Below are 57,464 nucleotides of genomic sequence, written 5' to 3' on the forward strand. Positions count from 1 at the left end.
ACCCCGAAGGGCCTTTCCGCTCGACTTGCATGTGTTAAGCACGCCGCCAGCGTTCGTCCTGAGCCAGGATCAAACTCTCCAAACAATGCTTGAAAAGAAATCACTCCGGCAGGCACCCCCCAGCAAAAGGGCAGGTGCCGTTCAAAGGAATCCGTCACCGATGATCAAAACCACCGATATGACGGGGTCATGCATGATTCATGCACTGGCTTTTAGCACACTGTTGAGTTCTCAAGAAACGGACGCGACCACCATCACCCAGAACCCCGCGACGGGTCCTGAGATCCAGGGCGATGACTTCCGTTCGGCCAACTCTGAGTCAATCGCCGCACCGCAGACCTGGAGGGCCATGCGATCTCAGCCGATGCTCTTGTTAGAGCGACCACCCCTTCCGGGGCAACCACTCCAGCTTAAACCCTCGCCCGCTTCGCGTCAAACCCTTCGGCCTGGCCGCACCACGAACGATCCGGACTCGATGCGAGCATCTCGCCTGGATGGTTGTCAGAGTGGCTTGCCCGTCGGGGTCCGGGCCGCCTTGCGGCGTCCTGCTCCCCCGGGGGCGAAGAAAACATTAGGCAACATGGCTCTGGCCGTCAAATCACGGCGAGATGGCCGAAACCCCAGGCCAGACGGGAACTTCCGGCGTCTGCGCCGAGGAAGGCCACAGGATTGTTACCCCCGTCACAGCATCTCTTGACCACGAAACAGCCGCCCCGATCCGAGACCGGGGCGGCTGTCCGTCGGGTCGGGGTCAGGCGATCTCGACGCCGCCCACGGTCTTCTTGCCTCTGCGCAGCACGAGGAACCGGCCGTGCAGCAGGTCGTCCGCCGAGGGCACGTACTCCTCGTCGGTGATCTTCGTGTTGTTCAGGTAGGCGCCGCCCTCCTTGACGGCACGCCGCGCCGCGGACTTCGACTCCACCAGCCCGCTTTCCGCGAGCAGCTCGACGTACGACGCGCCCAGAGCCGGCACGACGGCCTTGGGCACCTCGGCGAGGGCGGACTCCAGGGTCCGGGCATCAAGCTCGGTCAGTGATCCCTGCCCGAACAACGCGCGCGAGGCGGCGATCACCCGAGCCAGCTCGTCCGAGCCGTGCACCAGGGTCGTCAGGTCCTCGGCGAGTGCGCGTTGCGCCTCACGAGCCGCCGGCCTCTCCGCGACCGCCTTCTCCAGTTCGTCGATCTCCTCCCGGGTGCGGAAGGTGAAGACCTTGAGGAAGCGCACCACGTCGCGGTCGTCGGCGTTCAGCCAGTACTGGTAGAACGCGTACGGCGAGGTCAGGGCGGGGTCGAGCCAGACCGCGCCGCCGGCCGTCTTGCCGAACTTCGTGCCGTCGGCCTTGGTGATCAGTTTGCCGGTGAGGGCGTGGACGTGCGCGCCCTCCACCCGGCGGATCAGATCGACTCCGGCGGTGATGTTGCCCCACTGATCGCTGCCGCCGAGCTGCAGGGTGCAGCCGTGCCGCCGGTGCAGCTCCAGGTAGTCGTTGGCCTGCAGGATCTGGTAGCTGAACTCCGTGTAGCTGAGCCCTTCACCACCCAGCCGTGCCGAGACCGACTCCCTGGCCAGCATCCGGTTGACGGGGAAGTGTTTCCCGACGTCCCTGAGGAAGTCGATGGCCGACAACTCCGCCGTCCAGTCGAGGTTGCTGACCAGCGTCGCCGCGGTCGGCCCCTCATCGAAGGACAGGAACCTCTCGACCTGCACCCGGATGCGCGCCACCCACTCCGCGACGATGTCGCTGGAGTTCAGCGCCCGCTCGGTGCTGCGGCCGCTCGGGTCGCCGATCAGGCCGGTGGCACCGCCGACCAGGCCGATGGGCCGGTGCCCCGCCCGCTGGAAGCGGGTCAGGATCAGCAGCGTGGCGAGGTTGCCCACGTGCAACGAAGGTGCGGTCGGGTCGAAGCCCGCGTACACGGTGATCGGACCGTCGGCCAGCGCCTTGCGCAGCCCGTCGATGTCGGTGGTCTGCGCGATCACGTCGCGCCACTCGAGCTCGTCGATGATGTCAGCCATCTCCGACGTCGGCCCGAGGTTGCCTGAAGTTGCGGTCACGGTCGTGGCTTTCGGTTATCGAATGGTGGACGTACGGGCTTCCGTACAAGCCTGCCTGATCACGAAACCTTATCGCCACTTCGATCCGGCGCGTCAGCTCGTGGTGCGGCCCCGCCGCCGGGGAACGTGCGCCCGGTACGGCGAGACGGTGGGGTCGCCGTCGATCCAGAACCGCCAGGGCGTGTCCGCGCCGGCCGACACCCCGGTGCGGGGGCCTGTCCTGAGCTGCTCCGAGGGCGCGGGCCTGCCCTCGTGCACCCGGATCTGGTCGCCGGAGCAGCAGTCGGTTCCGTTGTGCTCCCGCACCAGGCCGAGTGCCACCGCGAGGCGGGCCGGCCCGCGCGCGAGGTCGCGGTCCGGGACCCGCCGCGCCAGCCCTTCCATGGCCGGGCCGTCGGCGTGGGGCATGCGGCGTACGCGCGCGCTGTGCACGCCCGCGATCACCTCACCGGCACGTAACAGGACGGCCGAGCCCGTGCCCGCGGGCATGCAGACGAGGTTGGCGCAGTAGTGCATGCCGTAGGTGAAGTAGACGTAGAGGTGTCCGGGCGGCCCGAACATGACCGCGTTGCGCGGCGTGCGTCCCCGGTAGGTGTGGGAGGCCGGGTCCTGCCCCGGCCCCCCGTACGCTTCGACCTCGCTCAGCCGCACCGCCACCGACCCGTGCACGACCACGCGGCCGAGCAGGTCGGGGGCGACCACGTCGGAGGGGCGGTCGAAGAAGTCGCGGCCGAGCGGAGCGCCCGCGACGTCCTCGATCAGCTCTCGTTCGCCCATGCGGCCTGACCGTCCACGACCTCCCGGAGGTTCGCGATCTGGTCGCGGACCCGGTCGGGCGCGGTGCCGCCGAAGGCGCTGCGGGCGGCCAGCGCTCCGTGCACGTTCAGCACGTCGCGCACGCTCGCCCCGGAGGCGTCGACGGCGAAGTGCGGGGACACCTTGGCCAGCTCGTCGTCGGTGAGCTCGCCGAGGTCCTTGTCGTTCACCTGGCACCACACCACGAGGTGGCCTACGGCCTCGTGCGCGTCACGGAACGGAACTCCGCGGCGGACCAGGAGCTCGGCGAGGTCGGTCGCCAGGGCGAAACCGTCCGGCGCGCTGGACTCCAGCTTGGTGGTGTTCACCCGCATCGTGGAGACCATGCCGGACACCGCGGGCAGCACCAGGAGCAGGGTGTCGACCGCGTCGAACACCGGCTCCTTGTCCTCCTGCAGGTCGCGGTTGTAGGTGAGCGGCAGGCCCTTGAGCGTCGTCAGCAGCGTCATGAGCGAACCGATCAGCCGGCCGCTCTTGCCCCTGGCCAGCTCGGCGACGTCCGGGTTCTTCTTCTGGGGCATGATCGACGAGCCGGTGGAGTAGGCGTCGTCCACCTCGATCCACCGGAACTCCTGGGATGCCCACAGCACGATCTCCTCGCCGAGCCGGGAGATGTGCACGCCGATCAGCGCGGCACAGAACAGGAACTCCGCCGCGAAGTCACGGTCGGCGACCGCGTCCATGGAGTTGGGCGCGGGGGCATCGAACCCGAGTTCGGCGGCGACGGCGGCGGGGTCGAGCGGCAGGGATGACCCGGCCAGCGCACCCGAGCCGAGCGGCGAGACGGCGGCGCGCTTGTCCCAGTCACGGAGGCGGTCCACGTCCCTGGTGAGCGCGTGGACGTGGGCCAGAAGCTGGTGACCGAAGGACACCGGCTGAGCGTGCTGCAGATGCGTCATGCCCGGGGCGGCGACGTCCGCGTTCTCCTCGGCCTGGCTGATCAGCGCCGTCTCCAGCTCGACGAGCCGGGAGACGATCGTGCGGACGTGGTCACGAAGATAGAGGCGCAGGTCGGTGGCGACCTGGTCGTTGCGGCTGCGGCCGGCGCGGAGCTTGCCGCCCAGCGAGCCGAGCCGTTCGAGCAGGCCGCGCTCCAGCGCCGTGTGCACGTCCTCGTCGGCCACGGTGGGGCGGAACTCGCCCTGGCGGCAGGCCCGGTCGAGGTCGTCGAGCGCGCCGAGCATGCGGTCGAGCTCCTCCTGCGTCAGCAGACCGGCGCGGTGCAGCACCCGCGCGTGCGCGCGCGAGGCGAGCAGATCGTACGGCGCGAGCCGCCAGTCGAACTGCACGCTCACCGACAGGCGCGTGAGGGCGTCCGCGGGTCCCCCCTCGAACCTGCCACCCCAGAGCCTCATCGGCTTGTTGTCCGCCACCGTCTTCTCCCTCCGATATTCGGTCCCTGCCGAAAGATGAGCGCGCGCCGTTCCCGCCGGGCCGCCGTACACAGATCCTTGCGCCTGAATGGGCTTTCTCGCATGAGCCCTCGGCGCGATTCTTCACGCGGATTCTCAGCGGGACTCAATCCGCGACCTTAGCCGACGTACGCCCCGGTCCCCGCAACCGGAACCAGGGCGTATGCCGAGCCGATCGGGCCTTTCCGTCACTGATTTCGATCTTCGCCGTCGTGGGCCCGCACCTCGGCGTCGAGCTTGTGCCTGCTCACGTCGGGCGTGCGGCGGGTGGCGAGGTTGAGCAGGGACTCCGCCAGCGCCTGCCCACCCACGGGATCACGGCTGATCACGAGGATCGTGTCGTCGCCGGCCACCGTGCCGAGGATGGATTCCCAGCCCGCGTGGTCGATGGCCGAGGCGAGGAACTGCGCCGCTCCCGGGGGCGTGCGCAGGATCACGAGGTTGGCCGACGCCTCGGCCGCCACCAGAAGCTCCTCCGCGATCCTCCGCAGCCGCGCGTCGGGGTTCTCCGGCCACCCGCTCGTGGCTCCGGTGCGGAAGAGAGGGATCCGTCCTCCGCCCTCGCCCGGCAGCGCGTAGACCAGCGTGCCGTCGTCGGCGCGCAGCTTCAGCGCACCCAGCTCGTCGAGATCCCGCGACAGCGTGGCCTGGGTGACCTCGACCCCCTGCTCGGCCAGGAGCTTGGCCAGCTCGGGCTGTGAGCGCACCTTGTGCCTCGTCAGCAGCTCCACTATGCGGGCGTGCCGGGCCGCCTTGGTGAGCGGGATGGTCACGGTCCCTCCGCACCTCGCGTCGCCAGCCAGTGCAGCAGCGCCTTCTGGGCATGCAGCCGGTTCTCCGCCTGGTCCCACACGACGCTCTGCGGCCCATCGATGACGTCCGCGGCGATCTCCATTCCTCGATAGGCCGGAAGACAGTGAAGCACGATCGCGTGCGGGTCCGCGAGGCCGAGCAGGGTCGTGGACACCTGGTAGGGGGCGAAGGCCGCGACCCGCTCGTCCTTGCCGTCCTGACCCATGGAGATCCAGGTGTCGGTGGCGACGACATGCGCCCCGGCCACCGCGGCCTCCGGGTCGCTCACCACCGTGACCGACCCGCCGGTCGCCGCCGCGACAGCGGCCGCCCGCTGCATGACGAGGGCGTCTGGCAGGTAGCCCGCCGGCGCCCCGACCCGGACGTGCATGCCGGCCGTGGCTCCGCCCAGCAGGTAGGAGTGGGCCATGTTGTTGGCGCCGTCTCCGAGGTAGGCGAGCGTGAGGCCCCGGGGTGAGCCCTTGTGCTCCCGGATCGTCTGCAGGTCGGCGAGAATCTGGCAGGGGTGGAACTCGTCGGTCAGCGCGTTCACCACGGGCACCGACGAATGGGCCGCCATCGCCTCGATGCGCTCCTGGCCCGCCGTCCGCCACACGATCGCCGCGACCTGACGGGACAGCACCCGGGCGGTGTCCTCGATCGGCTCGCCGCGTCCCATCTGCGACGTGCCGAGGTCCATGATCATGGGCTGGCCGCCCAGTTCGGCGACCCCGACGGTGAACGAGACCCGGGTGCGGGTGGAGGGCTTGTCGAACAGCACGGCGACCGTGCGGGGGCCCGCGAACGGCCGGTAGCCGAACCGGTCCTTCTTCATCGCCTCGGCCAGGTCGAGCACCTGTGCCTGCTCCTCGGGCGACAGGTCGTCGTCCCGCAGGAAGTGCCGCACCGGCACCGGGTAACCGCCGTGGCTCGGGCCGCCGGCCGGGGTCGGGATGTCGTTGTCAGGCATTCGCGGTCTCCAGGATGCCGGGCAGCGCGTCGAGGAAGGTCCGTACGTCGGACTCGGTGATCACAAGCGGCGGCGCGAGCCGGACCGCGTCGGGCTGTAGGGCGTTGACCAGGAAACCCGCCTCCTGCGCCGCCGCCTGCACCTGCGCGGACTTGGGCGCGGTGAGCACGATGGCCAGCCAGAGCCCCCTCCCCCTGACTCCCTTCAGCAACGGGTGCCGCACGGCGGAGATGCCCTCGGACAGCAGCGACCCGACCGTCGCGACGTGGCCGAGCAGGCCGTCCCGCTCGATCGTGTCCAGCACGGCGAGCGCCGCCGCGGCGGAGATCGGGTTGCCGCCGAAGGTCGAGCCGTGGTCGCCCTTGGCGAAGACCTCCCCGGCCTCGCCGAAGCCCACGCAGGCGCCGACCGGCAGCCCCCCGCCGAGGCCCTTGGCCAGCGTCAGCACATCGGGGACGATCCCGTCCGCCTGGTGCGCGAACCAGTGGCCCGTGCGGCCGATGGCCGACTGGATCTCGTCGGCGACGAGCAGCGCCCCCGCGGCGGAGCAGATCTCCCTGGCCGCCCGGAAGTAGCCCTCGGGCGGCGGAACGACCCCGGCCTCGCCCTGGGTGGGCTCCAGGAAGACCGCCGCGCAGTCCTCGGTCACCGCGTTCTTCAGCGCGTCCGCGTCGCCGTACGGGACGAATCGCACGTCGAGCGGGAACGGCCCGAACTGGTCGCGGATCGACGGCTTGCCGGTCAGCGACAGCGCGCCGAGCGTGCGGCCGTGGAAGCCGTTCTCCGCCGCCACCATGTGGCCGCGGCCGTGCGCCCTGCCGTACTTGATCGCGATCTTGAGCGCTGCCTCGTTCGCCTCGGTGCCGGAGTTGGCGAGGAAGACCCGCGCGGGCTCGCCGAGCAGGGCGAGCAGCTTCTCCGCGAGCAGCACCTCGGGCTCGTGCAGGAACAGGTTCGACGTGTGCGCGAGGGTGGCCGCCTGCCGGGAGACCGCCTCGACCAGGGCCGGGTGGTTGTGCCCGAGCGAGGTCACCGCGATGCCGCCGATGAGGTCGAGGTAGCGGCGTCCGTCGACGTCCCAGACCGCGCAGCCCTCACCGCGGGCGATGGCGAGCGGCGGCACACCGTAGTTGCGCATGAACGCGGCCTCGAAGCGTCCGCGCAGTTCGTCGTTGGCGCTCATCTGGCGACCTCCCCGTTCCTGTCCGGCGCCGCCGGAACGCCGTCGTCGGGCTCGACCATCGTGCCGATGCCCTCGTCGGTGAAGACCTCCAGCAGCAGCGCGTGCGGCACCCGCCCGTCGAGCACGTGAGCCTGCGGGACGCCGCCGCGCACCGCGGCCAGGCACGCTTCCATCTTGGGCACCATGCCGCTGGACAGCGAGGGCAGCAACGCGGCGAGTTCCGACTCCCCGATGCGGCTGACGACCTCCTCACTGCTGGGCCAGTCTGCGTACAGCCCCTCGACGTCGGTGAGCACGATGAGCTTCGACGCCTGGAGCGCCACGGCGAGAGCGGCGGCGGCGGTGTCGGCGTTTACGTTGTAGATCTCGCCGTCATCGCCGCGGGCCACCGAGGACACCACCGGGATGCGGCCGTCGTCGAGCAGGGCCCGCACGGCTCCTGCCTCGACCCGGACGATCTCTCCGACCTGGCCGATGTCGACCTTCACGCCGTCCACGACGACGTGCTTGCGCTCGGCGGTGAACAGATGGGCGTCCTCCCCCGACATGCCGACCGCGAACGGGCCGTGCGCGTTGATCAGTCCGACCACGTCGCGGTTGACCTGGCCGACCAGGACCATCCGGACGACCTGCATCGCCTCCGGCGTGGTCACCCGCAGGCCGGACACGAAGTGGCTGTCGATCCCGAGCAGGTCGAGGTGCGACTGGATCTGCGGACCGCCGCCGTGCACGATCACGGGGCGCAGGCCCGCGTAGCGCAGGAACACCACGTCGGCCGCGAACTTGGCCCGCAGGTGCTCCTCGGTCATCGCGTTCCCGCCGTACTTGATGACGACGGTCGCGCCGTGGAAGCGCGCCAGCCACGGCAGCGCCTCGACCAGTGTGTGCGCCTTGTCCAGCGCTCCGTTCCTTCTGACGCTCATGACGAGTACGCCGAGTTCTCGTGCACGTACTCCGCCGTGAGGTCGGTGGTGTGCACGGTCGCGGTGTGCGGGCCCGCGGACAGGTCGACGGTGATGGTCACGTCGCGGGGGCGCAGGTCGACCTTCGCACGGTCGTCCCCCGCCGCGCCGCCACGGCAGATCCAGATGCCGTTGACCGCCACGTTGACCCGCTCGGCGTCGAACACGGCGTCGGTGGTGCCGACCGCGCTGACCACCCGGCCCCAGTTGGGGTCCTCCCCGTGGATGGCGCACTTGAGCAGGTTCGACCGGGCCACCGCACGGCCCACCGCCACCGCGTCCTCCTCCGACGCCGCACCGACGACCTCGATGGCGATGGCCTTGGTCGCGCCCTCGGCGTCGACCAGAAGCTGCCGGGCCAGGTCCGCGCAGACGGCGGTGACGACCTTCTCGAACTCGGCGAGGTCGGGGCGCACTCCCGACGCGCCGCTCGCGAGCAGCAGCACCGTGTCGTTGGTCGACATGCATCCGTCGGTGTCGAGCCGGTCGAAGGTCAGGGAGGTGGCCCGGCGCAGCACCGTGTCGAGCTCCGCGGAGTTGAGGTCGGCGTCGGTGGTGAGCACGCACAGCATCGTGGCGAGCGCCGGCGCGAGCATGCCCGCGCCCTTGGCCATGCCGCCCACCATGTAGCCGTTCTCGCCGCGGCGGAAGGAGATCTTGCTGACGGAGTCGGTGGTCCTGATGGCGTCGGCCGCCGCCAGGCCGCCGTCACGGCTGAGCTGGGCGGCCGCGGTCCCCACGCCGCCGAGCAGCGTGTCGATCGGCAGCCGCTCCCCGATCAGGCCGGTGGAGCAGACGGCGATCTCGGCCGCGGAGTCGTCCAGGACCTCGGCGACCTTCTCGGCGGTGGCGTGGGTGTCCTGGAAACCCACCGGGCCTGTGCAGGCGTTGGCGCCGCCGGAGTTGAGGACGACGGCCCTGACCCGGCCTTCGCTGAGGACCTGGGCCGACCACAGGACCGGTGCGGCCTTGAACCTGTTGCGGGTGAAGACGCCCGCCGCCGCGCGTGAGGGGCCGTCGTTGACGACCAGGGCCAGGTCGCGGGCGCCGCCGCTCTTGATTCCGGCGGCGATTCCGGCTGCGCGGAAGCCCAGCGGTGCGGTGACGCTCATGCCACCCCCTCGCCTGAGCGAATCGCACTGTGCTTACCGATTCGCTGCTTACCGATTCGCTCGCTACGCTCGCTCATTGCGCTCCCCCAAGGAACGATCTTGCTCACGGGGCGACTCCATTGGTGGGAAGTCCGACTTCTTCCGGCAGACCGAGGGCGAGGTTGGCGCTCTGGATCGCGCCGCCCGCGGTGCCCTTGGTGAGGTTGTCGATGGCGACGACGGCGACGATCCGCCCGGCCCGCTCGTCGAGGGCTATCTGCAGGACCGCCGTGTTGGCCCCGACCGTCATCGCGGTCGCCGGCCAGACCCCGTCGGGCAGCAGGTGGAGGAAAGGCTCGTCCTTCACCGCCGTCTCGTACGCCTCGCGGAGCGCGGCGGCGGTGACGCCCGCGACGGCGGGAGCCGTACAGGTGGCGAGGATGCCGCGGCTCATCGGCGCGAGAGTCGGCGTGAACGACACCCGGACCGGGCGTCCGGCGACGGCCGACAGGTTCTGCTCCATCTCCGGTGTGTGCCGGTGCACCCCGCCCACGCCGTACGCGCTGACCGAGCCCATGACCTCGCTGCCGAGCAGATGGGCCTTGGGCGCCCTGCCCGCCCCGGAGGTGCCGCTCGCGGCGACGACCACGACGTCGGGCTCGGCCAGCCCGGCCGCGAAGGCGGGGAACAGTGCCAGCGTCGCGGCCGTCGGGTAGCAGCCAGGGACGGCGATGCGCCGGGCGCCGCGCAGTGCCTCACGCTGACCGGGGAGCTCGGGCAGGCCGTAGGGCCATGTGCCGGCGTGGGCTCCGCCGTAGAATGCCGTCCACTCCTGCGCGCTGGTCAGCCGGAAGTCGGCGCCGCAGTCGACGACGAGCGTGCCGTCGCCGAGCTCGGCGGCGACCGCGGCCGACTGGCCGTGCGGGAGGGCGAGGAAGACGACATCGTGACCGGCGAGCACGTCAGGGGTGGTCTGCTCGATCAGCCGGCCGGCCAGCGACGGCAGGTGGGGCTGGTGGGCGCCTAGCGTGGTGCCCGCGCTGGACGCCGCGGTCAGCGCGCCGATCTGGATGTCGGGATGGCCGAGCAGCAGGCGGAGCAGTTCTCCCCCCGCATAGCCGCTGGCTCCGGCGATCGCCGCCCTCATCCGTGCCCCCGATCTTCCACGACCACTGCATGATCATGCAGCAGACCTCATGTTCTTGCTCGTGTAGAGAGTATGCAACGCAAAGCATGGGCATGCAAGCGGCGTTCCGAGGAATGGACATCTAGCCGCCATACCTACCGGTCGGTATCGTGAAACATCCGGTTAACGAACGGATCCGGGAGTGCGTCCAGCATGACGATCACCAACGAACAGGTCCAGGCCCAGCTCACGGCACCCGGACAGCTCTTCGAGATGGACGAGGTAGAGACCGGCGGTCACAGGATCCGGGTGTGGAAACACGCCCCGGCCACGTTCCGGGCCCTCCTGGAGATCACCCGGTTCCACGGGGACAAGGTGTTCGTCGTCCACGAGGACGAGCGCATCACGTACGAGGAGCACTTCCGGCTGGCCGCGACGCTCGCCAACCGCCTCGTGGACGACTACGGCGTGCGCAAGGGCGACCGCGTCGCCGTCGCCATGCGCAACTACCCGGAATGGATCATCTCGTTCTCCGCCGTCCTCGCCGTCGGCGCGGTGGCCGTGCCGCTCAACGCCTGGTGGACCGGGCAGGAACTGGAGTACGGCCTGGCGGACTCGGGGGCCAAGCTCGTGATCGCCGACGGCGAGCGCGCCGCCAGGATGGCCGGCAGCGGCCTGCCGATGATCGTCACCCGCGGCGAGGGCGCCAACTGGGCCGAGGTGCTCGGCGAGGTCAGGGCCGACGTGACGCTGCCGCGGGCCGAGATCGGGCCCGACGACCCCGCCACCATCTTCTACACCTCCGGCACCACCGGCAGGTCGAAGGGCGCGCTCGGCAGCCACCGCAATCTCGGTCAGGCGCCGATGACCGTCGCGTACGCGATGATGCGCACCGTCGCCATGGCCGGCAGGGACGTGGCCACGGCGGCGGAGAAGCGCAGGATCAGCCTGCTCACCGTGCCGCTCTTCCATGTCACCGGCTGCTTCGCCGTGCTGATGACGACGATGTTCACCGGCGGCGGGCTCGTGCTGATGTACAAGTGGGACCCCAAGCGGGCGCTGGAGCTCATCGAGCGCGAGCGGGTCACCGTGATGAGCGGCGTGCCGACCAACGCCTGGCAGTTGCTGTCCCATCCCGACCTGGACAAGCACGACATCTCCTCGCTCGGGTCCATCTCGTACGGCGGCGCGCCCGCCCCGCCGAAGCTGCTTGAGCGGATCACCGAGTCGCTCCCCAACCGCACGCCCGCCAACGGGTACGGCATGACGGAGACGACCGCGCTCGCCATCTACAACAGCGGCGCCGACTACCGGGCCAAGCCCGACAGCATCGGGCTGCCGCTCGCCGTGGTGGACGTCAAGGTCTGCGACCCGCTCGGCGCGCAACTGCCGCCCGGCGAGGTAGGCGAGCTGTGCATCAGGGGGCCGATCGTCATCATGGGCTACTGGAACCGCCCGGACGCCACGGCCGAGACGTTCGTGGACGGCTGGCTGCACACCGGGGACCTGGCCCGCGTCGACGAGGACGGCTTCGTCTACATCGTCGACCGCGCCAAGGACATGGTCATCAGAGGCGGCGAGAACGTCTACTGCGCCGAGGTCGAGGCCGCCCTGTTCGAGCATCCCGCGGTGGACGACGCGGCGGTGATCGGCATCCCGGACGACGAGCTGGGCGAGCAGGTCGGCGCGGTCGTACGGCTCAAGGGGGGCGCGGCCGCCACCGGCGAGGAGCTCCAGGGGTTCCTGCGCGACCGCATCGCGGCGTTCAAGGTGCCGGTGCGCTTCTGGTTCAGGGAGGCCGAACTGCCGCGCAACCCCGGCGGCAAGGTGCTCAAGACGAGCCTGCGCAAGGAGACCCTGGGCCTTTAGGGTTACCTCCCGCGTAATCGCCTCTCCTCGGGGCTCCGTGACACCTTTCACGTGTCGTCACGGAAGACATCCCCTAAGGAGTGGAAGATGACCGACTACACCGCTTTGGCCGAGCGTTACGTCGCCGCCTGGAACGAGCGCGACCCCGAGGCCAGGGCGAAGGCGGTGGCGGAGCTGTGGACCGAGGACGGCGGCTACACCGACCCGCTGGCCGCCGTCACCGGGCACGACGGCATCGCCGCGGTGATCGCCGGCGCGCAGGAGATGTTCCCCGGGCTCGTGTTCACCCTCGCCGGGCCCGTGGACGGCCACCACGACATCGCGCGCTTCACCTGGCACCTCGGTCAGGAAAGCCCCGCCGAGTCGGCCGAGCCGGTCGTGATCGGCTTCGACGTGGTGGCGCTCGGCGAGGACGGCCGGATCCGCAGCGTGTACGGCTTCCTCGACAAGGTCCCCGCCTGATCGATCACCCGGAGCGCGGTACCCCTCGTAGCCTGCGGCTGCGACGGGACCGTGGCCGCCGGGCAGAACTCCGCCGCGTTCGCGGCCGTGGTGAGCTCCGCCTGGTTCACCTTGTCGCCGTTCAGGTCGAAGGACAGCGTGTGGCGGCCGTCGCGGGTGCCGGCCATCCAGGTGAGCGAACCGAAGATCGTGCCACCGTGCCCGTACACGGTGACGCCGCAGGGCAGGGTGACCATCATGACGCCCAGCCCGTACCGGTACGGGCCCGGCCCGTGGAAGACGTCGGATTTCGGCGTCGGGGTGAGCATCTCCCGCAGCAGGGCGGCCGGCAGCAGGCGACCGGAGAGCAGCGCCGCGTCGAACCGGTTCAGGTCGCCGACGGTGGAGATCATCTCACCGGCGGCCCCGGCCCAGGACGGGTTGAAGCGCGAGAGCCCGTCCTTGCTGTACCCGTGGACGAAGGGAGGGCGGACGTCCGGCGAGGTGCCGGGAAAGTAGGTGGCCCGCAGTCCCAGCGGGCGCAGGACCCGTGTGGCGACCTCCATGGGGTACGCGTGCCCGGTCACCCGCTCGATGATCATCCCGAGCAGGATGTAGTTGGTGTTCGAATACTGCCAGGACGTCCCGGGCGGGAACACCGGAGGGTGGCCGAGCGCGTACCCCACCAGCCGGCGCGGCGTGAAGGTCGTGAGCGGATCGCGTTCGAGCGCGTCCGGCACATGGTGGTCCTTCGTGTAGTTGAACAGCCCGCTGGTGTGGTTGAGCAGCATCCGGACGGTGATGGCCCGTCCGTCATTGCCGTTGCCCGTGACCAGCCCCGGCAGCCACCGTTCGAGCCTGTCGTCCAGGCGGAGACGGCCCTCCGCGACCAGTTGCAGGACGACCGTGGCGACGAACGTCTTGGTCGTGCTGCCGATCCGGAACCGCATGTCCGCCCGGGGTTCGCGCCGGGTTCCGGTGTCGGCCACGCCGCGCGTGACCGTGGTGATGCGGCCCGCACGGGACACCTGGGCCAGCGCGCCGGGAGACCCCTCGCTGACCGCCCGGTCGAGCACGGCGCCCAGCGCCGCCTCCGCGTCACGCGGCCGCCGTACGGGGTCGGCCGTCCCTGGCGCGGCGGGCGTGGTCGCCACGCCCAGGACGAGAGCCGACACGGTCAGGAAGCGAAGTGTGATCGTCCGACACCGGGTGACGCTCATGCCGACCCCCTCCGACGAGCCGGGCGTCCGTCCGGGCGCGCCGGCCGAGCCGCAGCGTCAGCATTCCCTCCACGCCCGCCCGGTCACACGACCGGCGAGGCCCGTTCCGGCCGGACATCCTCATCAAGGCCGAGGCGGTGGCCGCCGTGGGCAGGTGAGCCCGGGGACCCGGTCAAGGCGGGTGCATGTCGTGAAAGGTTCATGGTCTTCCGGCGGTGCGACCCGTTTGACCGGCCGTCACTGAAATATTTCTAACCACCCTTTGACATGTTTCAACGGCGTTTCCCAGAATGAGCCCCCGGCGGACCACCGTGGCCGGGCGGCGCGGCCTCCTGGACGGCGATGTGCCACCCAGGCCTGCTTCCGGTGTCCGATCAGAGCCCCTGACACGAGGAGCAAGAGATGGCCGACAGCGACATGCCCACCGCAAGACGAGCGGGCTTACGCAAGATGCTCGCCACAGCGCTCGCGGGCGTCGTCACCGCGGCGCTCGCGACCGTGACCCTGTCCGCCACCGCCGCACAGGCGGCCGACTGCAGCGGCGGGTACGTCGGACTGACCTACGACGACGGACCTAACCCCAGCAACACCATGAACCTGATCAACACGTTGAAGGCCAACGGCCTGCGCGCCACCTTCTTCAACATCGGCCAGAACGCGCAGAACAACCAGTCCCTGGTCCGAGCCCAGGTGGACGCCGGCATGTGGGTCGGCAACCACAGCTACACCCACCCCCATCTCACCCAGATGAACAGCTCGCAGATGCAGTCCGAGCTCCAGCGCACCCAGCAGGCCATCCAGCAGGCCACCGGCTCCGCGCCCAAGCTGTTCCGGCCCCCGTACGGCGAGACCAACGCCACGCTCAGGTCCGTCGAACAGCAGCTCGGCCTCAGGGAGATCATCTGGGACGTCGACTCCCAGGACTGGAACGGCGCCAGCACCTCCGCCATCGTCCAGGCCGCCGGCCGCCTGCAGAACGGCCAGATCATCCTGATGCACGACCAGTACTCCACCACCGTGCAGGCCATCTCCCAGATCGCCGCCAACCTCCGCAGCCGCAACCTCTGCGCCGGCATGATCTCGCCGTCCACCGGCCGCGCCGTCGCTCCCGACGACGGCGGACCGGTCTCCCCGTCCCCGACGGTCCCCCAGTCCCCCAGCGCGACTCCCACCTCCGGCGGCAACGGCAGCGGGCCGATCAGGGGTGTCGCATCGGGCCGCTGCGTGGACGTGCCGAACGCGAGCACCTCGGACGGCACGCAGGTGCAGCTGTGGGACTGCCACGGCCAGACCAACCAGTCCTGGAGCTCCACCTCGGCCGGTGAGATCCGCGTGTACGGCAGCAAGTGCCTGGACGCGGCAGGCACCGGCAACGGCGCGAAGATCCAGATCTACTCCTGCTGGGGCGGCGACAACCAGAAGTGGCGCGTGAACTCCGACGGCAGCATCCAGGGCGTCCAGTCCGGGCTGTGCCTCGACGCCGCCGGCGCCGGCACCGGCAACGGCACCCAGCTCCAGCTGTACTCCTGCCACGGCGGCAACAACCAGAAGTGGACCTGGAACAGGTAGCCCGCACCCGTGGCCCGCTGTGCGCAACGCCCCCGCCGCACCGCGGGCCACGACCCGGCCGCCCCTTGTCGGTATGAACCTTGCCGCCGGTCTCCTGCCGGTCGGCTGACCCTCTAAGCCGGGTGCGGCGCTCTTCCGGGGGAGCGCCGCACCCTCCCGCTTTCCAGGTCTCCTCCATTGCCCCCGGCGGCCGTCTCGGAGAACCCGCGTTCCGGCAGGGGACAGCCGGGGAATCACTTCGCGTGACGCTCACGCGTTGCTACCGTGAGCGACATGACGGCTGAGGCATGGAGCGAAGCGCCCATGAACGACACCCACGGCCTCCCGGATTGGGTCTTTCCTCCCCAGGAGGGCTTCAAGGCCTCCGACCTCGATCACATGACGCAACTACCTGCGCACACAGAGTTGATCGACGGAAGCTTGGTCTTCGTGAGCCCCCAAGCCTCCTTCCACACCCGCACCGTCGATCTTCTGACCGCGGGACTGCGGCGTCACCTTCCCCGGCCGTTGCGGGTTCGCCGCGAGATGAGCGTGATTCTGGGCCTGCGCCAGCGGCCCGAGCCCGACGTGTGCGTCATCCGGGCGGAGGCCGATCGCGGCCCGGACCAGACGGCGTACGAGGCGAATGACGTGCTCCTGGTCGTCGAGGTCGTCTCGCCGGACTCGGAGGAGCGGGACCGCAAGCGCAAGCCGCAACTCTACGCCGAGGCGGGGATCGGACACTTCTGGCGCGTCGAGAACCAGTCCGGGCGGCCCACGGTCTACGTCTACGAACTCGACCCGGCCACCGCCGCGTACGCGCTGACCGGCATCCACCACGACCGGCTCGAACTGTCGCTGCCGTTCGAGGTCGACATCGACCTCACCGAGATCGACACTCTCTGAGCTTCGCCCGCGAGCCGGCCGCTCCCCTGGTCCGCCGAGGCGTCGCACGGCCGGAGGCCACAGGCGCCGGCGCGGACGCTTCTCGCGTGATCCCCGCACGATCACGGGCGGTCCCGACCGGCGGGGCCGGTCACGATCGCGGCGAACCGAGGCATTGCTCCTCTCCTTACTCGCGCGTATCGTCCGGAGTTGAGCACGGCTCACATTCACGCGCGTGAACAAGCACCCCCACCGTCCCTTCACCCCCTGACACCGCGAAGGGAAGTTCCCCCATGCACGCGCGTCTTCGACGGGCGATCACCGCTGCCGCCGCGCTGGCCCTGGTCGCCGTCGGCCTGCCCGCGGCGCCGGCCGCCGCCGCCCCCTACTATCCCCCCGACGACTACTGCCTCGGCCAGTGCGCGGACATCCTGCCGCCCGGCCAGAACGGCGACGCCACGCTCGTCGACATCCTGGGCAACCAGGCGTTCGGCACCTATCCCGCCCACAGCAAGGACCAGCTCGGCAGGTACGCGGACCTCGTCTCCGGCTACACCGGCCTCACCGACGAGCAGATATCCGCGTTCTTCAACGACAGCGGCTTCGGCGTGCCGGCGAACCAGGTCGAGAGCACCGTGAGCCCCCGCTCCGACGTCACCATCGTCCGCGACAAGGCGACCGGTGTCCCGCACATCACCGGCACCACGCGGGAGGGCACGATGTTCGGCGCCGGATACGCCGGCGCGCAGGACCGCCTGTGGCTCATGGACCTCATGCGCCACGTCGGCCGGGGCGAGCTGACGCCGTTCGCCGGCGGCGCGCCGGGCAACAGGGAACTGGAGCAGAGCGTCTGGCGCAACTCCCCCTACACCGAGGCCGATCTCCAGGCCCAGATCGACCGGCTGCGGACCACCGGCGCCCGAGGCGCCCAGCTGTACGCCGACGTGCAGAACTACGTCGCCGGGATCAACGCGTACATCGACCGCTGCATGGCCGACCGCGACTGCCCCGGCGAGTACGTGCTGACCGGCCACCTCGACGCGATCACGAACAAGGGCGGCCCCGACGACTTCCGGATGACCGACCTGATCGCGATCTCCGGCGTGATCGGCGGCCTGTTCGGCGGTGGCGGCGGCGCCGAGATGCAGTCCGCCCTCGTCCGCGTGGCTGCGCGGGCGAAGTACGGAGCCGTCGAGGGGGACAGAGTGTGGGCGGCCTTCCGCGCCCAGAACGACCCGGAGACCGTGCTGACCCTGCACGACGGGCAGAGCTTCCCCTTCGGGGCGGCCCCGGCCGGCGCGACCGGAGTGGTGCTGCCCGACGCGGGCACGACCACGCCCGTCGACATCACGGCCAACGAGACCGGCACCGCCGCCTCCGCGGCCGGCCAGGCCGCGGGCGCGCTGACCGGGTTCACGGTCGACAACTCCAAACCCGGCATGTCCAACGCCATCGTGGTGTCGGCCGCCAAGGCCACCGGCGGTCACCCCATCGCCGTGTTCGGCCCCCAGACCGGCTACTTCGCGCCGCAACTGCTCATGCTGGAAGAGCTTTCCGGCCCCGGCATCCGGGCACGCGGCGCGGCCTTCGCCGGGCTCAACCTCTACGTGCTGCTCGGCCGCGGGACCGACTACGCCTGGAGCGCCACCTCCGCCGGCGAGGACATCACCGACACGTACGCGGTGACGCTGTGCGACCCCGGCGGCGGCACGCCCACGGTCTCGTCGGACCACTACCTCTACCGCGGCGCCTGCACCGCGATGGAGACCCTGAAGAAGACCAACTCGTGGAAACCCAACACGGCCGACTCCACCGCCGCCGGGTCGTACGAACTGGTCGTCAAGCGCACCAAGTACGGCCTGGTGACCTGGCGGGGCACGGTCGGCGGGGTGCCGACGGCGTTCACCACGCTGCGCTCGACCTACCAGCACGAGGCGGACTCCGCGATCGGGTTCCAGATGTTCAACGACCCGGCCGAGATGGGGTCGGCGGCCGCGTTCCGCGCCTCGGCCTCCACCATCGGCTTCGCGTTCAACTGGTTCTACGTGAACTCCACCGACGCGGCGTACTTCATGTCCGGCAACGTCCCCGTGCGTTCGGCGGTGTCCGACCCGAACCTGCCCATGGCCGGTGACGCCGCGCACGAGTGGATCGGGTTCAACCCGGCGGACAACACGGCGTCCTACCTCCCGCCGTCGGCGCATCCGCAGGCGGTCAACCAGGACTACTTCGTGAGCTGGAACAACAAGCAGGCCAAGGACTTCGGCGCGGCCGACGGCAACTTCAGCTTCGGCGCCGTCCACCGGGGCGACCTCCTCGACGCGCCGGTGCGGGCGGCCCTGTCCTCCGGCACCCTCGACCGCGCCGGGGTCGTGAAGATCATGGCGTCGGCCGCGACGACCGACCTGCGCGGGTGGAAGGTGCTGCCCGGGCTGCTGCGCGTCGTCGGCAGCGCCTCCGTCTCCGATCCCGCCCTGGCCTCCGCCGTCGCCAAGCTGTCCGCCTGGGCCGCCGCGGGCGCGAAGCGGCAGGAGACCGCGAAGGGCAGCAAGGCGTACGCGCACGCCGACGCCATCCGGATCTTCGACGCGTGGTGGCCGAAGCTGGTCCGGGCACAGTTCCGGCCCGGCCTGGGCGACGGGCTCTACCAGGCGCTCGTCAACGCGCTGCAGATCAACGAGTCGCCGTCCGGGCACCAGCGGGGCGACGTCTCCTCGCTGCCCGGCTCCGCGAACGAGGCGCAGCCCCACAAGGGCTCGTCGTTCCAGTACGGCTGGTGGGGCTACGTGGACAAGGACATCCGGGCCGTGCTGGGCGACCCGGTGGCCGCTCCCCTGCCGGCGAAGTACTGCGGGGCCACCGTGGCGGCCTGCCGTACGGTCCTGCTGGACAGCCTGGCGGCCGCGCTGGCGGAACCGGCGGCGACGACCTACCCGGCGGACGACTCCTGCTCGGCCGGCGACCAGTGGTGCGCCGACGCCGTACGGCAGGCGCCGCTCGGCGGCGTCAAGCACTCGCTGATCTCGTGGCAGAACCGGCCGACCTACCAGCAGGTGGTCGCGTTCCCCGCGCACCGCGGCGACGACGTGACCGACTTCGCCCTGGGCCGTACGGCGAGCGCGTCGAGCACGCAGGGCTCCTACAGCCCCGCCAAGGCCGTCGACGGAGATCCCGCGAGCCGGTGGGCCAGTTCGTGGAGCGACAACCAGTACATCCAGGTCGATCTCGGTTCGGTGAAGACCGTGGGCCGGGTGATCCTGCGCTGGGAGGCGGCCTACGCCTCGTCGTACCGGATCCAGACCTCGGCGGACGGCGCCACGTGGACCACCGTCGCGCAGACGACCACGGGCGACGGCGGCGTGGACACCGTCACGTTCGCGCCCGGCGGCGCGCGCCACGTGCGGATGCAGGGAGTCAAGCGGGGCACCGGCTACGGCTACTCGCTGTACTCCTTCGAGGTGTACGGAAGATAGGACGGTCAGCCCGGCTCGCGCCAGCCCTCGCCCTCCTCGGCGAGGGCGTCGAGCCGGGCGAGACCGGCCGGGCCGAGCGCGTCGTCCGGGTCGTCCACCACGACCACCCACTGGGCGTCCTCGGCGTCGTCCTCGCCCGCGAGCAGTTCGCGGACGACGGCGGGCACGCCCACGGCCGGGAACAGCTCGGCCACGGCCTCGGCGGACTCCTCCGCGCTGTCCCGCTCGGGGAACACCAGTAGGTGACGCACCGCTCCTCCGGAACTCGATCGCTTCCCGGGCGTCTCTGCCGGCATTGGCACCGGAATTGTTCAGAACCAGGAACGGCGGGCGCCGGCTCCGGTGCGAATTCACACCGGGGCCGGCGCCCGCCCGTGGTACTCGGTGCCGCTCAGGCGCCGCGGAGCTGGGCTCCGGTGCGCTGCGCGGCGACGGCGACGGCGGCGTCCCGCGCCGCCGTGGTCTCCTCGGCCGTGAGCGTGCGGTCGGCGGCCCGGAACCGCAGCGTGTACGCCAGGGACTTGTTCCCCTCGCCCACCTGCGGGCCCGTGTAGACGTCGAACAGCCTGATCGACTCGAGCAGCGCGCCCGCGCCCTCCCGGAGGGCGGCCTCGACCTCGGCCACCGGCACCGAGGCGGCGACGGTCAGGGCCACGTCCTGCGTCGCGACCGGATAGGCCGAGACCGCGGCCGTGTCCACCGGCCCCGCCGGGACCAGCGACGACAGCTCCAGCTCCATCGCGCAGGTGCGCGGCGGCAGCCCGTACGCCTCGACGACCCGGGGGTGCAGCTCGCCGGCGTGACCGACCAGGACCTGCTCACCGGTCTCCGCGTCGGCGACGGTCAGCGCGGCGCACCGCCCGGGGTGCCACGGCTCGTGCTGGTCGGCCCGGACGCCGAGCTCCACGCCCGCCGCACGCGCGACCGTGCGGGCCGCCTCGACCGCGTCCGCCCAGGACGCCTGCCTGCCCTCGCCCCACCAGCCGGAGCGCTCGAACTCGCCCGCGAGCACCACGGCCACCCGGATCGGCTGCCTCGGCAGCGCCGTCTCGATCGCCGCCAGCTCCTCCTCGGTCGGCCTGCGGTCGACCGCCAGGACCGGAGCGGTGGCGGGGGCGTCCGGCTCCGGCCGGTAGACCAGCCCGGACTCGAACAGCGCCACGTCGGCGAAGCCGCGGCCCACGTTGCGCACCAGGGTCTTCAGCAGCCCGGGCAGCAGCGTCGTCCGCATGTACGGCTCGTCCTCGCTGAGCGGGTTGACCAGCCGGGTCGCCCGCCTGCGGGCGTCGTCTGCGGGCAGCAGCAGGTTGTCGAGGTCGCGCGGACCCATGAACGGGTAGGCGAGCACCTCGACGTATCCCGCGTGCGCCAGTGCCCGGCCCACGCGGCGGCGCAGCCGCTGCTCCTCCGTCAGCCCGCCGCCGGCCGGAGCGGGCGGCAGCTCCGACGGGATGCGGTCGTACCCCTCCAGCCGGATGACCTCCTCCGCGAGGTCGTTCGGGTCGGTCAGGTCGGGGCGCCACGTCGGCGGCGTGACCGTGATCAGGTCGTCGCCCTGGACGGCCAGCCGCCCGGCGAGGTCGCCCGAGGCGAGCACGCCGGTGGCCGCGACGCCGGCGCCGGCGGCGGCCGCGGGCGCGGCCCCCTCGGTCACCGTGCAGCCGATCTGCTCCAGCCTGCGGATCACGGCCTCCCGCTCGTACGCCACGCCCGCCACGCGGCTGGGGTGGTCGGCCGGGATGGTGATCGAGACCGGCGACGCCTCCACCTCGGCGTGGGTCACTCCCGGCTCCGCGACAGCGCCGCCGAGCTCGGCCAGGAGCTGGACGGCCCGCCACGACGCGGCCAGCGGCAGCTCCCGGTCGACGCCGCGCTCGAACCGCTTGGACGCCTCGCTGACCAGGTTGTGCCGCCGCGACTCGCGGGCGATGCCGGTGGCGGAGAAGTGCGCCGCCTCGACGACGATGTCGGTCGAGGTGTCGGAGATCTCGGTGTGCAGGCCGCCCATGGTGCCCGCCATCGAGATGGGGCCGGAGTCGTCGGTGATGAGGATGTCCTCGTCGTGGAGCGTGCGCACCACGTGGTCGAGCGTCTCCAGCTTCTCGCCCGGCCTGGCCCGCCGTACGACGATCGGGCCGGTCAGGCGCGATCGGTCGAAGGCGTGCAGCGGCTGGCCGAGCTCCAGCATCACGTAGTTGGTGACGTCGACGGCCAGCGAGACCGAGCGCATGCCTGCACGGGCCAGCCGAACCCGCATCCACAGCGGGGACTCGGCCGCCGGGTCGAACCCGGTGACCGTGCGCAGCACGAACCGGTCGCAGGCGGTCGGGTCGGCGATCGACGCGGGCCAGGACTCGCCGCCGTCCGCCGGCGCCTCGACCGCGGCGGGATCGCGGAACGGCACGCCGAACGCGATGGCCGCCTCACGCGCGACGCCGCGGATCGACAGGGCGTATCCGCGGTCGGTGGCGACCTCGAGCTCGAGCACGTCGTCACGCAGGCCGAGCAGCTCGACCACGTCCGCGCCGATCGGGGTGTCCGGCGGCAGCACCAGGATCCCCGGGGAGGACTCGGCGACGCCGAGTTCGGCCTCGGAGCAGATCATGCCGTCGGACAGGCGCCCGTAGGTCTTGCGGGAGCCGATCTCGAAGCCGCCGGGGAGCACCGCGCCCGGCAGCGCGACCGGGACCACGTCACCCTCGGAGAAGTTCGTCGCGCCGCACACGATCTCGCGCGGCGTGGCCTCGCCCACCTCGACCTTGCAGTGCCGGATCGGCTTCTTGAACCCGCTCAGCTCCTCGATCTCGAGGACCCGGCCGACCACGACGTTCTTGATCTCGTGGCCGTGCGAGTGGATGGCCTCAAGCTTGAGGCCGGCGGCGGTGAGCCGGTCGGCCACCTCCTGGGCGGTGACCGCGGGGAGATCGACGTACTCCCGCAGCCATGAAAGCGGGACCTTCATCAGACCTCCATTCCGAACGGCAGGGTGAACCGGATGTCGCCCTCGACCATGTCACGCATGTCCTCGGCGTTGTGGCGGAACATCAGCGTCCGCTCGACGCCCATCCCGAAGGCGAAGCCCGAGTAGACGGCGGGGTCGACGCCGCAGGCGATCAGCACGCGCGGGTTGACCATGCCGCAGCCGCCCCACTCGATCCAGCCCTCGGACTTGCACGTGCGGCAGGGCGGGTTGCCCGGCACCGCCGAGGAGCCGCGGCAGACGAAGCAGCGCAGGTCGAGCTCGGCCGACGGCTCGGTGAACGGGAAGTAGTGCGGCCGGAAGCGGGTGGTGATCCCCGCGCCGAACATCACCTCGGCGAACCGGTCGAGCGTGCCCTTCAGGTGCGCCATCGTCAGCCCCTTGTCCACCGCCAGGCCCTCGACCTGGTGGAAGACCGGCGTGTGCGTGGCGTCGAGCTCGTCGGTGCGGAAGGTCTTGCCCGGCGACACGACGTACACCGGCAGCGGGCGCGACAGAAGTGCCCTGATCTGCACGGGCGAGGTCTGGGTGCGCAGCACCTTGCCCGACTCGACGCTCTCCACGAAGAACGTGTCGTGGTCGGACCTGGCCGGGTGGTCGGTGGCGATGTTCAGCGCGTCAAAGTTGAACCACTCGCCTTCCAGCTCTGGCCCCTCGGCCACCTCGTAGCCCATCGCCACGAACGCGTCGGCGATGCGCTCCTGCAGAGTGGTCAGCGGGTGCCGGGCGCCGCGCGGCGCGCGGTCCCAGGGCAGCGTGACGTCGACGGTCTCCTCGATGAGGACCCGCGCGTCGCGCTCGGCCTCCAGCTCGGCCTGGCGGGCGGCGAGCGCCTCACCGATGGCCTTGCGCGCCGCGCCGATCCGCTTGCCCGCCTCGGCGCGGGCCGCCGGCGGCAGCGCGCCGATCTCACGGTTGGCCAGTGCGATCGGCGAGCGGTCGCCCGCGTGCGCGAGCCTGGCCTGCTTCAGATCGTCGAGGTCGCGCGCCGCGGCGATGGCGGCGAGGGCGTCGGCCTGCGCCTGCACGACCTCGTCGGCGTGCAGCGGCGTCACCTCGACCGGGTCATAGGTGTTCGACAAGAGAGAGCTCCGTATCCAGGGGCTGCGAGCGCCCTGCGCTCAGCGTGGTCAGTTTAGTCCGATCAGCCCACCGGGCCGTCCTTCGCGCGATGCGCCTGTGGAAAAGCTCAGGCGAAGTCGGGGGTGCCGGTGGGCAAGGTAAATCGGAACTCCGCGCCGCCGCCCGGCGCGCGCTGCACGCTGATGGTGCCACCGTGTGCCTCGACGAGGCCCTTGACGATGAACAGGCCGAGGCCGGTCCCCCCGCGGCGGCGACCGTTGCCCCGCCAGAACTGGCGGAAGACACGGCCGACCAGCTCGGGCGCCACGCCCTCACCCTGGTCCCGCACCGACACCGCCACTCCCCATTCGACCGGCTCTATCACTATGGTCACCGTACCGCGTCCGTGGCGCACGGCGTTTTCCACCAGGTTCGCGAGAACCTGGTCGATCTTGTCCTGGTCGAGCCACATCTCGGGCAGCTCGCCGAGAATCTCCAGCCGGAAGCGGTCCTCCGGCTCCCCCGCCGCCACGCGGCCCGCGATGATCCTGCGGGCCCTGGCCGGCACGTCCACGACCTGACGATGGATCTCCAGCCTGCCCGACTCGATGCGCGAGACGTCGAGCAGTTCGGTGATCAGCCGCGTCACCCGGTCGGCGTCCGCGTTGACGGTCTCCAGCATCACGCGCTTCTGGGCGTCGGTGAAGCGGTCCCATTTGGCGAGCAGCGTCGCGGTGAACCCCTTGACGCTGGTCAGCGGCGAACGCAGCTCGTGGGCCACGGTCGAGACGAGGTCGGCGCGGCTGCGCTCGATCCTGGCGCGCGCCGAGGCGTCGCGCAGCGTGATGACCACGCGTTCCACGCGCCCGCCGCGCCGGGGCGCGCGGACGAAACGCGCGGCCACCAGCATCTCCTGGCGTCCTGGCAGGTGCAGCGGCCGTTCCGGCTGGCGGCTGCGGCTGGACAGCCCGCCCTGCGGGTCGAGCCACTTCCACCAGTCACGGCCGTCCTGGTCGCGCAGCGGCAGCACGTCGCCGACGAGCCTGCCCACCGCCGCCTCGCGGGACACTCCGGTGAGCCGCTCGGCGGCGCGGTTGACCACGAGGATCACGCCGTCGGCGTCGGTGGCGACGAGGCCGTCGGGAAGGTCGTCGGCGTCGATGAGCGCCCGCCCTCCGGGGTCCCCGTCAAGGGCGCCCCCGGGGGTGTCGTCACCTCGCACGAGACCGCCTCCTCGAGCTCCGGAACTGCGCGCCGCCGCCGTCCGGCGCGACTCCTTCGCCGACAATAGCGGGTTTCCCGCGCCCGGCAGCAGCCTCAGCGCCCGGGGGTAGTGGGATCTTCCACGGAATGTAAGGTCTTCCGCTGAGCGCGCGCGGAAGCGTACAAGCAGACCGCGGCGGCGGTGGCGAGGTTGAGGCTCTCCGCCCGTCCGTAGATCGGGACGCGCACCACCTCGTCGGCCAGCTCGAGCAGCTCGGGCGGCAGTCCCCACGCCTCGTTGCCGAACAGCCATGCGGTGGGCACGCCGAGCTCGATCTCGTCGAGCGTCGTGGTGCCCGCGCCGTCGGCCGCGAACACGCGCAGCCCCGCCTCCCGCGCGTGCCGTACGGCGTCCGCCACGGGAGTTCCGGTCACGACGGGCAGGTGGAACAGGCTTCCCGCGCTGGCCCGCACGCACTTGCCGTTGTACGGGTCCACCGACGCGTCGGTGAACACCACGGAGCCCGCGCCCGCCGCGTCGGCCGTACGCAGGACCGTGCCGGCGTTGCCGGGGTCGCGCACGTGGGCGAGGATCGCCGCGAGCCGCGTCCCGTGCGGCACCGCCTCGGCGAGCGGCACGTGCACGAAGCGGCACACGGCCACCAGGCCCTGCGGGGTGACGGTCTGGGTCAGCTCCGCCATGACCTCGCCGCTCGCGCGGTGGACGGGAACGCCCTGCGCGACGGCGGCGGCCACGATGTCGGCGTGCCGCGTCTCGGCCTCGGCCGTCGTGAACAGCTCGACCGTGACGTCCTTGACCGCGAGAGCCTCGCGGACCGCCTGCGGCCCCTCCGCGAGGAACGCCCTGTCGCGGTCGCGGAACGCGCGCTTGGTCAGCCTTCTCGCCGCCTTGACGCGCGGCGACTTGATGTTGGTGAGCTCCGCCATGCCCGCTCGTTCCCCCCTATACGTGGACGAGGGCCCGCCGCGGACGGCGAGCCCTCGCTGGAGCAGGTGTCAGGCGACCGGCGCGTTCACGTCGGACGGGAGCGCCTTCTTGGCGGCCTCGACCAGCGCGGCGAAGGTCTGGGCGTCGTTCACCGCGAGGTCCGCGAGGATCTTGCGGTCCACCTCGATGCCGCCCAGGCGCAGGCCCTGGATGAACCGGTTGTAGGTGATGCCGTTGGCCCGGGCCGCGGCGTTGATCCGCTGGATCCACAGCCGGCGGAACGTGCCCTTCTTGTCCTTGCGGTCCCGGTACGCATAGGTCATCGAGTGGAGCATCTGCTCCTTGGCCTTGCGGTAGAGGCGCGACCGCTGCCCCCGGTAACCGCTCGCCCGCTCGAGTACGACCCGGCGCTTCTTCTTGGCGTTGAGCGCCCGCTTCACGCGTGCCATGTTGTTCTATCTCCCCGGGTCGTTACTTCGCGAGCAGCTTCTTGATCTTCTTGGTGTCGGCGTCGGACATGACGACGACACCCTCGAGACGGCGCGTGCGAGTGGACGGCTTGTGCTCGAACAGGTGCTGCCGGTTGGCGCGGCGGCGGACAACCTTGCCGGTTCCGGTGAGCCGGAACCGCTTCTTCGCACCGCTGTGCGTCTTCATCTTCGGCATGTCAGCCGTCTCTCCTCTTTCGTCCGTGCCGACGGCCCGGGCTGGTAGCCCGGGTCGGCGGCCTGCCTTACTCCGCGAGACCGTCCCGGTCTCGGTTTCCGTGTACGTATGCGGCGCCCCGCCTGGTGGTTCAGGCGGGCGTCACTGCGGCTGAGCGGCCTGCTCCTCGGCGGCCTCGGCGGGCTCGGCCGCCTCCTGCTCGGTGCCGCGGGCCTTGGCGGCGGCCTTCTCGGCCTTCGCCTCGGCCTTCTTCTTGTGCGGCCCGATCACCATGATCATGTTGCGACCGTCCTGCTTCGGCTGCGACTCGACGAACCCCAGGTCGGTGACATCCTCGGCGAGGCGCTGCAGGAGCCGGAAACCCAGCTCGGGCCGGGACTGCTCGCGGCCCCGGAACATGATCGTGACCTTGACCTTGTCTCCCGCCTTCAGGAAGCGCACGACGTGACCCTTCTTGGTCTCGTAGTCGTGCGGGTCGATCTTCGGCCGGAGCTTGATCTCTTTGATGATCGTGTGCGCCTGGTTACGGCGGGCCTCACGCGCCTTCATGGCCGACTCGTACTTGAACTTGCCGTAGTCCATGAGCTTGCAGACGGGCGGGCGGGCCGTGGCAGCGACCTCCACCAGGTCGAGATCGCTCTCCTGGGCCAGCTTCAACGCGTCGCCGATGGAGACGATGCCGACCTGTTCGCCGTTCGGGCCGACGAGGCGCACCTCGGGCACGCGAATACGGTCGTTGATGCGGGGCTCGGTGCTGATGGGACCTCCAAAAGACTTCCGCTTGTCTCGACCGCGCGGGGAAAAACGAAAACCCCGCACGTCACGCATGCGGGGTCACTGAGCTCTCCTGCCGAAAACTCCGTTGTGATCCTTGACCCGTCCGCCTTTCGGCGGTGCAGGTGGGAGGAAGACCTCCGCTTGCGCGTCCAGCTCATGCCGGACCGATCGAGTTCCTACGTTACCACAAACCCGAAGGACCCCCGAGGTATTCCACCCGGCGCCGGGCCGCTCAGGAGGCCGCCCGGCGCGCGATCTCGGCCTCGCCGGCGGCGCGCATCGCCTCCACGGGCACGTCCGTGCGCCCGGTCATCAACTCGACCTGCCGCACCGCCTGGTGCAGCAGCATCGGGAAGCCCCCGACCACGGCGCGCCCCCGCGCCCGTACGGCCGCGGCCAGGGCCGTCGGCCAGGGAGCGTAGACGACGTCGAACAGCGCGGCCTTCTCTGGCAGGCGGGCCGCGACCCGCTCGGCGAGCGCGTCGGCCGCCCCGGACGGCAGCGTGGACACGACCAGGTCGGCCGCGGGGTCGAAGTCGTCGAAGGAGCGCACCGTCACCGTCGTGCCGAGTCGCTCGGCGACGCGCAGGGTCTCCCCCGCGCGGGCCGGGTCGCGCACGACGAGGGTGACCTCCTCGAGCCCCGTCTCCCGCAGGGCGGCGATGGCCGAGGCGGCGGTGGCGCCGCCGCCGAGAACGACCGCGGAGGCCGGCGCGGGCACGCCCGCCTCCCCCAGCGCCCGGACGATGCCGTACACATCGGTGTTCTCGCCGTGCCGCGCGCCTGTCTCGCCGAACACCACGGTGTTGGCGCCGCCGACCGCCAGCGCGAGGTCGGAGACGCTGTCGAGCAGGGGGAGCACCGCGCGCTTGAGCGGCATCGTCAGCGACAGGCCGGCCCATTCGGCGCCCAGGCCGGCGATCAGCCCGGCGAGCCCGTCCTCTGCGCACTCGATCGCGTCGTAGCGCCAGTCGTCCAGGCCCATCGCCGCGTACGCCGCCCGGTGCAGGACCGGGGACAGCGAGTGGGCGATCGGCGAGCCGAGGACGGCGGCCCTGCGTCCGGGCCCGGTCACTTGTTGTTCCGGTTGAACTCGTCGCGCAGCTTCCAGAACTCCGACTCCTTGTCGGTGAACTTCGTGATGCCCCGCTTGGGGTCGACGGTCACGAAGTACATCCAGTTGCCGTCCGCGGGGCGGAGCGCGGCCTCGATCGCGTGGTCGCCGGGATTGCTGATGGGGCCGGGCGGGAGGCCGAAGTATCGGTAGGTGTTGTAGCGGGACTTGCTCTCCAGGTCGGCGTGGGAGGCCGCGATGCCGTACTTGTTCAGCCCGTACATGACCGTGCTGTCCATCTGCAGCTTCATCTGGGGGTTGGAGGCCAGCCGGTTGTAGATGACCCGGGCGACCTTCGGCATGTCCTCGGCGCTGCCGGACTCCGCCTGCACGATGCTGGCGATGACCATGATCTCCCGTGGGGTGAAGCCGATCTGCTTGGCCTGGCCCTCCAGGTCGATCCGGTCGGCGGTCTGGTTGAAGCGGTCGACCATCTTCGTGAGGATCTGCTCAGGGGTGAGCTTGCTCCCGATCTCGTACGTCGCGGGGAACGCGAAGCCCTCCAGGCGTCCCTTGGCGTACGACGGGAGCCCGATGTCGCCGCTCGCGGCCTTCTTGAACTCCCCGACCGGCCTGCCGGTGGCGGCGGACAGATCCTCGAAGATCTTACTCAGCCGCAGCCCCTCGCGGATGACCAGCCGGTTGAGTATCCGCTTGGCGGGGTCGAGCAGGCCCACGGCCGACGCGGCGGACATGCCCTTGCGCATCTCGTACTGGCCCGGCTGGAGCGAGGAGCTCTTGCCCGCGGCGCCGATGGCGTTGACGAAGGCCCGCGCGCTGGCCACGACGCCCTTGTCCTCCAGCATCTGGGCGACGTCGGTGGCGCTGGCGCCTTCCTCGATCTCGACGACGACCTCCCCGCGGCCCTCCCCCGCGTAGTCCTTGGGGATCATCACGCCGCGCGCCCAGGTGAACCCGAAGTAGCCGAGGCCGCCGAGGATTCCAATGATGATCGCGACGGCGAACAGCGTGGCGACCCTGCCCTTGCGCCGCTGCTTCTTGCGGCGCCTGCGGCTGCGCCGCTGCTGCGAGCGGCTGCCAGCGGACCGGCGCCGGGGAGAACCGTCGTCGTCCTCGGCGCCGAGAAGGAAGTCCATGTCCAGATCATTCATAGTTGCGCTGGCCAATCTCTCGGTACGAGAGGCCTCCCGTCAAGCGAGTGTGCCAAACCGAGGGGGGTTCGGGGCAGGGGGGGTCCTGCGGGGGCGTTCCCGATGTTCGGGAGCCCCGCCCGGGGGCGGCGGGGCCGTGCGGACGCACCGGACGCGCTCCGGACCCCGCGTGACGTGCCGCGCGGACGCCTGGGAGGCGATCAGTTCGTCCCGAGATACCTGTTCAGCTCCTCCCGATATTTACGGAACTCCGCCTCTTTGTCAGTGAATTTGGTGATTTTACGACGAGGATCAGTGGTGACGAACCAATACCACCTGCCCTCGGCGGGATGGAGGGCCGCGGCGAGCGCGCTCTCCCCCGGGTTGCCGATGGGCCCCGGCGGCAGGCCCGTCCGCGCGTAGGTGTTGTACGGCGAGTCGACCCGCGTGTCCTCCACGCTGACCTTGAGGGTGTGGCGGTCGAGCGCGTAGTTGACCGTGCTGTCCATCTCCAGCTTCGCGCCGCGCGCGAGACGGTTGTACACCACCGCGGCGATCTTGGGGTAGTCGGCGGGGACGCCGCCCTCGGCCTGGATGATGCTCGCCACCGTCACCGCCTGCTTGGGCGTGAGCCGCACGCGCGGCGCCAGTTCCTCCAGCCTCACCTCGCGCGCGGCGACGCGGAAGCGGGCCACCATCTTCCTGAGCATGTCGACGGCGGTCATCCCCGGCTCGACCTCGTACGTCGCGGGGAACAGGAAGCCCTCGGCCGCCCCCTCCGCGTACGCGGGCAGGCGCAGCCGCCCCGGCTCGGCGACGGCCTCGGTGAAGTCCTTCACGGGGATGCCCGTCCCGGCTGAGAGAGTGCGCAGCACCTCCCTCATGCGCAGCCCTTCAGGCACGGTGACCTTGCGCACGACCTTGCTGGCGGGCGTGAGCAGCAGGTCGAGCGCGCCGGCCGCGGCCATGCGGCGCCGCAGCACGTAGCGTCCCGGGTGCAGGCTGCTCTCCTTGGAGCGCGTGATCACCTGCTCGACGAACGACTGGGCGCTGGCCACCACGCCGGCGTCCGCCAGCGTCCTGCCGATCTCGCCGGCGCTGGCGCCCGGCGTGATCTCGATGGTGACCGTCCCCGACCCGGCGCCCGAGTAGTCGGGCGCCTCGGCCGGCTGCCCCACGATCTCGTGCACGCCGTACGCCACCACCGCCGTGACCAGGGCGAGCGCCCCGGCCACGACCGCCGTGGCCCGCCTCACCGTGCGGTCCCGCCGCTCGCTTCCTCACCGGGCCCGGCGCCGGGCCGCGGTGGTTCGAGAGGTCTTCCGGGGGGATTGCCGGTGGCGCGTTCGCCGTCGAGCGCGGCCTGCAGCAGCACGACGGCCGCCGCCTGGTCGATCACGCCGCGCTGGGCGCGTCCCTTCACGCCGCTGGAGCGGAGGTCCTGCTGGGCGCTGACCGTGGTGAGCCGCTCGTCCACGAGCCGGATCGGGATCGGAGCCACCTCGGCCGCCAGTCGCGCGGCGAAGGCCCGCGCCACCTGGGCGGCGTGGCTCTCCCTGCCCGACAACGACGTGGGCAGGCCGACCACGATCTCGACCGCCTCGTGCTCGGCGGCGATCTCCGCGATCCTCGCCAGGTCGCCCCTGCCGCGGCGTACGGTCTCCACGGGCGTGGCCAGCAGACCGGAAGGGTCGCTGCGGGCCACGCCGATGCGGACGGAGCCGACGTCGACCCCGATCCTGACGCCGTGCCTCATCGGCCGCTCACACCACCGCGGAGGAGATGGCCTCCTCGACCGCGCGAAGCGCGTCGCCGATCGCCTCCGGCCGAGTGCCGCCGCCCTGGGCCACGTCGTCCTTGCCGCCACCGCCACCCCCGAGTGCCTTGGCGGCGACGCCGACGAGCCGGCCCGCCTTCAGGCCACGCGCGCGTCCCGCCTCGTTGACCGCGGCTACGACGACCGGTCGGTCGGAGGGGACGCCGGTGACGACGACGACCGCGGCGCGGTCGCCAGGGAACCTGCCGCGCACATCGAGGGCGAGTTTACGCAGGTCATCGGCGGAGGTGCCATCAGGCGCGCGGTGCGTCACCACGGAGACGCCCTGGACGTCACCCGCCTGCGCGGCGAGCTCGCCGGCCACCGCGAGCACCTGGGCCGAGCGCAGCTTCTCCAACTCCTTCTCCGCCGCCCGCAGCCGGGTGACGATGCCCTCGATGCGCTCGGGCAGCTCCTCGCGACGGGTCTTCAGCTGCTCGCTGAGCTGGGCGACCAGCACGCTCTCCCTGGCCAGGAACCGGAACGCGTCGAGACCGACGAGCGCCTCCACGCGGCGGACCCCCGCGCCGATGGACGACTCGCCCAGCACCTTGACCAGGCCGAGCTGGCCGGAGCTCGCCACGTGGGTGCCGCCGCACAGCTCGCGGGAGTAGTCGCCGACCTCGACCACCCGCACCTCGTCGCCGTACTTCTCGCCGAACAGCGCGAGCGCGCCCATCGCGCGGGCCTGCGCCTGGCTGGTGTAGTAGGCGTTGACCTTGAGGTCGTCGATCAGGACGGCGTTCACCTCGTCCTCGACGTCGCGCAGCATCGACGGGGAGACGGCCCCGGCCGCGGTGAAGTCGAAGCGGAAGCGTCCAGGGGAGTTCTCCGAGCCCGCCTGGGCCGCCGACTCGCCGAGCGCGTTGCGGAACCCGCGGTGCACCAGGTGGGTCGCGGTGTGGCTGCGGGAGATCGCCCGGCGCCGCTCCAGGTCGATGTCGGCCTGCGCCTGGTCGCCGACGCGCACCTCGCCGGTGCGCACCTTGCCCCGGTGCACGACCAGGCCGGGCACCGGCGACTGGACGTCCACGATGTCGATCTCCGCGCCGCCGGTGCGGATCACGCCCTGGTCGGAGAGCTGGCCGCCGCCCTCGGCGTAGAACGGGGTGCGGTCGAGCACGACCTCGATCGTGGTCCCCGCGCCGGCCGCGGGCACGGACGCGCCGTCGACGAGCAGGCCGATGACCGACCCCTCGGCGGTGGTGTGGTCGTAGCCGAGGAAGTCCACCTTCCCGGCCTTCTCCAGGATGCCGGTGAACACCGAGATGTCGGCGTTGCCGGTCTTCTTCGCCGCGGCGTCGGCCTTGGCCCGGTCCCGCTGCTCCTTCATGAGCCGGCGGAAGCCCTCCTCGTCCACCTGGAGGCCCTGCTCGGCGGCCATCTCCAGAGTGAGGTCGATGGGGAAGCCGTAGGTGTCGTGGAGCTGGAACGCCTGGTCGCCGGCGAGCGTCGTGGCGCCCTTGCGCTTGGTCTCCTCCACCGCGACGTCGAAGATCGCCGTGCCGGTCCTGAGCGTGCCGATGAACGACGCCTCCTCGGCGTCGATGACCGTGTGGATGTTGGCGGCGTCGGCCCTGAGCTCCGGGTACTGCTGGCCCATCACGTCGATGGTCACGGCGGTGAGCGCGTGCAGGTGCCGCTCCTCGCCCGCGCCGAGCAGGCGGAGGTTGCGGATCGCCCGGCGCAGCATGCGGCGCAGCACGTAGCCGCGGCCCTCGTTGGACGGGAGCACGCCGTCGCCGACGAGCATGACGCCCGCCCGCATGTGGTCGGCCACCACCCGCAGCGAGACGTCGGCGCGCTTGTCGCGCCCGTAGCGCGACCGGGTCAGCTCGGCAGCCGTGTCGAGGATCTTGTACGTCGTGTCGATCTCGTAGATGTTGTCGACGCCCTGCAGGATGGCCGCCATGCGCTCCAGGCCCATGCCGGTGTCGATGTTCTTGGCCGGCAGCTCGCCCGCCACGTCGAAGTCGATCTTGCTGCGGACCTGGCTGAGCTGGAACTGCATGAAGACGAGGTTCCACACCTCGAGGTAGCGGTTCTCGTCGGCGATGGGCCCGCCCTCGCGGCCGTACTCGGGGCCGCGGTCGTAGTAGATCTCCGAGCACGGGCCGCCAGGCCCGGGGACGCCCATGTGCCAGTAGTTGTCCGCGAGGTCACGGCGCTGGATCCGGTCGAGCGGCAGCCCCACCTTGCGGTGCCAGATGCCCTGGGCCTCGTCGTCGTCCAGGTAGACCGTCGCCCACAGCCGGTCCTCGGGGAAGCCGAAGCCGCCGTCGGACTCGGGCCGCGTCAGCAGCTCCCAGGCGAACGGGATCGCCTGCTCCTTGAAGTAGTCGCCGAAGGAGAAGTTGCCGAGCATCTGGAAGAAGCTGGCGTGCCTGGTGGTCTTGCCCACCTCGTCGATGTCGAGGGTCCGCATGACCTTCTGCGCGCTGGTCGCCCGCCGGTACGGAGGCGTCTGCTGCGCCAGGAAGTAGGGCTTGAACGGGACCATCCCCGCGTTCACCAGAAGCAGTGTCGGGTCCTCGGCGACCAGGCTGGCCGAGGGCACTACTGTGTGCCCGCGCTCCTCGAAGAAGCGCAGGAAGCGGCGTGCGATCTCTGCCGACTCCATTTCAGCGGCCGTCCTTTACGTCGTAGATTCTGTTCTTGCCTGTGGTGGTTCCATCAACCGTGTCCAGCCCGAACTCGGCGCGCAACTCGGTTTCCCTGCTCGCCGACAGGCGGCGCACGTCGCCGGCGAAGTCCCTGACCTGGTCGGCGAGGGACGCGGCGCGGCCGGCGGTGCGCCGTGCGACGTGGTCGGGCCGCAACGACTGAAGCTTACGCATGGTCCAGACGGCCGCGAACGCGCCCAGGGACATGTAGAAGAGCCGCCGGATCATCCGCGTCCTCTCCCGATCGCCCTGCGCTCCGGGGCCCGCTCGGCGGCGTGCCGCTCGTTGATCCTGTCGGCGGTGCGAGGACCGGTGCGGCGGCCGCCGCGGGCGGTCCTGCGGGCCGGGACCCCACGGGCGCCGCGCCGGGCCAGCGCCAGGCGGATGCCGTCGCGGAATGCGGAGATCTTGAGCACGGGACCGGCGACCAGCGTGGACGCCACCCCGGTGATCCTCACCATGTTGCCGCTGACGTCCCGCATGTTGTCCGTGATCTCCTCGGCCGCCGCCAGTCGCCGGTTGGTCTCGGAGACCGTCTGGCTCATGTCGTCGAGGAGAGGGGCGATGCGCTCGCTCAGCTCGGCCAGCGACCTGCGGGTCTCGGTCAGCAGCCTGGCCAGCCTGACCAGCACGACGACCAGGAAGCAGACCAGGACCACCCAGAATATGGCGATCACGAGGCCCGCCAGCTCTCCCGCGGTAAGCATGTGCCGATCTCCCTAGATCAACGGAGCTGGAATGGCAAGACCTTATCGCGAACGACCTGCCCGCCGTTCCGCACCACACACACCGGACCGCTCCTCCCCTGCCGCCGGCGGTGGTCAGCCTCCGCGCAGGAAGCTCCGGATCTTCGCCCAGCGCTCGGCGAACCGCGCCTCCGCGCCGTGCGTGGTCGGCTCGTAGTAGCGGCGGTCCCGCAGCTCCTCCGGCGCGTAGTCCTGGCGGACGAGGCCGTGCTCGAAGTCGTGCGGGTACTGGTAGCCCTTGCCGTGGCCGAGCTTCTTCGCGCCCGCGTAGTGGGCGTCGCGCAGGTGGCCGGGGACCCGCCCGATCATGCCGCGGCGCACGTCGTCGCCGGCCGCGCCGATCGCCTTCACGACCGCGTTGGACTTGGGCGCCAGCGCGCAGTGGATGACGGCCTGGGCGAGGTTGATCCTGCCCTCGGGCAAGCCGATGAACTCCACGGCCTGCGCCGCCGCCACCGCGACCTGCAGGCACGTGGGGTCGGCCATGCCGACGTCCTCACTGGCGAAGATCACGATCCGGCGGGCGATGAACCGCGGGTCCTCCCCCGCCTCCACCATCCGGGCGAGGTAGTGCAGCGCGGCGTCGGCGTCCGAGCCCCGCATGCTCTTGATGAACGCGCTGACCACGTCGTAGTGCTGGTCGCCCTGCCGGTCGTAGCGCACGGCCGCCTTGTCGACGGCCTTCTCCAGCACCTCGACCGTGACCTCGGCTCCGGCCCCGGCGGTCAGCATCGCCGCCGCCTCCAGGTAGGTCAGCGAGCGCCGCGCGTCGCCGCCGGCGAGCCGTACGAGCTGGTCGAGCGCGTCGGGGTGCAGCGTGACGCTCCCGCCGAGGCCGCGCGGGTCGGCGACCGCGCGTTCCAGTACGGCGCGCACGTCGTCCTCGGCCAGCGGTTCGAGCGTGAGCAGCAGCGAGCGGGACAGCAGCGGGGAGATGACCGAGAAGAACGGGTTCTCCGTGGTCGCGCCGATGAACGTGACCCAGCGGTTCTCCACGGCGGGCAGCAGCGCGTCCTGCTGCGCCTTGTTGAACCGGTGGACCTCGTCCACGAACAGCACGGTCTGCCTGCCGGACATGCCGAGGTCGCGGCGGGCCTGGTCGATGGCCGCCCGCACGTCCTTGACCCCCGCGGAGACGGCGGAGATCTCGACGAACCTCCGTTTGGTGGCCCCCGCCACGACGTACGCCAGCGTGGTCTTGCCGGTGCCCGGCGGCCCCCACAGGAACAGCGACATCGGGGCGTCGCTCTCCACCAGACGGCGCAGCGGCGTGCCGGGTCCCAGCAGGTGCCGCTGGCCGATCACCTCGTCCAGCGAGCGCGGGCGCATGCGCACGGCCAGCGGTTCCTGGCCCCGATGCGCCTCCTCCGCGGCCGAGTCGAACAGGCTCTCCACGACGCCGACATTACCGTCAGCCGCCCCACACGGCCGTCGCGCCAGTGTGCCCGGTCCGTACGGCGTAGTAGCCGGCGACGGCGGCGAGGACCACAGCGGCGGCGGACACGACCAGCACGCCGGCCCGGGCGCCCGAGCCGTGCGGCGCTCGGCGGCTCCGGGTGAGCCACACCATGACCAGGGACACGACGGTCAGGAGCGCGGTCACCGGCACGAGGACGTCGGCGAGCCCGGAGTGGACCTCGATCGCGCTGGATGGCCGTCCCTGGAACATCCGTTGCTCCAGCGCCTCCCCGCTCTCCTTGGCCGTGAACGCCGCCCCGAGGGCCACCACCGCGGTCGCGACCAGGGCCCAGTCGAGCTTGTGCCGGAAGCGGGGCAGCGCGGCGTAGGCGACGGAAAGCGCCGCGAGCAGCGGTACGAAGATCACCGCGGCGTGGACGATCAGAGCATGGGCCGGGAGTCCGAAGACCTGGTCGAACATCGTGCATCGCTCCTGTGACGGCAACCGTGGGCGCGGTCGGCGGGCCGCCCCCGCTATACGGATTCGATCGGCAGGAGGTTCCCAGGGAGACCTGAGAGCAAGATGAGCGCAACCGGCACAAACCGTTGTGATACCCAAGGGACGCCTGCTTTACACGAAGCCGACGGGATCACGGATAGAGTGGCGGACCAGTCGTAACAAATGGGGAAAGGGAATATAGCGGTGACCGACACTGATCGGCAGAAGCAACCCGCTCCGCGCGTGAGCACGGCCGGGCGCGCGACCACTGCACGTGGCCGCCTGAGGAACACCCTCGGCGCCGGCCTCGGGCTCCTCGCGCTGGCGGGCGGCCTGGTGGCCTGCAGTGACGGCACGACCACCGACGCCAAGGCCACGGCGTCGGCATCGGCGAGCCCTTCGGAAACCCCCTCGGACGCTCCCACCGTCACCGAGACCACCCTGGAGCCGGACGCGCCGACGGCCAAGCCCACCGACCTGCGGCAGGTCAGCTGCGCCTACCGCAAGGACGAGTCGGGCAGCCCGACGAAGTTCGTGGGCACGCCGCCGAGCAAGCTGACCAGGAAGGTCATCCTGGCCAAGCAGATGATCATCTCGACCAACCAGGGTGAGATCGTCATCGACCTGGCCACCAAGGACGTGCCGTGCGCGGTGAACTCGCTCGCGTTCCTGGCGAGCAAGAACTTCTACGACAACACCGTCTGCCACCGCCTCGCGACGGTGGAGACCGTCGGCCTCGGCATGCTGCAGTGCGGCGACCCCCTGGCCAAGGGCGACGGCACGCGCGCGCAGGACGGCGCGGGCGGGCCCGGCTACGTGTTCGACGACGAGAACCTCGGCGGGCTGCCGCTCAGCCGCGGCACGGTCGGACTCGCCCAGGCCACGGAGGACGCCAACTCCAACGGCAGCCAGTTCTTCATCTCGTTCACCGACGAGAACACCCAGCTCACCGCCTCGGGCGCCGCCTTCACGATGATCGGTGTCGTGAGCAAGGGCATGAACGTCATCGACAAGATCGCCAGGGGCGGCATCATCCCGTTCGGCGGCGACCCCACCGCCGACGTGCGGGGCGAGGGCTCCAACGCCCCGAAGAAGAAGGTCGTCATCAAGGACGTGGCCATCGTCTGACGGCCCCCCGGCCTGCGACGGCCCCCGGCGACAGTGTCGCCGGGGGCCGTTTCCGTTCTCGTGCGGGGGCCGGCCCGGCCCCCGCTCCTACGCAGGGCTCGCGCCCGCCGCGAGCGGGCCGGGCCGCATGCGGCAGGCTGAGTCCCGCTCTACTCCTGCGTGGCCTGCGCGGCCTGCGTGGCGGGCTCGGGCTTGCCGGCCTTCGCCACCGCGTCCACGCCGGCCTCCTTGCGCTGCTCCGGGCTGATCGGGGTCGGCGCACCGCTCAGCGGGTCGAAGCCCGAGGCCGTCTTCGGGAACGCGATCACGTCCCGGATCGACTCGCCGCCCGCCAGCAGCATGCAGACGCGGTCCCAGCCGTAGGCGATGCCTCCGTGCGGCGGCGGGCCGTACTTGAACGCCTCCAGCAGCCAGCCGAACTTGCTCTCCGCCTCCTCCTTGGAGATGCCGAGCACGTCGAACACGCGCTGCTGCATCTCCGCGCGGTGGATACGGATCGAGCCGCCGCCGATCTCCATGCCGTTGCAGACCATGTCGTACGCGTACGCCAGGGCCTCACCGGGGTGGTCCTGGAAGTTGTCGGCCCACTCGGGCTTGGGCGAGGTGAACGGGTGGTGGACCGGGGTCCAGCCGCCCTCGCCGTCCTCCTCGAACATCGGGGCGTCGACGATCCACAGGAACGACCACTGCGACTCGTCGATCAGGTCGCAGCGGCGGCCGATCTCCAGGCGGGCCGCGCCGAGCAGGTCGCGGGAGGCCGCGGGCGCGCCGGCCGCGAAGAAGATCGCGTCGCCGGGCTTGGCGCCGGTCTTCCCCGCGAGACCGGCCAGCTCGGTCTCCGACAGGTTCTTGGCCACCGGGCCGCCCAGCGTGCCGTCCTCCTGGATCAGCACGTACGCCAGGCCGCGCGCGCCGCGCGACTTGGCCCAGTCCTGCCAGGCGTCGAGCTCCCTGCGGGTCTGCGAGGCGCCGCCCGGCATCACCACCGCGCCCACGTACGGCGCCTGGAAGACGCGGAACGAGGTGCCGGAGAAGTAGTCCGTGAGGTCGGTCAGCTCGACGCCGAAGCGCAGGTCCGGCTTGTCGGAGCCGTAGCGGGCCATCGCCTCGGCGTACGTCATCCGGGGCAGCGGCGCGGGCAGCTCGTAGCCGATCGTCTCCTTCCAGATCCGGCCGATGAGCGCCTCGCCCAGCTCGATGACGTCGTCCTGGTCCACGAACGACATCTCGATGTCGATCTGGGTGAACTCAGGCTGCCGGTCGGCCCGCAGGTCCTCGTCGCGGAAACACCGTGCGAGCTGGTAGTAGCGCTCCAGGCCGGAGACCATGAGCAGCTGCTTGAACAGCTGCGGCGACTGCGGCAGCGCGTACCAGCTGCCCGGCTGGAGCCGTACCGGCACCAGGAAGTCACGGGCGCCCTCGGGCGTCGAACGGGTCAGGTTCGGGGTCTCGACGTAGACGAACCCCCGCTCGCGCATGACCTCGTTGGCGAGGTAGGTCGCCTGCGAGCGGATGCGCAGCGCGTCGGCGATCTTCTGGCGGCGGATGTCGAGGTAGCGGTACTTGAGCCGCGCCTCCTCCGACACGCCCGCGTTGCCCTCGATCGGGAACGGCAGCGGCGCGGACTCGCTCAGCACCTCCACCTCGGAGGCGACGACCTCGATCTCGCCCGTGGGCAGATCGGGGTTCTCGTTGCCTGCCGGACGCAGGCGTACCTCGCCTGTGACCTTCACGCAGTACTCCGCGCGCAGGTCGTGGGCGTGGTCCTCCTCCCGGAAGACCACCTGGGCCGAGCCGGAGGCGTCGCGCAGGTCGATGAAGACCACGCCGCCGTGGTCGCGCCGGCGCGCCACCCATCCGGCCAGCGTCACCTTCTGGCCCGCGTGCTCCTTGCGGAGCGTGCCTGCCTCGTGGGTGCGGATCACGAGAGTTTCCCCTTCAAGAACGCGACGACCTCCGCGAGCGGAACCGCGGTCTGGTCGGCTGTGGTCAGATCCTTCACTTGCACGGCTCCCGCCTCGATGTCCCGGTCGCCGAGGATGAGCGCGTACCGCGCGCCGCTGCGGTCCGCGGCCTTCATCGCGCCCTTGACGCCACGGCCGCCGAAGGCCATGTCGACGGCGAGACCGGCCCGGCGCAGCTCGCTCACCAGCGGGAACACCCGCCGCCTGGCCTCCTCGCCGAGGGGCACGGCGAACACCTCGACGCCGCCGGGCCGCTCGGCGAGCAGGCCCTCGGCCTCCATCGCGAGCACCGTGCGGTCCACCCCGAGCGCCCAGCCCACGCTGGGCAGCGCCGGGCCGCCGATCTGCTCGCTCAGCCCGTCGTAGCGCCCTCCTCCGCCGACCGCGGACTGCGCGCCGAGGCCGTCGTGCAGGAACTCGAACGTCGTGCGCGTGTAGTAGTCGAGGCCCCGCACGAGCCGGGGGTCGTCCTCGTACGCCACCCCGGCGGCCGTCAGCAGGCCCCTGACCTCCTCGTGGTAGGCCTTGCAGGCCCCGCACAGGTGGTCGGTCACCAGCGGCGCGCCGTCCAACTGCGCGCGCACCTCGGGACGCTTGTCGTCGAGCACGCGCAGCGGGTTGATCTCGATGCGGTTGCGGGTGGCCTCGTCGAGGTCCAGGCCGCGCAGGAAGTCCTGGAGCGCGGCGCGGTAGGCCGGCCTGCACTCCTTGCAGCCGAGCGAGTTCAGCAGCAGCCGGACGCCGCTCAGGCCCAGCGAGGCGTAGCCGTCCATCGCCAGGACGATCAGCTCGGCGTCGAGCGCCGGGTCCTCGGCCCCCAGGGCCTCCGCCCCCACCTGGGAGAAGTGGCGGTAGCGGCCCGCCTGAGCCCGCTCGTAGCGGAAGTAGCTGCCCGAGTACCACAGCTTGATCGGCAGCGGCCCGCCGTACAGGCCGTGTTCGAGCACGGCCCGCATCACGCTCGCGGTGCCCTCGGGACGCAGCGTCAGCGACTGCCCGCCCCGGCTCGTGAACGTGTACATCTCCTTGGTGACGATGTCGGTCGACTCGCCGACCCCGCGGGCGAACAGCGCCGTGTCCTCGAAGGCAGGCGTCTCGACGTAGCCGTAGCCGGCGCGGCGGGCCGGCGCGGCCAGGGCGTCCCGTACGGCGAGTGCCCACTCCGAACGCGGAGGCATCCAGTCGAAGGTGCCCTTGGGCGCCTGAAAGGTCATCACAATCCCCTGGTCGGGCCTGCGTGCGGCGCGACGTCCCTGAGGAACGGGTTGGTCGCGCGCTCGCGGCCGATGGTCGTCTGAGGTCCGTGGCCGGGCAGGACCGTGGTCTCGTCCGGCAGCGTCAGCGTCTTGGCGAGGCTGCGCAGCATGGCGGCGTAGTCGCCGCCGGGCAGGTCGGTACGGCCGATGGAGCCGGCGAACAGCAGGTCGCCCGCGAACAGGACCTGGGAGTCCTCGACGGGCGCCCGGAACGTCACCGACCCCCTGGTATGCCCAGGCCTGTGGTCGACCGTGAGCTCCAGCCCGGCCAACGACAGCACGGCCCCGTCGGCCAGCTCCCGCACGTCGTCGGGCTCGGAAAGTTTCAGCCCGCCGAACATCTGGCCCGCCTGGGGCGGGAACCCCTTCGCCGGATCGGAGAGCAGATCGCGGTCCTCGGCGTGGATCCACGCGGGCACGTCGCGGGCGCCGCACACCGGCGCCACCGACCACACGTGGTCGATGTGGCCGTGGGTGAGCAGCACCGCGACCGGCTTGAGCCGGTGCTCGCGCAGCAGCGCGTCGAGATCCTCGACAGCGTCCTGACCTGGGTCGATGACCACGCACTCCTCGCCTGGCGCGGGAGCGACGACGTAACAGTTGGTCTGGAACGACCCTGCGGGGAACCCGGCGACGAGCACGGAAGCGGCCTCTGCGTCTCTACGGATCAATCAAGGATTGCGCGAGCGAATGTAACCGAAGGGTACCGGTGCGGGTCGGCAGGCTGCGAACCAATACCCGTCAGCCGATACGATTCGCCCACCTCAATAGTCATTCTTGGAGCAGTCGAGCCGGATGCTATAGAACGGGCCGCCCTTCCCGGAGCACATCCGGGACGTGGCGGGCACGCGCCGGCGAGAACGCGTCCGGGCGTACGACCAGGGAAACAGGACGAGTCGGGAGGTCGAAGTGGTCACCGGCAAGGACCGGCAGAAGCAGCTGGCCCGGGAGCACTACCAGCGGCAACTGCAGGCACGCGCGGAACGCGAGCAGAAGGTGCGGCGCAACGCCATCATCGGCACCACCACCGCCGTGGTGGTGGTGATCGGCGGCGTCGTGGCGGCCACGACCCTGCTGAGCCGCGGCGACGACGACGCCACGGCGTCGGCGAAGCCGTCGGCGAGCATCAAGCCCGCCGTGGCGGAACCCACGCCGTACGACCCGGCCAAGGGCACCTGCGGCTACGTCGCCGACGAGGGCAGTGGTCAGGTCAAGAACGTCGGCATGCCGCCGGAGAAGGTGAGCACGGCCCCGGCGACCATGACCATCAAGACCGGCCTCGGCGACATCGTCGCGCGGCTGGACAGCGAGAAGGCGCCCTGCACGGTCAACTCGTTCAAGTTCCTGGCGTCCAAGGACTTCTTCGACAACACGAAGTGTCACAGGATGGGCACGGACTTCCCGATCCTGCAGTGCGGCGACCCGCTGGCCAAGGCCGACGGCCAGAACCCGACCGACGGCCAGGGCGGGCCCGGCTACCGGTTCGTCAACGAGAACCTGGCGGGCGCGAAGTACACCCGCGGCGTGCTCGCGATGGCCAACAGCGGTCCCAACACCAACGGAAGCCAGTTCTTCATCGTCTTCGGGGACACCGGGCTTTCGCCCGACTACACGCCCTTCGGTACGGTGACCAAAGGACTCGAAATCGTGGACAAGGTCGCCAAGAAGGGTGTCATCGCCAGCGCCGGCGGGGACGGCACTGGCGCCCCGAAGCAGCCTGTGGTCATCAAAGACGTGACAATCACCAGCAAGAGCTGACGTAATACAACCAAGGGCACATCTAGCCCTGGAGGCTGATTCAAGTGCGGGAGGACACGGTGAGCACCGACCCGTGGGGCCGGGTAGACGAGGACGGCACCGTCTACGTGCGTACGGCTGAGGGAGAACGGGCCGTCGGGTCCTGGCAGGCCGGCGAGCCGGAGGAAGCGCTGGCCTACTACCGCCGCAAGTTCGACGAGCTGGCGGGCCAGGTGCAGCTCCTGGAGCAGCGGGTCCGCGGCACCGACCTCGCGCCTGCCCAGGCCGAGTCGAGCATCGCCAAGCTGCGGGAGTCCGTGGCCGAGGCGCACGCGGTCGGCGACCTCGGGTCGCTGCAGGACCGGCTGACGGCGCTGACCGAGCTGGTCGGCAAGCGGCGCGAGGAGCTGCGGGCCGCCCGCGACCAGGCCAGGGCGCACGCGCGCGAGGTGAAGGAGCGCATCGTCGCCGAGGCCGAGCGCATCGCCGAGGAGACGACGCACTGGAAGACCGGCGGTGAGCGGCTCCGTCAGCTCGTCGAGGAGTGGAAGGCCGCCGAGCGGGTCGACCGGGCCACCGAGGCGGCGCTGTGGAAGCGACTCTCCACGGCGCGTACGGCCTTCGCCAAGCGGCGCAAGGCGTACTTCTCCTCGCTCGACCAGCAGCGCGACGCGGTGCGCGACACCAAGGAGCGCATTGTGAGCGAGGCGGAGGCGCTGGCGGGCTCCACGGAGTGGAACGCCACCGCGGCCACCTACCGGGAGCTGATGCGCCAGTGGAAGGCCGCGGGCCGCGCCTCCCGCGAGGTCGAGGACGAGCTGTGGGTGCGCTTCAAGGCCGCCCAGGACCAGTTCTTCCAGGCCCGCTCCGCGGTCTTCGCCGAGCGGGACGCCTCGTTCGCCGCCAACGCGGAGGTGAAGGAGAGCCTGCTGACCGAGGCCGAGAAGCTGCTGCCGGTCACCGACGCCCGTGCCGCCCGCGCGGCGCTGCGCGGCATCCTGGAGCGCTGGGAGGCCGCGGGCCCGGTGCCGCGCGACCAGCGCGACCGCCTGGAGGGCGGGCTACGCAAGGTCGACGACGCGGTCCGCAGGGCCGAGGAGTCGGAGTGGAAGCGCTCCAACCCCGAGGCCAGGGCCCGCGCCCAGGACACGGTCAACCAGCTCCGCAAGTCGATCGGCCAGCTGGAGACCCGGCTGGCCAAGGCCCAGGAGGCCGGACGGGACAAGGACGTCAAGGAAGCGGAGGAGGCGCTGGCCGCCCGTCTCTCCTGGCTCCAGGAGGCCGAGCGCACCCTCGCCGAATTCTCCTAACCCCCCTCTCCCCCTCGGCGTGATCTTGTAGTTTGTCGCACGCCGAGGGGTTGAGCTGGGCGGACACCGGTCGTGATCTTGCAGTTTGTCGCACACCAGAGGGCTGAACCGGGCCGACACCGTCCGTGATCGTGCAGGCAGCCGGCCTACCCATGCCTCGGCCTGCTCGAACGGCCTTCATGACCTTGCAGGCTGCACCGCGCGTCTTGCCCGCGAGTTACCTCCACCGTGTGCAAGATCACGGATAGCGATTCCGCAGCTCACCCGGTCTATGGGTGCGCACACTGCAAGATCACGGAGGGTGTCGACGCAGGTCAGGCATCATCCCTGCAACAAACTACAAGATCACGCCCGTGGGGTGGGGTGGGGGAGGTTAGCTGGTTACGCGGTAGACGTCGTAGACGCCCGCTACGGTGCGTACCGCCTTGAGCACGTGGCCGAGGTGCTTCGGGTCGCCCATCTCGAACGTGAACTTGCTGATGGCCACCCGGTCGCGGCTCGTCGTCACCGACGCCGACAGGATGTTCACGTGCTGGTCGGACAAGGTCCGTGTGACGTCGGACAGCAGCCGTGGCCGGTCGAGCGCCTCCACCTGGATGGCGACGAGGAAGACCGAGTCGTCCCCCGGCGACCAGGCGACCTCCACCAGCCGGTCGGGGTGGGCGCTGAGCTGCTCCACGTTGGGGCAGTTGGAGCGGTGCACAGAGACCCCGTGCCCCCGCGTGACGAACCCGACGATCTCATCCCCCGGCACCGGGGTGCAGCAACGCGACAGGCGCACCCACACGTCCGGATCGCCCGCGACCATCACGCCGGCGTTCGAGTTGGCCCTCAGACGGCCCTTGAGCCGCGTGGGGACCTGCGTCTCGGCGATGTCCTCCTCGGCCCCCTCCACGCCGCCCAGAGCCTGTACGAGCTTGTCCACGACCGCCTGGGCCGTGAGGTGGCTCTCGCCGACGGCCGCGTACAACGCCGACACGTCGGGGTAGCGCAGGTCCCTGGCCAGGGCCAGCAGCGCCTCGCCGGACATCAGCCGCTGCAGGGGCAGGCCCTGCTTGCGCATGGCCCGCCCGATGGCCTCCTTGCCCGCCTCGATGGCGGTCTCGCGGCGTTCCTTGGTGAACCACTGGCGGATCTTGTTGCGGGCCCTGCCGCTCTTCACGAACTTGAGCCAGTCCCTCGACGGGCCCGCGTCCGGCGACTTCGACGTGAAGATCTCGACGGTGTCGCCGTTGCCCAGGCGGGACTCCAGCGGCACGAGCCTGCCGTTCACCCGCGCGCCGATACATCGGTGGCCGACCTCGGTGTGCACGGCGTACGCGAAGTCGACCGGGGTGGCGCCCTCGGGCAGGGCGATCACCTGGCCCCGCGGGGTGAAGACGAACACCTCGGAGACCGACAGGTCGAAGCGCAGCGACTCAAGGAACTCGCCGGGGTCGGAGGTCTCCTTCTGCCAGTCGAGCAGCTGACGGAGCCAGGCCATGTCGTTGACCTGCTTGACCTTGCCGGGCCCCGTCCCGATCGTCTCCTCTTTGTACTTCCAGTGCGCGGCCACGCCGTACTCGGCGCGGTTGTGCATGGCCCGCGTACGGATCTGCAGTTCGATGGCCTTGCCCTCTGGCCCCATGACCGTCGTGTGGAGCGACTGGTACATGTTGAACTTGGGCATGGCGATGTAGTCCTTGAACCGCCCGGGCACCGGCTTCCACTGGGCGTGGATCGTTCCGAGCGCGGCGTAGCAGTCACGGACCGTGTCGACGAGCACCCGGATGCCCACCAGGTCGTAGATGTCGTCGAAGGCCACGCCCTTGGCGATCATCTTCTGGTAGATCGAGTAGTAGTGCTTGGGCCGGCCGCGCACGGTCGCCTTGATCTTCGCCTCGCGCAGGTCGGCGGAGACCTTCTCGATGACCTCGTGCAGGAACAGGTCGCGGCGGGGCGCGCGCTCCGACACCATCCGGGCGATCTCGTCGTACCGCTTGGGGTAGAGCATGGCGAACGCGAGGTCCTCCAGCTCCCACTTGATGGTGTTCATGCCGAGCCGGTGGGCCAGCGGCGCGAAGATCTCCAGCGTCTCCCGCGACTTCTGCTGGCGCTTGTGCTCGGGCATGTAGCGCATGGTCCGCATGTTGTGCAGCCGGTCGGCCAGCTTGATCACCAGCACGCGGATGTCACGCGACATCGCGACGACCATCTTGCGCACCGTCTCGGCCTGCGCAGCGTCGCCGAACTTCACCTTGTCGAGCTTGGTCACGCCGTCGACGAGCAACGCGATGTTGTCGCCGAAGTCGGCTCGTAACTCGTCGAGGCTGTAGGCGGTGTCCTCGACTGTGTCGTGCAGCAGGGCCGCGCACAGCGTCTCGTCGTCCGTGCCCAGCTCGGCCAGGATCGTCGCCACCGCGAGCGGGTGGGTGATGTACGGGTCGCCGCTCTTGCGCTTCTGGTCGCGGTGGTGGTAGGCCGCGACGTCGTACGCCCGCTCGATGAGCCGCAGGTCGGCCTTGGGATGGGTGGCACGGACCGTCTTGAAGAGCGGTTCCAACACCGGATTCATAGCACCCCACTGCCCCCCGAAGCGGACGAGCCTTCGTCGCGCGGCCGTGGCCGGCCTGTCCTCCGGACTCGCCGCCGGGTCATGCGCCTCGTCGGGGGGCACATCGGCGACGGGCTCGGGGGCGTCGCGGGAGATCACTCCGCGATCGACCCGCGCGCTGCCGGGCACGACCACATCACGGGGCACACAGACTCCTCACGTCGAGTCCAGATTCCACAGTGTATCGGTGCTGCCACAGCACTCTCGGCCACATGCCCCTCCCCCGGCGGGCCTCCCCGCTCAGACGGTGAGCAGGGCGCGTACGTCCAGGCCCGGCAGCCTGTCGCGGCCGGAGAGGAAGGACAGCTCCATCAGGAAGGAGACGGCCACGATCTCCGCGCCCGTCCTCCTGACGAGGTCGACGGCGGCCTGGGCCGTGCCGCCCGTGGCGAGGACGTCGTCCACGACCAGGACCCGGTCGCCCGGGGCGAACGCGTCGGCGTGCACCTCGATCGTGGCGGAGCCGTACTCGAGATCATAGGACGCCTCGAACGTGTCGGCGGGCAATTTGCCCTTTTTGCGCACTGGCACGAACCCCGCGCCGCCGCGGTAGGCCACCGGCGCGGCGAGGATGAAGCCCCGGGCCTCGATGCCGACCACCTTGTCGAACTCAAGACCGTCCCCGAGCTCCGCCACGACCCGGGTGAAGGCGGCGTGGTCCGCCAGGAGCGGGGTGATGTCCTTGAAGAGGATGCCCGGCTTGGGATAGTCGGGGACGTCCCTGATGAGCGCTGTCCAGTCAGTCACGACGCTCACCCTAGCGGGCCTCCGGCGGCCGGAGAGCGACCGGAGAGCGACCGGAGAGCGGCCCGGGAACGGCGCAGGACGGGCCCGGGATCAAGCAGGGAGCGGGCCGCGAGAAACGCGAAGGCGCCCCCGGAACCGGGCGGGTTCCGGGGGCGCCCGCGGCGCGTGCGACGGTCAGCGCTTCTTGCGCTTGTCCGTGGCCTGCGCGGTGACGTTCTGCGTCCCGGCGGAGACGGGCTCCTTGGCCGTACGGGCGGCCTTGGCGGCGGCGAGCTCCTTGGCGTGCACCCGCTGTGCCAGCGCCTGCCACTTGGGCTCCCGCTCCTTGAGCGTCACCAGGATCGGCGTCGCCACGCACAGGGACGAGTAGGTGCCGACGACCATGCCCACGAACAGGGCCAGCGACAGGTCCTTCAGCGTGCCCGCGCCGAGCAGCGTGGTGCCGATGAAGAGGATCGCCGCGACCGGCAGGATCGCCACCAGCGAGGTGTTCAGCGAACGGATCAGCGTGTGGCTGAGCGCGTTGTTGGCGGCCTGCGTGTAGGTCATCTTCGCGCTCGTGCCGAGCTTGCCCGTGACCTCCTTGATCATGTCGAACACCACGACCGCGTCGTACAGCGAGTAGCCGAGGATCGTGAGGAAGCCGAGCATGGTCGCCGGGGTGACCTCGAAGCCCGACCAGGCGTAGACGCCCGCGGTGATCACGAGGTCGTGGATGAGGGCGACGATCGCCGCGAGGGCCATCCGCCACTCGAAGGCCACCGACAGGTACAGCATGATCGCGATCATGAAGACCACGAGGCCGATCCATGCCTTCTGGGAGACCTCGCCTCCCCAGGTCGCGCCGATGACCTGCGAGCTGACCTGCTCCTCGGAGATGCCGTACTTCCGGGCGATCGTCTCCTGGACCTTGGTCGCCTCCTCGCCCTTGAGGCTCTCGGTGGTGACCCGCCAGTTGGGGCCGGCCTGCTGCACGATGACCTGGTGCGCTCCGGCGTCCGCCACGGTCTCACGCACCTGCTCGATGCTGGAGCCCGGCGTGCGGGTGAAGTCGAACACCGAGCCGCCGCGGAACTCCACGCCCAGGTTCAGCCCGTTCAGCACCAGGCCCAGGATGGAGACCGCCAGCAGCACCACCGACAGGCCGTACCAGACCTTGCGCTTGCCGACGAAGTCGATGTTGATGTCGCCGCGGTAGAGGCGGCTGATCACGCCCGGCATCACGCCTCCTGCAGGGTCTGCTCGGCGGGGCTGGTGCGGCCCATGCGCTCCGCGTCGAGTCCGGACAGCTTGTGGCCCTTCGAGAAGAACCGCAACCGCGCCACGATGGACATCAGCGGCTTGGTGAACAGGAACACCACCACGATGTCGATGAGCGTGGTCAGGCCCATCGCGAACGCGAAGCCGGCCACGTCGCCGACCGCGAGGAAGTAGAGCACCACCGCGGCGATGAACATGACGGCGTCGGCGACCAGGATGGTGCGCCGGGCACGCCGCCAGGCCACCTCGACCGCCGAGCGCAGGGTGCGGCGGCCCTCCTTGATCTCGTCGCGGATGCGTTCGAAGTAGACGATGAACGAGTCCGCGGTGATGCCGATCGAGACCACGAGGCCGATGATGTGCGGCAGCGAGAGCCGGAAGCCGGCGTTGTGGCTGATCACGTCCACGGTCAGGTACGTGACGGCGGTGGCCACGCCCAGGCTGGCCACGCCGATGAGCCCGAGGCCGCGGTAGTAGAGCAGCAGGTAGAGCACGACGATGATCAGGCCGAGCGCGCCGGAGATGAGGCCGCCCCTGAGCTGGTCCTGGCCGAGGGTCGAGGAGACCGACACGACCGAGCTCTGCTGGAACTTGAGCGGCAGCGCGCCGTACTTGAGCTGGTCGGCCAGCTCGGTGGCGGTCGTCTGGGTGAAGCTGCCGGAGATGCGGGCGCTGCCGCCGGGGATGGCCTCCTCGATCGTCGGAGCGACGATGACGACGCCGTCCAGCACGTTGGCGAGCTGGTTGCGCGGGGCGGGCAGGGTGGTGATGCGCCGGGTGATGTCGGAGAAGAGCGACGCGCCCTTCGACTTGAAGTCGACCTGGACGATCCACTCACCGGTGGTCGGGTCGGTGCCCGCCTGCGCGCCGCTGATCTCGGTGCCCTGCACCGCGGCCTTGTCCAGGATGTAGCGGGCCGTGCCGTCGTCGCTGCAGGCGACGATCTGCTTGTTCGGGTCGTCGATGGCGCCCTGGCCGCGGTTCTTCGCGGTGCAGTCGATCTTGCGGAACTCCTCCAGCAGCGCCGGCTCGATGCCGCTGGTGTCCTGACCGGCGAGTGGGTCGCCTTCGTCCTCCGGAGCGGCGGGCGCCGAGGGGCTCGGAGCGGCCGTCGGCGACTCCTTGGCCCTGGCTCCCGAGCCCTGCTTCCGTTCGGTCGTCCCTCCCGTCGCGGCGCCGGCCTCCGGTGTCGGCGCGGTCAGCGCCTTCGACAGTACGCGGCCGGCGGGAGAGGGGTTGGCGGTCGGGGCCGCGCTCTGCCTGGCCGGAGTGGAGTCGCTCGCCGAGGCCGCGGGGGTCGCCGTGGCCGACCCGCCGGGCGTGGGGGCCGCCGTGGGCACCTCCGCCGGCTGGGTCCTCGCGGCGGCCACCGCGAGCACCTGCCGCATGCGCAGTTCGGCGGTGGTCGACACCAGCCGGAGCGCCTCGTCCCGGCCCGCGCCCGGAATCTGGATCACGATGTTGTCGTTCGACTTCGCGACCTGGGCGTCGGAGATGCCGGTGCCGTTGACGCGCTGCCGGATGATCGTCACGGCTCGGTCGAGGCTCTCTTGCGAGGGTGCCCGCCCGTTCACCGTGACCGGCGAGAGCGTCACCGTGGTGCCGCCCGCGAGGTCGAGGCCGAACTTGGGGACGAACGCCTTCTGGAGGGCGACCGTCGCTCCCATGACGAGGATGAGCGCGAGGAGCAGCAGGAGTGTCCGTCCTGGCTTGCTCTGGCTACTGGTCGGTGGGGCCACTGGAGGTCAGTTCTTTCGTCGAAAGGTTGTGATCAGCCTACTCAGGACTGCTTGGTGCTCGTGTCGTCACCGTTCCCCGTGTCGGTACGCTCCGTCACGGTCCCCTCGGCCTCCACGTCGGTCACGTCGTCAACGGGAGTGACCACCCTGCCGATCGCCGCCTTGAGCCAGCGGGTCTCGACACCGGGGGCCACCTCCAGCACGACGTCCTCGTCCTGCAGGGCGACGACCGTCGCGAACAATCCTGTCGTGGTCACCACCCGGACACCCGGAGTGAGGGAGTTCTGCATCTGGATCTGCTCCTGCTGCCGCTTGCGCTGGGGGCGGATCAGGAGGAAGTAGAACACCACTACCAGCAAGATCAGTGGCAGGAACGTCCCAAGCGGGCTGTTACCCACGGGGGCCACCCTTCCGTAACGTGATGAACCGGCCTGACGCCGGAGGTCTTGTGCGCTTCACACGCGGGCCACCTCGACGCTTTCTCGTGTCGGCGTGAGCGGCCAGTCAAGCCACGCAGTGTATGCGAGCCCGCAGAAGCCCGGCAACGAACCCACGGCTTGGCGGGCAGGAAAGTTCCCGTTTCAGGGGCTTCGCAATCGGTCTGTTACCTCTTTGCCCCGGTTTCCGCTTCTACCCGCCGCGCCGGGGGGAGTGCCCTCATTCCTCGTCGAAGAGCGTGGGCGAGGGGGCCCAGCCGACGGCGTCGGGAGGCGCGGCCAGGCCCAGGTGCGCCCAGGCGGCCGCGGTGGCGACGCGGCCGCGCGGCGTTCGGGCCAGCAGGCCCTGCCGCACCAGGAAGGGCTCCGCCACGACCTCGACGGTCTCCGGCTCCTCCCCCACGGCCACCGCGAGGGTCGACAGGCCGACCGGGCCGCCGCCGAACTTGCGCAGCAACGCGTCGAGCACGGCCCGGTCGAGCCGGTCCAGACCTTCGGCGTCAACCTCGTACAGGTTGAGCGCCGCCCTGGCGACGTCCCTGGTGATGACGCCTTCCGCGCGCACCTCGGAGAAGTCGCGCACCCGCCGCAGCAGGCGGTTGGCGATCCGGGGCGTGCCCCGGGAGCGGCGGGCGATCTCATGGGCGCCCTCGTCCGGCAGGTCGAGCGACAGCAGCCGGGCGGAGCGCCGCAGCACCTGCTCCAGCTCGGCCACCTCGTAGAAGTCCATGTGGGCGGTGAAGCCGAACCTGTCGCGCAGCGGCGCGGGCAGCAGCCCGGCCCGCGTGGTCGCCCCGACCAGCGTGAACGGGGCGATGTCGAGCGGGATCGAGGTGGCGCCCGGGCCCTTGCCGACGACGATGTCGACCCGGAAGTCCTCCATGGCGAGGTAGAGCATCTCCTCGGCCGGGCGGGCCATCCGGTGGATCTCGTCGATGAACAGGACCTCGCCTTCGGCCAGCGTGGACAGGATCGCGGCGAGGTCGCCCGCGCGCTCCAGCGCGGGACCCGAGGTCATCCGCAGCGGCGCGCCCAGCTCGGAGGCGATGATCATGGCGAGCGTCGTCTTGCCGAGCCCGGGGCCCCCGCTCATCAGGACGTGGTCGGGCGGGCGGTTGCGGCGCAGCGCGCTCTCCAGCACCAGCGAGAGCTGCTCGCGCACCCGGCCCTGCCCGATGAACTCGTCCAGCCGCCGGGGACGCAGCGCGGCCTCGATCGCCCGCTCGTCGCCCGCCGGTTCCGGCGACACGAGATCCCGCTCGACGCTCACTCGACACCATCCGCTCGGCATGCCGGGACCCGTCCGCTTCCCGGTGAAAATTTCATCGAACCATCAGCCCGGCACGCGGTCACCGTGTGCTCAGCGCGCGCAGGGCGGACCGCAGCAGCACGGCCACCCGCGGCTCGCGACCGGCCGCGACCTCCGCCTCGGCCTCCGGGGTCACCGCCGCCACCGCCTCGTCGGCGTCGCGGGACGAGTAGCCCAGCCCCACCAGCCCGGAGTGGACCTGCTCGCGCCAGGCCGGCGCGGCGGCCGATCCGTTCAGCGCGGCCTCGACGGGCCCGGATGGGGCGCCGAGCTTGTCCTTGAGTTCGAGCACGATGCGCTGGGCGCCCTTCTGGCCGATGCCCGGCACCATCGTCAGCGCCTTGATGTCGGCGCTCGCCACCGCGACGCGCAGCGCGTTGGGCGCGTGGACCGCCAGCATGGCCAGGGCCAGGCGCGGCCCGACCCCGCTGGCCGTCTGGAGCAGTTCGAAGACCCCGCGCTCGTCGTCGGTGGCGAAGCCGTACAACGTGAGCGACTCCTCGCGGACGACGAGCGAGGTGGACAGCCGGGCGGGCTCGCCGACGCGCAGCCCGGCCAGGGTCGCGGGGGCGCAGTGGACGAGCATCCCGACCCCGCCCACCTCGACCACGGCGCTGTCGGCCCCGATGGCCGCCACCTGCCCCGCAACGGATGCGATCACCGCGTGCTCCCTCCCCGGTCCGTACGCCCGGCCGCGACGTCGCCGGGCGTCCCAGTCCTACCAGAGCCGGCGGGCCCCGCACCGCCGTTGCGGGCCCTGGCCAGGGCGTCGGCCAGGCGGTTCTGCACGCCGCCGCGCCAGACGTGGCAGATGGCCAGGGCGAGCGCGTCCGCGGCGTCCGCGGGCTTCGGCATCGCGTCGAGGCGCAGCAGCCGGGTGACCATCGTGCCGACCTGTTTCTTGTCGGCGTTGCCGTTGCCCGTGATCGCGGCCTTGACCTCGCTCGGCGTGTGCAGCGCGACCGGCAGGCCCCGCCTGGCCGCGCAGACGATCGCGACGGCGGACGCCTGGGCCGTCCCCATGACCGTACGGAGGTTGTGCTGGGCGAAGACCCGCTCGACGGCGACCGCGTCCGGCCTTATCTCGTCGAGCCACCGCTCGATCTCCGCCTCGATGACGACCAGCCGGGACCCGATGTCGTCGTCGGCCGGAGTGCGGACCACTCCCACGGACAGCAGGCTCAGCGGGGCGCCGGGACGGCCCTCCACGGCGCCGAGACCGCACCGCGTCAGCCCCGGGTCCACCCCCATCACCCGCATCTGGGGCAACCGCACCGGCACGCCTCCCTGGTCCCCGCCGGCGCGGCCGCCGCACCTCATCGCCACCGTCACCGCCGCCGCGCCGAACATACGTTCGGCCGGTCACTCTATCGCGATCAGCGGCGGCGCGGGCGGATCAGAAGTAGTCGATCATGTACGCGGCGCAGCCGAAGGCCGAGTCCAGCGCGTCGTCGGCCTCGGGCGAGCCGCCCGCCAGCAGACCGGCGCGGCGGAGCGTGGCCGTGGAGACCCCGGCGAACAGGGCGGACATCCCGCCGATCGAGAGCCGGGAGCCCTCCCCCCGCGCGGCGTCGAGGCGCGTCGCGGTGCCGGAGCCGCCGTCCACCCGCAGCAGCCACTCGCCCGTGTTGCCGGGGCGGTGGGAGTCGGTCACCTCGACGGGGACCTCGACGGACACGCCGGCGGGGAAGCCACGCGCCTCGACCGCGGCGGGCAGGTCGACCAGCCGGAACATCCACCGGGTGTGGGCGACCTCGTCCTTCGACCGCTCCCGCAGCATCCAGAGCATCGGGTCGTCCGGGCCGACGCAGGCGGTCACCGACTTCGCGACGGACGAGGCGCTGCCGACCATCGACCACAGGGTCCTGGCCGTCGCCTCCGACCCCGCGACCAGGTTGTCGACCTCGATGTCCCCGTTCCTCCACCGGTAGACGACGAACCCGTCCTCGGCGAGGTAGCAGAAGTCGTCGTCGTCCTCCAGCCACAGGCGCCAGGTCCGCTCGTCCATGCACAGCGGCCCGCTCGCGCGGGAGGCGGCGTGCACCCTGGCGATCAGGGCGACCAGTTCGGCCGCGTCGGACAGGCCCATCCTGCGCAGCTTGACCGCGCCGCCCGGGTCGCCCACCGTACGCAGGGCCTCGGTGGGCACGGTGATCCGCTGGAACACGCCCGCGTGCTCGTAGCCGACGCTGCGGTACAGCGGCGTGGTGGCCGGGTAGAGCGCGGAGACCGCCTGGCCGAGCACCGCGCAACGCTCGATCACGGCCTCCATGAGCGCACGGCCCACTCCCCTGCCGCGGTCCTCCGGCGCCACCGTCACCCCCGCCACGCCGCCCATCGGCTGCGGGCGGCCGTGCCACCACTGGACGTACGGGTTGATCCTGGCCGCGCCGAGGAGGCGGGTGCCGTCGAAGGCGCCCAGATAACGGCCCTCGGGCAGCATCGGGGAGACGAGTTCGCGCCACGTTCGCGCGCTGTCGCCTGACAACGGGCCGAAGGCACGCCTGCGGGAGTCGAGGACGGCGTCCAGGTCGTCGCTCGTGAGATCACGGATTTCCACAGCAGGCCAAACTATGCGGGCGCCGGTTGCCGCTGCCACCGGTTTTCCGCCTACGGCTCCGCCCCGTGCGAGGCCCCCGTGCGAGGTCCCCGTGCGAGGCCCCCGTGCGAGGTCCCTGTGCGAGGTCCCTGGGCGGGGCCCCGGCCCCGCCTACGGCGTCAGGCCTCGACCTTCTCCATGACGTCGTCGCTCACGTCGAAGTTCGCCCAGACGTTCTGCACGTCGTCGCTGTCCTCGAGCGCGTCGATGAGCTTGAAGACCTTGCGGGCGCCGTCCTCGTCGAGGGGGACGTTGAGCGTGGGGACGAAGCTCATCTCCGCCGACTCGTAGTCGATGCCGGCGTCCTGCAGCGCCTTGCGCACGGGGACCAGGTCGGAGGCCTCGGAGACCACCTCGAAGTTCTCGCCGAGGTCGTTGACCTCCTCGGCCCCCGCGTCGAGCACGGCCATGAGCACGTCGTCCTCGGACAGCGAGCCCTTAGGGACGATCACCACGCCCTTGCGGTTGAACATGTACGACACCGAGCCCGGGTCGGCGAGCGAGCCGCCGTTGCGGGTCAGCGCCACGCGCACCTCGGACGCGGCGCGGTTGCGGTTGTCGGTGAGGCACTCGATGAGGACCGCCACGCCGCCCGGGGCGTAGCCCTCGTACATGATCGTCTGCCAGTCGGCGCCGCCGGCCTCCAGGCCGCCGCCGCGCTTGCGCGCCCGCTCGATGTTGTCGATCGGGACCGAGTTCTTCCTGGCCTTGGTGATGGCGTCGAACAGCGTGGGGTTACCGTCCGGGTCAGGGCCGCCTGTCCTGGCCGCGACCTCGATGTTCTTGATGAGCTTGGCGAAAAGCTTGCCGCGCTTGGAGTCCAGCGCCGCCTTCTTGTGCTTCGTCGTCGCCCATTTGGAGTGGCCGGACATCGCCTAGAACTCCCTCACCATCTCGACAAAATACGAGTGCACCCGCGCGTCGCCGGTCAGCTCCGGATGGAAGGACGTCGCGAGCAGCGGCCCCTGACGGACCGCGACGATCCTATCCCCAGCTTCGGTGCGGCCCAGCACCTCGACATCGGGTCCCACGGACTCGACCCAGGGCGCGCGGATGAAGACGGCCTTCATCGTCCCGCGCCCGGCGAAGTCGAGATCGGCCTCGAACGAGTCGACCTGGCGGCCGAAGGCGTTGCGGCGGACCACCATGTCGATGCCGCCCAGCGTCTCCTGGCCCTCGATGCCGCCCTCGATCCGGTCGGCCAGCATGATCATGCCGGCGCACGAGCCGTACGCGGGCATGCCCTCCTTGATCCGCAGGCGCAGCGGCTCCAGCAGCTCGAACGCGGTGGCGAGCTTCCAGATGGTGGTGGACTCCCCGCCCGGGACGACCAGCGCGTCCACCGCGGCGAGCTCCTCCTGCCTGCGCACCGGCACGGCGGCCGCGCCCGACTCCTCCAGCGCGCGGATGTGCTCGCGCACGTCGCCCTGCAGGGCGAGCACGCCGATCCTGGGTGCGGGCGTCACGGTTTCCCTTCCTGTGGTGACTGTGTGTTCAGGGTATGGCCGCGGTCTCGCGCGCCCCAAACGACGAGTCAGGCGCGACCCAGCTTCGCCAGTGCGGGCAGGGCGCGGGCGATGGCCGAGCGTTCCTCGGGCGTCAGCGCGCCCAGCCGGTCGGACAGGTAGGCGATCCGCGCCCGCCGTACGGCCCGGAGGCGGTCGCGGCCCTCTCCGGTCAGCTCGACGGTGCGCACCCGCGCGTCGGACGCGTCGGTGCCCCGCGTGACGAGACCGGCCTCCTCCAGGCGGTTGACCTGCACGCTCATCGTCGGGAGCTGCACCCCGTGCTCCTCGGCCAGCTCGGTCATCCGGCGCGCGCCGCCCTCGAGGGAGCCGAGCACGGAGTACTGCTGGGCGGTGACCGGCTGCCCCGCCGTCGTGCTGCGCAGCAGCATGACGACGTGGCGCAGCTCACGTGACAGGTCTTCGGCGAGCCGGCCGGTGTCGTCGGTCGTCATAGCTGGTCACGATAACGGGGCCCCGCGGCGGGGCGACGACGGGGCGGGGCCGCGCGACTACCAGCCGCGCTCGGCGAGGCGGTGCGGCACGGGGATGTCGTCGACGTTGATGCCGACCATGGCCTCACCCAGGCCGCGCGAGACCTTGGCGATCACGTCGGGGTCGTCGTAGAACGTGGTGGCCTTGACGATGGCGGCGGCGCGCTTGGCGGGGTCGCCGGACTTGAAGATGCCGGAGCCGACGAACACGCCCTCGGCGCCGAGCTGCATCATCATCGCGGCGTCGGCCGGGGTGGCGATGCCGCCCGCGGTGAACAGGACCACCGGCAGCTTGCCGTTCTTGGCGACCTCCGCCACCAGCTCGTACGGCGCCTGCAGCTCCTTGGCCGCGACGTACAGCTCGTCCTCGGGCAGCGAGGTGAGGCGCTTGATCTCACCCCAGATCTTGCGCATGTGGGTGGTGGCGTTGGAGACGTCGCCGGTGCCGGCCTCGCCCTTCGAGCGGATCATCGCGGCGCCCTCGGTGATGCGGCGCAGCGCCTCGCCGAGGTTGGTGGCCCCGCACACGAAGGGGACGGTGAACCGCCACTTGTCGATGTGGTTGGCGTAGTCGGCCG

The 57,464-nt window shown here is 71.0% G+C and carries 51 protein-coding genes and 1 rRNA gene (1 of these 52 running past the window's edge); 8 read left to right on the forward strand and 44 right to left on the reverse strand.

Annotation, left to right across the window (positions count from 1 at the left end; all coding sequences use genetic code 11):
- From HHX31_RS20635 to argC, 10 genes are all read right to left on the reverse strand, one after another.
- Nucleotides 1–85: ribosomal RNA gene (locus HHX31_RS20635) — 16S ribosomal RNA — on the reverse strand; the annotation flags it as partial.
- 666 nt (nt 86–751) lie between these two features.
- Nucleotides 752–2,017, reverse strand: coding sequence for a tyrosine--tRNA ligase (gene tyrS / locus HHX31_RS20640; protein ID WP_169949968.1), 1,266 nt, complete (start codon nt 2,015–2,017; stop codon nt 752–754).
- Nucleotides 2,018–2,149: 132 nt separating this feature from the next.
- Complete coding sequence (locus tag HHX31_RS20645; protein ID WP_169949969.1) at nt 2,150–2,833, reverse strand: DNA-3-methyladenine glycosylase; 684 nt, start codon at nt 2,831–2,833, stop codon at nt 2,150–2,152.
- Complete coding sequence (argH, locus tag HHX31_RS20650) at nt 2,815–4,227, reverse strand: argininosuccinate lyase (protein WP_169950183.1); 1,413 nt, start codon at nt 4,225–4,227, stop codon at nt 2,815–2,817. Before argH ends, HHX31_RS20645 begins: the two co-directional genes overlap by 19 nt.
- A 245-nt stretch (nt 4,228–4,472) precedes the next feature.
- Nucleotides 4,473–5,057, reverse strand: a complete 585-nt coding sequence (locus tag HHX31_RS20655; RefSeq protein ID WP_169949970.1) for an arginine repressor — start codon at nt 5,055–5,057, stop codon at nt 4,473–4,475.
- Nucleotides 5,054–6,046 (reverse strand): ornithine carbamoyltransferase, encoded by a 993-nt coding sequence (gene argF / locus HHX31_RS20660; RefSeq protein WP_169949971.1) that lies wholly within the window; start codon nt 6,044–6,046, stop codon nt 5,054–5,056. Before argF ends, HHX31_RS20655 begins: the two co-directional genes overlap by 4 nt.
- Entirely contained in the window at nt 6,039–7,229 is a 1,191-nt protein-coding gene (locus HHX31_RS20665; protein WP_169949972.1) for an acetylornithine transaminase, read from the reverse strand. The genes argF and HHX31_RS20665 overlap by 8 nt, the downstream gene beginning before the upstream one ends.
- Nucleotides 7,226–8,152, reverse strand: a complete 927-nt coding sequence (argB, locus tag HHX31_RS20670; protein ID WP_169949973.1) for an acetylglutamate kinase — start codon at nt 8,150–8,152, stop codon at nt 7,226–7,228. Before argB ends, HHX31_RS20665 begins: the two co-directional genes overlap by 4 nt.
- The gene (gene argJ, locus HHX31_RS20675; protein ID WP_169949974.1) at nt 8,149–9,303 is read right to left on the reverse strand and encodes a bifunctional glutamate N-acetyltransferase/amino-acid acetyltransferase ArgJ; all 1,155 of its coding nucleotides are present in this window, start codon (nt 9,301–9,303) and stop codon (nt 8,149–8,151) included. Before argJ ends, argB begins: the two co-directional genes overlap by 4 nt.
- A 103-nt stretch (nt 9,304–9,406) precedes the next feature.
- The gene (gene argC / locus HHX31_RS20680; RefSeq protein ID WP_169949975.1) at nt 9,407–10,429 is read right to left on the reverse strand and encodes an N-acetyl-gamma-glutamyl-phosphate reductase; all 1,023 of its coding nucleotides are present in this window, start codon (nt 10,427–10,429) and stop codon (nt 9,407–9,409) included.
- A gap of 192 nt (nt 10,430–10,621) precedes the next feature.
- Between argC and HHX31_RS20685 the strand changes: the two genes are divergently transcribed.
- Both HHX31_RS20685 and HHX31_RS20690 read left to right on the forward strand, forming a co-directional pair.
- A complete protein-coding gene (locus tag HHX31_RS20685; protein WP_169949976.1) occupies nt 10,622–12,277 on the forward strand; it encodes a class I adenylate-forming enzyme family protein in 1,656 nt (551 codons plus the stop codon).
- Between the two features lie 87 nt (nt 12,278–12,364).
- On the forward strand, nt 12,365–12,739 hold the full coding sequence (locus HHX31_RS20690; RefSeq protein WP_169949977.1) for a nuclear transport factor 2 family protein: 375 nt from the start codon (nt 12,365–12,367) through the stop codon (nt 12,737–12,739).
- Here the strand turns inward: HHX31_RS20690 and HHX31_RS20695 are convergent.
- Nucleotides 12,622–13,893, reverse strand: coding sequence for a serine hydrolase domain-containing protein (locus HHX31_RS20695; protein WP_311932135.1), 1,272 nt, complete (start codon nt 13,891–13,893; stop codon nt 12,622–12,624). The genes HHX31_RS20690 and HHX31_RS20695 overlap by 118 nt on opposite strands.
- A 447-nt stretch (nt 13,894–14,340) precedes the next feature.
- Here HHX31_RS20695 and HHX31_RS20700 point away from each other — a divergent pair, with 447 nt between their 5' ends.
- From HHX31_RS20700 to HHX31_RS20710, 3 genes are all read left to right on the forward strand, one after another.
- Nucleotides 14,341–15,507 (forward strand): polysaccharide deacetylase family protein, encoded by a 1,167-nt coding sequence (locus tag HHX31_RS20700; protein ID WP_249346222.1) that lies wholly within the window; start codon nt 14,341–14,343, stop codon nt 15,505–15,507.
- A gap of 273 nt (nt 15,508–15,780) precedes the next feature.
- Nucleotides 15,781–16,392 carry a Uma2 family endonuclease gene (locus HHX31_RS20705; protein ID WP_396711365.1) on the forward strand — a complete coding sequence of 204 codons (612 nt, stop codon included), beginning with the start codon at nt 15,781–15,783 and terminating at the stop codon, nt 16,390–16,392.
- A 272-nt stretch (nt 16,393–16,664) separates the two neighbouring features.
- Nucleotides 16,665–19,844 (forward strand): penicillin acylase family protein, encoded by a 3,180-nt coding sequence (locus HHX31_RS20710; protein ID WP_169949979.1) that lies wholly within the window; start codon nt 16,665–16,667, stop codon nt 19,842–19,844.
- A 5-nt stretch (nt 19,845–19,849) separates the two neighbouring features.
- On the opposite strand, the gene HHX31_RS20715 is transcribed toward HHX31_RS20710, so the two are convergent.
- From HHX31_RS20715 to HHX31_RS20795, 17 genes are all read right to left on the reverse strand, one after another.
- Nucleotides 19,850–20,095, reverse strand: a complete 246-nt coding sequence (locus tag HHX31_RS20715) for a hypothetical protein (protein WP_311932136.1) — start codon at nt 20,093–20,095, stop codon at nt 19,850–19,852.
- Between the two features lie 140 nt (nt 20,096–20,235).
- Nucleotides 20,236–22,806 carry a phenylalanine--tRNA ligase subunit beta gene (locus tag HHX31_RS20720; RefSeq protein WP_169949981.1) on the reverse strand — a complete coding sequence of 857 codons (2,571 nt, stop codon included), beginning with the start codon at nt 22,804–22,806 and terminating at the stop codon, nt 20,236–20,238.
- Complete coding sequence (gene pheS, locus HHX31_RS20725; protein ID WP_169949982.1) at nt 22,806–23,906, reverse strand: phenylalanine--tRNA ligase subunit alpha; 1,101 nt, start codon at nt 23,904–23,906, stop codon at nt 22,806–22,808. Before pheS ends, HHX31_RS20720 begins: the two co-directional genes overlap by 1 nt.
- A gap of 107 nt (nt 23,907–24,013) precedes the next feature.
- Nucleotides 24,014–25,108: an ATP-binding protein gene (locus HHX31_RS20730; RefSeq protein WP_169949983.1), complete on the reverse strand. Its 1,095-nt coding sequence runs from the start codon at nt 25,106–25,108 to the stop codon at nt 24,014–24,016.
- 95 nt (nt 25,109–25,203) lie between these two features.
- A complete protein-coding gene (locus HHX31_RS20735; RefSeq protein ID WP_169949984.1) occupies nt 25,204–26,037 on the reverse strand; it encodes an RNA methyltransferase in 834 nt (277 codons plus the stop codon).
- Nucleotides 26,038–26,106: 69 nt separating this feature from the next.
- Nucleotides 26,107–26,487 carry a 50S ribosomal protein L20 gene (rplT, locus tag HHX31_RS20740; protein ID WP_169949985.1) on the reverse strand — a complete coding sequence of 127 codons (381 nt, stop codon included), beginning with the start codon at nt 26,485–26,487 and terminating at the stop codon, nt 26,107–26,109.
- A 22-nt stretch (nt 26,488–26,509) separates the two neighbouring features.
- On the reverse strand, nt 26,510–26,704 hold the full coding sequence (gene rpmI / locus HHX31_RS20745; protein WP_169949986.1) for a 50S ribosomal protein L35: 195 nt from the start codon (nt 26,702–26,704) through the stop codon (nt 26,510–26,512).
- 141 nt (nt 26,705–26,845) lie between these two features.
- Complete coding sequence (gene infC, locus HHX31_RS20750) at nt 26,846–27,463, reverse strand: translation initiation factor IF-3 (RefSeq protein ID WP_396711431.1); 618 nt, start codon at nt 27,461–27,463, stop codon at nt 26,846–26,848.
- A gap of 250 nt (nt 27,464–27,713) precedes the next feature.
- Nucleotides 27,714–28,556, reverse strand: a complete 843-nt coding sequence (locus HHX31_RS20755; protein ID WP_169949988.1) for a shikimate dehydrogenase — start codon at nt 28,554–28,556, stop codon at nt 27,714–27,716.
- The gene (gene mltG, locus HHX31_RS20760; RefSeq protein ID WP_249346224.1) at nt 28,553–29,692 is read right to left on the reverse strand and encodes an endolytic transglycosylase MltG; all 1,140 of its coding nucleotides are present in this window, start codon (nt 29,690–29,692) and stop codon (nt 28,553–28,555) included. The genes HHX31_RS20755 and mltG (HHX31_RS20760) overlap by 4 nt, the downstream gene beginning before the upstream one ends.
- Before the next feature lie 215 nt (nt 29,693–29,907).
- Nucleotides 29,908–30,942, reverse strand: coding sequence for an endolytic transglycosylase MltG (gene mltG, locus HHX31_RS20765; RefSeq protein WP_169949990.1), 1,035 nt, complete (start codon nt 30,940–30,942; stop codon nt 29,908–29,910).
- Complete coding sequence (ruvX, locus tag HHX31_RS20770) at nt 30,939–31,442, reverse strand: Holliday junction resolvase RuvX (protein ID WP_169949991.1); 504 nt, start codon at nt 31,440–31,442, stop codon at nt 30,939–30,941. The genes mltG (HHX31_RS20765) and ruvX overlap by 4 nt, the downstream gene beginning before the upstream one ends.
- Before the next feature lie 7 nt (nt 31,443–31,449).
- Nucleotides 31,450–34,122 carry an alanine--tRNA ligase gene (gene alaS / locus HHX31_RS20775; protein WP_169949992.1) on the reverse strand — a complete coding sequence of 891 codons (2,673 nt, stop codon included), beginning with the start codon at nt 34,120–34,122 and terminating at the stop codon, nt 31,450–31,452.
- Nucleotide 34,123: 1 nt separating this feature from the next.
- Nucleotides 34,124–34,393, reverse strand: coding sequence for a hypothetical protein (locus tag HHX31_RS20780; protein ID WP_169949993.1), 270 nt, complete (start codon nt 34,391–34,393; stop codon nt 34,124–34,126).
- Nucleotides 34,390–34,872, reverse strand: a complete 483-nt coding sequence (locus HHX31_RS20785) for a DUF948 domain-containing protein (protein ID WP_169949994.1) — start codon at nt 34,870–34,872, stop codon at nt 34,390–34,392. The genes HHX31_RS20780 and HHX31_RS20785 overlap by 4 nt, the downstream gene beginning before the upstream one ends.
- Nucleotides 34,873–34,986: 114 nt before the next feature.
- The gene (locus tag HHX31_RS20790; protein ID WP_169949995.1) at nt 34,987–36,306 is read right to left on the reverse strand and encodes a replication-associated recombination protein A; all 1,320 of its coding nucleotides are present in this window, start codon (nt 36,304–36,306) and stop codon (nt 34,987–34,989) included.
- A gap of 16 nt (nt 36,307–36,322) precedes the next feature.
- Entirely contained in the window at nt 36,323–36,790 is a 468-nt protein-coding gene (locus HHX31_RS20795) for a DUF2231 domain-containing protein (protein WP_169949996.1), read from the reverse strand.
- Between the two features lie 222 nt (nt 36,791–37,012).
- Between HHX31_RS20795 and HHX31_RS35765 the strand changes: the two genes are divergently transcribed.
- On the forward strand, nt 37,013–37,936 hold the full coding sequence (locus tag HHX31_RS35765) for a peptidylprolyl isomerase (RefSeq protein ID WP_169949997.1): 924 nt from the start codon (nt 37,013–37,015) through the stop codon (nt 37,934–37,936).
- Nucleotides 37,937–38,085: 149 nt separating this feature from the next.
- Here the strand turns inward: HHX31_RS35765 and aspS are convergent, their stop codons facing one another.
- From aspS to HHX31_RS20815, 3 genes are read right to left on the reverse strand one after another with little or no spacing between them, the layout of a single operon-like run.
- Nucleotides 38,086–39,861 carry an aspartate--tRNA ligase gene (aspS, locus tag HHX31_RS20805; RefSeq protein ID WP_169949998.1) on the reverse strand — a complete coding sequence of 592 codons (1,776 nt, stop codon included), beginning with the start codon at nt 39,859–39,861 and terminating at the stop codon, nt 38,086–38,088.
- Nucleotides 39,858–41,114, reverse strand: a complete 1,257-nt coding sequence (gene hisS / locus HHX31_RS20810) for a histidine--tRNA ligase (protein ID WP_169949999.1) — start codon at nt 41,112–41,114, stop codon at nt 39,858–39,860. The genes aspS and hisS overlap by 4 nt, the downstream gene beginning before the upstream one ends.
- Nucleotides 41,114–41,797 (reverse strand): MBL fold metallo-hydrolase, encoded by a 684-nt coding sequence (locus HHX31_RS20815; RefSeq protein ID WP_169950186.1) that lies wholly within the window; start codon nt 41,795–41,797, stop codon nt 41,114–41,116. Before HHX31_RS20815 ends, hisS begins: the two co-directional genes overlap by 1 nt.
- Before the next feature lie 268 nt (nt 41,798–42,065).
- On the opposite strand from HHX31_RS20815, the gene HHX31_RS20820 reads away from it, so the two are divergent.
- Together HHX31_RS20820 and HHX31_RS20825 are read left to right on the forward strand one after the other, a co-directional pair.
- The gene (locus tag HHX31_RS20820; RefSeq protein WP_169950000.1) at nt 42,066–42,914 is read left to right on the forward strand and encodes a peptidylprolyl isomerase; all 849 of its coding nucleotides are present in this window, start codon (nt 42,066–42,068) and stop codon (nt 42,912–42,914) included.
- A gap of 59 nt (nt 42,915–42,973) precedes the next feature.
- Complete coding sequence (locus HHX31_RS20825) at nt 42,974–44,203, forward strand: DUF349 domain-containing protein (protein ID WP_169950001.1); 1,230 nt, start codon at nt 42,974–42,976, stop codon at nt 44,201–44,203.
- A 373-nt stretch (nt 44,204–44,576) separates the two neighbouring features.
- Here the strand turns inward: HHX31_RS20825 and HHX31_RS20830 are convergent, their stop codons facing one another.
- From HHX31_RS20830 to pdxS, 13 genes are all read right to left on the reverse strand, one after another.
- Nucleotides 44,577–46,757, reverse strand: coding sequence for a bifunctional (p)ppGpp synthetase/guanosine-3',5'-bis(diphosphate) 3'-pyrophosphohydrolase (locus tag HHX31_RS20830; RefSeq protein ID WP_169950187.1), 2,181 nt, complete (start codon nt 46,755–46,757; stop codon nt 44,577–44,579).
- Between the two features lie 279 nt (nt 46,758–47,036).
- Nucleotides 47,037–47,543, reverse strand: coding sequence for an adenine phosphoribosyltransferase (locus HHX31_RS20835; protein ID WP_169950002.1), 507 nt, complete (start codon nt 47,541–47,543; stop codon nt 47,037–47,039).
- A gap of 174 nt (nt 47,544–47,717) precedes the next feature.
- Entirely contained in the window at nt 47,718–48,764 is a 1,047-nt protein-coding gene (gene secF, locus HHX31_RS20840) for a protein translocase subunit SecF (protein ID WP_169950003.1), read from the reverse strand.
- Complete coding sequence (gene secD / locus HHX31_RS20845) at nt 48,764–50,542, reverse strand: protein translocase subunit SecD (protein WP_311932137.1); 1,779 nt, start codon at nt 50,540–50,542, stop codon at nt 48,764–48,766. The genes secF and secD overlap by 1 nt, the downstream gene beginning before the upstream one ends.
- Nucleotides 50,543–50,583: 41 nt before the next feature.
- The gene (gene yajC, locus HHX31_RS20850) at nt 50,584–50,940 is read right to left on the reverse strand and encodes a preprotein translocase subunit YajC (protein WP_169950004.1); all 357 of its coding nucleotides are present in this window, start codon (nt 50,938–50,940) and stop codon (nt 50,584–50,586) included.
- Between the two features lie 259 nt (nt 50,941–51,199).
- A complete protein-coding gene (gene ruvB, locus HHX31_RS20855; RefSeq protein ID WP_311932138.1) occupies nt 51,200–52,249 on the reverse strand; it encodes a Holliday junction branch migration DNA helicase RuvB in 1,050 nt (349 codons plus the stop codon).
- 79 nt (nt 52,250–52,328) lie between these two features.
- Entirely contained in the window at nt 52,329–52,949 is a 621-nt protein-coding gene (gene ruvA / locus HHX31_RS20860) for a Holliday junction branch migration protein RuvA (RefSeq protein WP_169950006.1), read from the reverse strand.
- Entirely contained in the window at nt 52,946–53,548 is a 603-nt protein-coding gene (ruvC, locus tag HHX31_RS20865) for a crossover junction endodeoxyribonuclease RuvC (RefSeq protein WP_169950189.1), read from the reverse strand. The genes ruvA and ruvC overlap by 4 nt, the downstream gene beginning before the upstream one ends.
- Before the next feature lie 136 nt (nt 53,549–53,684).
- Nucleotides 53,685–54,848, reverse strand: coding sequence for an enhanced intracellular survival protein Eis (eis, locus tag HHX31_RS35770; protein ID WP_169950007.1), 1,164 nt, complete (start codon nt 54,846–54,848; stop codon nt 53,685–53,687).
- Nucleotides 54,849–55,006: 158 nt separating this feature from the next.
- Entirely contained in the window at nt 55,007–55,759 is a 753-nt protein-coding gene (locus tag HHX31_RS20875; RefSeq protein WP_169950008.1) for a YebC/PmpR family DNA-binding transcriptional regulator, read from the reverse strand.
- 3 nt (nt 55,760–55,762) lie between these two features.
- On the reverse strand, nt 55,763–56,353 hold the full coding sequence (gene pdxT / locus HHX31_RS20880) for a pyridoxal 5'-phosphate synthase glutaminase subunit PdxT (protein WP_169950009.1): 591 nt from the start codon (nt 56,351–56,353) through the stop codon (nt 55,763–55,765).
- A 68-nt stretch (nt 56,354–56,421) separates the two neighbouring features.
- Nucleotides 56,422–56,847, reverse strand: a complete 426-nt coding sequence (locus tag HHX31_RS20885; RefSeq protein WP_169950010.1) for a MarR family winged helix-turn-helix transcriptional regulator — start codon at nt 56,845–56,847, stop codon at nt 56,422–56,424.
- 57 nt (nt 56,848–56,904) lie between these two features.
- A protein-coding gene (pdxS, locus tag HHX31_RS20890) for a pyridoxal 5'-phosphate synthase lyase subunit PdxS (protein ID WP_169950011.1) crosses the window boundary here: on the reverse strand, nt 56,905–57,464 show its 3' portion. It continues 355 nt past the right edge of the window; 560 of the gene's 915 nt are visible here — the last part of the coding sequence; its start codon lies beyond the right edge, outside the window — the gene reads right to left on this strand; it ends in the stop codon at nt 56,905–56,907.

Origin of the sequence: Microbispora sp. H11081 (assembly GCF_012999535.1) — a bacterium.
Taxonomy (GTDB): Bacteria; Actinomycetota; Actinomycetes; order Streptosporangiales; family Streptosporangiaceae; genus Microbispora.

What these genes read in the sequence shown, in the direction of transcription:
- tyrS (WP_169949968.1), bottom strand. Translation starts at nt 2,017, where the DNA reads ATGGCTGACATCATCGACGAGCTCGAGTGGCGCGACGTGATCGCGCAG.
- HHX31_RS20645 (WP_169949969.1), bottom strand. Translation starts at nt 2,833, where the DNA reads ATGGGCGAACGAGAGCTGATCGAGGACGTCGCGGGCGCTCCGCTCGGC.
- argH (WP_169950183.1), bottom strand. Translation starts at nt 4,227, where the DNA reads ATGAGGCTCTGGGGTGGCAGGTTCGAGGGGGGACCCGCGGACGCCCTC.
- argF (WP_169949971.1), bottom strand. Translation starts at nt 6,046, where the DNA reads ATGCCTGACAACGACATCCCGACCCCGGCCGGCGGCCCGAGCCACGGC.
- HHX31_RS20665 (WP_169949972.1), bottom strand. Translation starts at nt 7,229, where the DNA reads ATGAGCGCCAACGACGAACTGCGCGGACGCTTCGAGGCCGCGTTCATG.
- argB (WP_169949973.1), bottom strand. Translation starts at nt 8,152, where the DNA reads ATGAGCGTCAGAAGGAACGGAGCGCTGGACAAGGCGCACACACTGGTC.
- argJ (WP_169949974.1), bottom strand. Translation starts at nt 9,303, where the DNA reads ATGAGCGTCACCGCACCGCTGGGCTTCCGCGCAGCCGGAATCGCCGCC.
- argC (WP_169949975.1), bottom strand. Translation starts at nt 10,429, where the DNA reads ATGAGGGCGGCGATCGCCGGAGCCAGCGGCTATGCGGGGGGAGAACTG.
- HHX31_RS20685 (WP_169949976.1), top strand. Translation starts at nt 10,622, where the DNA reads ATGACGATCACCAACGAACAGGTCCAGGCCCAGCTCACGGCACCCGGA.
- HHX31_RS20690 (WP_169949977.1), top strand. Translation starts at nt 12,365, where the DNA reads ATGACCGACTACACCGCTTTGGCCGAGCGTTACGTCGCCGCCTGGAAC.
- HHX31_RS20700 (WP_249346222.1), top strand. Translation starts at nt 14,341, where the DNA reads ATGGCCGACAGCGACATGCCCACCGCAAGACGAGCGGGCTTACGCAAG.
- HHX31_RS20705 (WP_396711365.1), top strand. Translation starts at nt 15,781, where the DNA reads ATGACGGCTGAGGCATGGAGCGAAGCGCCCATGAACGACACCCACGGC.
- HHX31_RS20710 (WP_169949979.1), top strand. Translation starts at nt 16,665, where the DNA reads ATGCACGCGCGTCTTCGACGGGCGATCACCGCTGCCGCCGCGCTGGCC.
- HHX31_RS20720 (WP_169949981.1), bottom strand. Translation starts at nt 22,806, where the DNA reads ATGAAGGTCCCGCTTTCATGGCTGCGGGAGTACGTCGATCTCCCCGCG.
- HHX31_RS20735 (WP_169949984.1), bottom strand. Translation starts at nt 26,037, where the DNA reads ATGGCGGAGCTCACCAACATCAAGTCGCCGCGCGTCAAGGCGGCGAGA.
- rplT (WP_169949985.1), bottom strand. Translation starts at nt 26,487, where the DNA reads ATGGCACGCGTGAAGCGGGCGCTCAACGCCAAGAAGAAGCGCCGGGTC.
- rpmI (WP_169949986.1), bottom strand. Translation starts at nt 26,704, where the DNA reads ATGCCGAAGATGAAGACGCACAGCGGTGCGAAGAAGCGGTTCCGGCTC.
- mltG (WP_249346224.1), bottom strand. Translation starts at nt 29,692, where the DNA reads ATGGACTTCCTTCTCGGCGCCGAGGACGACGACGGTTCTCCCCGGCGC.
- ruvX (WP_169949991.1), bottom strand. Translation starts at nt 31,442, where the DNA reads ATGAGGCACGGCGTCAGGATCGGGGTCGACGTCGGCTCCGTCCGCATC.
- alaS (WP_169949992.1), bottom strand. Translation starts at nt 34,122, where the DNA reads ATGGAGTCGGCAGAGATCGCACGCCGCTTCCTGCGCTTCTTCGAGGAG.
- HHX31_RS20780 (WP_169949993.1), bottom strand. Translation starts at nt 34,393, where the DNA reads ATGATCCGGCGGCTCTTCTACATGTCCCTGGGCGCGTTCGCGGCCGTC.
- HHX31_RS20785 (WP_169949994.1), bottom strand. Translation starts at nt 34,872, where the DNA reads ATGCTTACCGCGGGAGAGCTGGCGGGCCTCGTGATCGCCATATTCTGG.
- HHX31_RS20795 (WP_169949996.1), bottom strand. Translation starts at nt 36,790, where the DNA reads ATGTTCGACCAGGTCTTCGGACTCCCGGCCCATGCTCTGATCGTCCAC.
- hisS (WP_169949999.1), bottom strand. Translation starts at nt 41,114, where the DNA reads ATGACCTTTCAGGCGCCCAAGGGCACCTTCGACTGGATGCCTCCGCGT.
- HHX31_RS20830 (WP_169950187.1), bottom strand. Translation starts at nt 46,757, where the DNA reads ATGAATCCGGTGTTGGAACCGCTCTTCAAGACGGTCCGTGCCACCCAT.
- secF (WP_169950003.1), bottom strand. Translation starts at nt 48,764, where the DNA reads ATGCCGGGCGTGATCAGCCGCCTCTACCGCGGCGACATCAACATCGAC.
- ruvC (WP_169950189.1), bottom strand. Translation starts at nt 53,548, where the DNA reads ATGCGGGTGATGGGGGTGGACCCGGGGCTGACGCGGTGCGGTCTCGGC.
- HHX31_RS20875 (WP_169950008.1), bottom strand. Translation starts at nt 55,759, where the DNA reads ATGTCCGGCCACTCCAAATGGGCGACGACGAAGCACAAGAAGGCGGCG.
- HHX31_RS20885 (WP_169950010.1), bottom strand. Translation starts at nt 56,847, where the DNA reads ATGACGACCGACGACACCGGCCGGCTCGCCGAAGACCTGTCACGTGAG.